50 protein-coding genes and 2 pseudogenes (1 of these 52 running past the window's edge) are annotated in these 57671 nt (G+C 40.6%); 19 read left to right on the forward strand and 33 right to left on the reverse strand.

Annotation, left to right across the window (positions count from 1 at the left end):
- The 10 genes from CHL76_RS11660 to CHL76_RS11720 all read right to left on the reverse strand — a co-directional run.
- Window positions 1-134, reverse strand: a 134-nt coding sequence (locus CHL76_RS11660; protein WP_198951238.1) for an acetamidase/formamidase family protein, incomplete at its 3' end; no start/stop codon positions are given.
- 1146 nt (window positions 135-1280) lie between these two features.
- Window positions 1281-2693, reverse strand: coding sequence for an amidase (locus CHL76_RS11665; RefSeq protein ID WP_094908629.1), 1413 nt, complete (start codon window positions 2691-2693; stop codon window positions 1281-1283).
- Window positions 2686-2868: a hypothetical protein gene (locus tag CHL76_RS11670; RefSeq protein ID WP_094908630.1), complete on the reverse strand. Its 183-nt coding sequence runs from the start codon at window positions 2866-2868 to the stop codon at window positions 2686-2688. The genes CHL76_RS11665 and CHL76_RS11670 overlap by 8 nt, the downstream gene beginning before the upstream one ends.
- Before the next feature lie 197 nt (window positions 2869-3065).
- Entirely contained in the window at window positions 3066-4100 is a 1035-nt protein-coding gene (locus CHL76_RS11675; RefSeq protein ID WP_094908631.1) for an alpha/beta fold hydrolase, read from the reverse strand.
- Between the two features lie 693 nt (window positions 4101-4793).
- Window positions 4794-5078 (reverse strand): helix-turn-helix domain-containing protein, encoded by a 285-nt coding sequence (locus CHL76_RS11685; protein ID WP_158219168.1) that lies wholly within the window; start codon window positions 5076-5078, stop codon window positions 4794-4796.
- 1183 nt (window positions 5079-6261) lie between these two features.
- The gene (locus CHL76_RS11695; protein WP_094908634.1) at window positions 6262-7512 is read right to left on the reverse strand and encodes a YIP1 family protein; all 1251 of its coding nucleotides are present in this window, start codon (window positions 7510-7512) and stop codon (window positions 6262-6264) included.
- A gap of 753 nt (window positions 7513-8265) precedes the next feature.
- Entirely contained in the window at window positions 8266-9573 is a 1308-nt protein-coding gene (locus CHL76_RS11705) for a (Fe-S)-binding protein (protein WP_233133390.1), read from the reverse strand.
- Window positions 9566-10972 carry an FAD-binding oxidoreductase gene (locus CHL76_RS11710; protein WP_094908636.1) on the reverse strand — a complete coding sequence of 469 codons (1407 nt, stop codon included), beginning with the start codon at window positions 10970-10972 and terminating at the stop codon, window positions 9566-9568. The genes CHL76_RS11705 and CHL76_RS11710 overlap by 8 nt, the downstream gene beginning before the upstream one ends.
- Before the next feature lie 581 nt (window positions 10973-11553).
- Window positions 11554-12486: a glutarate dioxygenase GlaH gene (gene glaH, locus CHL76_RS11715; protein WP_094908637.1), complete on the reverse strand. Its 933-nt coding sequence runs from the start codon at window positions 12484-12486 to the stop codon at window positions 11554-11556.
- Between the two features lie 326 nt (window positions 12487-12812).
- A complete protein-coding gene (locus tag CHL76_RS11720) occupies window positions 12813-13118 on the reverse strand; it encodes a DUF3870 domain-containing protein (RefSeq protein WP_094908638.1) in 306 nt (101 codons plus the stop codon).
- Window positions 13119-13530: 412 nt separating this feature from the next.
- Between CHL76_RS11720 and CHL76_RS11725 the strand changes: the two genes are divergently transcribed.
- The 5 genes from CHL76_RS11725 (at window position 13531) to CHL76_RS11745 (ending at window position 19494) form a co-directional block, all read left to right on the forward strand.
- Window positions 13531-14535, forward strand: coding sequence for a TAXI family TRAP transporter solute-binding subunit (locus CHL76_RS11725; protein ID WP_094908639.1), 1005 nt, complete (start codon window positions 13531-13533; stop codon window positions 14533-14535).
- Between the two features lie 8 nt (window positions 14536-14543).
- Window positions 14544-16511, forward strand: a complete 1968-nt coding sequence (locus CHL76_RS11730; RefSeq protein WP_094908640.1) for a TRAP transporter permease — start codon at window positions 14544-14546, stop codon at window positions 16509-16511.
- Complete coding sequence (locus tag CHL76_RS11735; protein WP_094908641.1) at window positions 16512-17225, forward strand: FadR/GntR family transcriptional regulator; 714 nt, start codon at window positions 16512-16514, stop codon at window positions 17223-17225. It abuts the gene before it with no gap.
- 150 nt (window positions 17226-17375) lie between these two features.
- Window positions 17376-18596 carry an L-2-hydroxyglutarate oxidase gene (gene lhgO, locus CHL76_RS11740; protein WP_094908642.1) on the forward strand — a complete coding sequence of 407 codons (1221 nt, stop codon included), beginning with the start codon at window positions 17376-17378 and terminating at the stop codon, window positions 18594-18596.
- A 106-nt stretch (window positions 18597-18702) separates the two neighbouring features.
- Entirely contained in the window at window positions 18703-19494 is a 792-nt protein-coding gene (locus tag CHL76_RS11745; RefSeq protein ID WP_094908643.1) for an SDR family oxidoreductase, read from the forward strand.
- Window positions 19495-19581: 87 nt separating this feature from the next.
- On the opposite strand, the gene CHL76_RS11750 is transcribed toward CHL76_RS11745, so the two are convergent.
- The 6 genes and pseudogenes from CHL76_RS11750 to CHL76_RS11775 all read right to left on the reverse strand — a co-directional run bounded on the left by CHL76_RS11750 (window position 19582) and on the right by CHL76_RS11775 (window position 25665).
- Window positions 19582-19767, reverse strand: coding sequence for a hypothetical protein (locus CHL76_RS11750; protein WP_094908644.1), 186 nt, complete (start codon window positions 19765-19767; stop codon window positions 19582-19584).
- Window positions 19768-20522: 755 nt separating this feature from the next.
- Window positions 20523-21440 carry a cation diffusion facilitator family transporter gene (locus CHL76_RS11755; protein ID WP_094908645.1) on the reverse strand — a complete coding sequence of 306 codons (918 nt, stop codon included), beginning with the start codon at window positions 21438-21440 and terminating at the stop codon, window positions 20523-20525.
- A gap of 12 nt (window positions 21441-21452) precedes the next feature.
- On the reverse strand, window positions 21453-22022 hold the full coding sequence (locus tag CHL76_RS11760; RefSeq protein ID WP_094908646.1) for a TetR/AcrR family transcriptional regulator: 570 nt from the start codon (window positions 22020-22022) through the stop codon (window positions 21453-21455).
- 342 nt (window positions 22023-22364) lie between these two features.
- On the reverse strand, window positions 22365-22673 hold the full coding sequence (locus tag CHL76_RS11765; RefSeq protein ID WP_094908647.1) for a hypothetical protein: 309 nt from the start codon (window positions 22671-22673) through the stop codon (window positions 22365-22367).
- Window positions 22674-22981: 308 nt separating this feature from the next.
- Window positions 22982-23593, reverse strand: a pseudogene (locus CHL76_RS11770) (CadD family cadmium resistance transporter).
- Window positions 23594-24084: 491 nt separating this feature from the next.
- Window positions 24085-25665 (reverse strand): FMN-binding glutamate synthase family protein, encoded by a 1581-nt coding sequence (locus tag CHL76_RS11775; RefSeq protein WP_094908648.1) that lies wholly within the window; start codon window positions 25663-25665, stop codon window positions 24085-24087.
- 311 nt (window positions 25666-25976) lie between these two features.
- On the opposite strand from CHL76_RS11775, the gene CHL76_RS17095 reads away from it, so the two are divergent.
- From CHL76_RS17095 to CHL76_RS11790, 4 genes are all read left to right on the forward strand, one after another.
- Window positions 25977-26276 (forward strand): hypothetical protein, encoded by a 300-nt coding sequence (locus CHL76_RS17095; protein ID WP_158219169.1) that lies wholly within the window; start codon window positions 25977-25979, stop codon window positions 26274-26276.
- A gap of 1059 nt (window positions 26277-27335) precedes the next feature.
- Entirely contained in the window at window positions 27336-28730 is a 1395-nt protein-coding gene (locus CHL76_RS11780) for a PTS transporter subunit EIIC (protein ID WP_094908649.1), read from the forward strand.
- Between the two features lie 17 nt (window positions 28731-28747).
- Window positions 28748-29770, forward strand: a complete 1023-nt coding sequence (locus CHL76_RS11785; RefSeq protein ID WP_094908650.1) for an ADP-ribosylglycohydrolase family protein — start codon at window positions 28748-28750, stop codon at window positions 29768-29770.
- Between the two features lie 17 nt (window positions 29771-29787).
- Window positions 29788-30510 carry a GntR family transcriptional regulator gene (locus CHL76_RS11790; protein WP_094908651.1) on the forward strand — a complete coding sequence of 241 codons (723 nt, stop codon included), beginning with the start codon at window positions 29788-29790 and terminating at the stop codon, window positions 30508-30510.
- A 434-nt stretch (window positions 30511-30944) separates the two neighbouring features.
- On the opposite strand, the gene CHL76_RS11795 is transcribed toward CHL76_RS11790, so the two are convergent.
- The 7 genes and pseudogenes from CHL76_RS11795 to ald form a co-directional block, all read right to left on the reverse strand.
- On the reverse strand, window positions 30945-31229 hold the full coding sequence (locus tag CHL76_RS11795) for a helix-turn-helix domain-containing protein (RefSeq protein ID WP_158219170.1): 285 nt from the start codon (window positions 31227-31229) through the stop codon (window positions 30945-30947).
- A gap of 363 nt (window positions 31230-31592) precedes the next feature.
- Complete coding sequence (locus CHL76_RS11800; protein ID WP_094908653.1) at window positions 31593-31874, reverse strand: hypothetical protein; 282 nt, start codon at window positions 31872-31874, stop codon at window positions 31593-31595.
- A gap of 52 nt (window positions 31875-31926) precedes the next feature.
- A pseudogene (gene pta / locus CHL76_RS17470) lies at window positions 31927-32906 on the reverse strand (phosphate acetyltransferase).
- A gap of 21 nt (window positions 32907-32927) precedes the next feature.
- Window positions 32928-33965 carry a YeiH family protein gene (locus tag CHL76_RS11815; RefSeq protein WP_094908656.1) on the reverse strand — a complete coding sequence of 346 codons (1038 nt, stop codon included), beginning with the start codon at window positions 33963-33965 and terminating at the stop codon, window positions 32928-32930.
- A 250-nt stretch (window positions 33966-34215) separates the two neighbouring features.
- Window positions 34216-35712, reverse strand: a complete 1497-nt coding sequence (locus CHL76_RS11820; RefSeq protein WP_094908657.1) for an APC family permease — start codon at window positions 35710-35712, stop codon at window positions 34216-34218.
- Window positions 35713-35779: 67 nt separating this feature from the next.
- Window positions 35780-37138, reverse strand: a complete 1359-nt coding sequence (locus tag CHL76_RS11825; RefSeq protein ID WP_094908658.1) for an aminotransferase — start codon at window positions 37136-37138, stop codon at window positions 35780-35782.
- Between the two features lie 41 nt (window positions 37139-37179).
- A complete protein-coding gene (gene ald, locus CHL76_RS11830; RefSeq protein ID WP_094908659.1) occupies window positions 37180-38283 on the reverse strand; it encodes an alanine dehydrogenase in 1104 nt (367 codons plus the stop codon).
- Between the two features lie 293 nt (window positions 38284-38576).
- Here ald and xsc point away from each other — a divergent pair, with 293 nt between their 5' ends.
- The 3 genes from xsc to CHL76_RS11845 all read left to right on the forward strand — a co-directional run bounded on the left by xsc (window position 38577) and on the right by CHL76_RS11845 (window position 41692).
- Entirely contained in the window at window positions 38577-40364 is a 1788-nt protein-coding gene (gene xsc / locus CHL76_RS11835; RefSeq protein ID WP_371862274.1) for a sulfoacetaldehyde acetyltransferase, read from the forward strand.
- A 67-nt stretch (window positions 40365-40431) separates the two neighbouring features.
- A complete protein-coding gene (locus CHL76_RS11840) occupies window positions 40432-41364 on the forward strand; it encodes a selenium metabolism-associated LysR family transcriptional regulator (protein ID WP_094908660.1) in 933 nt (310 codons plus the stop codon).
- Complete coding sequence (locus tag CHL76_RS11845) at window positions 41339-41692, forward strand: hypothetical protein (protein ID WP_094908661.1); 354 nt, start codon at window positions 41339-41341, stop codon at window positions 41690-41692. Before CHL76_RS11840 ends, CHL76_RS11845 begins: the two co-directional genes overlap by 26 nt.
- A gap of 913 nt (window positions 41693-42605) precedes the next feature.
- Here the strand turns inward: CHL76_RS11845 and nagB are convergent.
- The 4 genes from nagB to CHL76_RS11865 are packed head-to-tail and all read right to left on the reverse strand — an operon-like array spanning window position 42606 to window position 45590.
- Window positions 42606-43331 (reverse strand): glucosamine-6-phosphate deaminase, encoded by a 726-nt coding sequence (nagB, locus tag CHL76_RS11850; RefSeq protein ID WP_094908662.1) that lies wholly within the window; start codon window positions 43329-43331, stop codon window positions 42606-42608.
- Between the two features lie 29 nt (window positions 43332-43360).
- Entirely contained in the window at window positions 43361-44038 is a 678-nt protein-coding gene (locus CHL76_RS11855) for an N-acetylmannosamine-6-phosphate 2-epimerase (RefSeq protein ID WP_094908663.1), read from the reverse strand.
- The gene (locus CHL76_RS11860; RefSeq protein ID WP_158219171.1) at window positions 44035-44916 is read right to left on the reverse strand and encodes an ROK family protein; all 882 of its coding nucleotides are present in this window, start codon (window positions 44914-44916) and stop codon (window positions 44035-44037) included. Before CHL76_RS11860 ends, CHL76_RS11855 begins: the two co-directional genes overlap by 4 nt.
- An 11-nt stretch (window positions 44917-44927) precedes the next feature.
- Window positions 44928-45590 carry a FadR/GntR family transcriptional regulator gene (locus CHL76_RS11865; protein ID WP_094908665.1) on the reverse strand — a complete coding sequence of 221 codons (663 nt, stop codon included), beginning with the start codon at window positions 45588-45590 and terminating at the stop codon, window positions 44928-44930.
- 154 nt (window positions 45591-45744) lie between these two features.
- On the opposite strand from CHL76_RS11865, the gene CHL76_RS11870 reads away from it, so the two are divergent.
- From CHL76_RS11870 to CHL76_RS11890, 5 genes are all read left to right on the forward strand, one after another.
- A complete protein-coding gene (locus CHL76_RS11870; RefSeq protein WP_094908666.1) occupies window positions 45745-46614 on the forward strand; it encodes an N-acetylneuraminate lyase in 870 nt (289 codons plus the stop codon).
- A gap of 17 nt (window positions 46615-46631) precedes the next feature.
- Window positions 46632-48143 carry a sodium:solute symporter family protein gene (locus tag CHL76_RS11875; RefSeq protein WP_094908667.1) on the forward strand — a complete coding sequence of 504 codons (1512 nt, stop codon included), beginning with the start codon at window positions 46632-46634 and terminating at the stop codon, window positions 48141-48143.
- A gap of 80 nt (window positions 48144-48223) precedes the next feature.
- Window positions 48224-49672, forward strand: coding sequence for a sialidase family protein (locus tag CHL76_RS11880; RefSeq protein WP_094908668.1), 1449 nt, complete (start codon window positions 48224-48226; stop codon window positions 49670-49672).
- Window positions 49673-49855: 183 nt separating this feature from the next.
- On the forward strand, window positions 49856-50839 hold the full coding sequence (locus tag CHL76_RS11885) for a formamidase (protein WP_094908669.1): 984 nt from the start codon (window positions 49856-49858) through the stop codon (window positions 50837-50839).
- Window positions 50840-51059: 220 nt separating this feature from the next.
- Window positions 51060-51512: a ferritin-like domain-containing protein gene (locus CHL76_RS11890; protein ID WP_094908670.1), complete on the forward strand. Its 453-nt coding sequence runs from the start codon at window positions 51060-51062 to the stop codon at window positions 51510-51512.
- Between the two features lie 447 nt (window positions 51513-51959).
- On the opposite strand, the gene folE is transcribed toward CHL76_RS11890, so the two are convergent.
- The 5 genes from folE to CHL76_RS11915 form a co-directional block, all read right to left on the reverse strand.
- Complete coding sequence (gene folE, locus CHL76_RS11900; protein ID WP_094908672.1) at window positions 51960-52532, reverse strand: GTP cyclohydrolase I FolE; 573 nt, start codon at window positions 52530-52532, stop codon at window positions 51960-51962.
- A gap of 333 nt (window positions 52533-52865) precedes the next feature.
- Complete coding sequence (locus CHL76_RS11905; RefSeq protein WP_094908673.1) at window positions 52866-53210, reverse strand: YflT domain-containing protein; 345 nt, start codon at window positions 53208-53210, stop codon at window positions 52866-52868.
- Window positions 53211-53371: 161 nt separating this feature from the next.
- Window positions 53372-53851, reverse strand: a complete 480-nt coding sequence (locus CHL76_RS11910) for a nucleoside deaminase (RefSeq protein ID WP_094908674.1) — start codon at window positions 53849-53851, stop codon at window positions 53372-53374.
- A gap of 186 nt (window positions 53852-54037) precedes the next feature.
- Window positions 54038-54175, reverse strand: a complete 138-nt coding sequence (locus CHL76_RS17205) for a hypothetical protein (protein WP_179124000.1) — start codon at window positions 54173-54175, stop codon at window positions 54038-54040.
- A gap of 235 nt (window positions 54176-54410) precedes the next feature.
- Complete coding sequence (locus CHL76_RS11915) at window positions 54411-55799, reverse strand: DHA2 family efflux MFS transporter permease subunit (RefSeq protein WP_158219172.1); 1389 nt, start codon at window positions 55797-55799, stop codon at window positions 54411-54413.
- A 108-nt stretch (window positions 55800-55907) separates the two neighbouring features.
- Between CHL76_RS11915 and CHL76_RS11920 the strand changes: the two genes are divergently transcribed.
- Window positions 55908-56678 carry an SDR family oxidoreductase gene (locus CHL76_RS11920; protein WP_094908676.1) on the forward strand — a complete coding sequence of 257 codons (771 nt, stop codon included), beginning with the start codon at window positions 55908-55910 and terminating at the stop codon, window positions 56676-56678.
- On the opposite strand, the gene CHL76_RS11925 is transcribed toward CHL76_RS11920, so the two are convergent.
- Window positions 56675-57187 (reverse strand): PadR family transcriptional regulator, encoded by a 513-nt coding sequence (locus CHL76_RS11925; RefSeq protein ID WP_094908677.1) that lies wholly within the window; start codon window positions 57185-57187, stop codon window positions 56675-56677. The two genes, CHL76_RS11920 and CHL76_RS11925, sit on opposite strands and share 4 nt — an antisense overlap.
- Window positions 57188-57336: 149 nt before the next feature.
- On the opposite strand from CHL76_RS11925, the gene CHL76_RS11930 reads away from it, so the two are divergent.
- Window positions 57337-57671, forward strand: the 5' portion of a protein-coding gene (locus CHL76_RS11930) for an SDR family NAD(P)-dependent oxidoreductase (protein WP_094908678.1). It continues 397 nt past the right edge of the window; the window shows 335 of its 732 coding nt (coding positions 1-335); it begins with the start codon at window positions 57337-57339; its stop codon lies beyond the right edge, outside the window.

Consider the following 57671-nt stretch of genomic DNA (forward strand, 5'->3'; position numbering starts at 1 on the left):
CATTCCATCCGGAATGTCTCTCCCGGGTCTACGGAAAATACGGCAGGAATATCCGGGTGCCAGCGGTTGTGCCCCGGCGTCGTCTGTTGGTCCATCGTTTTGTTCAGATCTACCTCAAACAGCTTTTTCGGCATAGAAAGCCCCTCCTATTTATAAAAATTGCTTAGGGCGTACTTAAGTATAGGTAAGCCCCCCCACTGAGTTGCCTGGGATCAAACAAAATCTAAAGTTACGCAAAACACTGAAGGACGATTCATCGATTTGGACACTTAATCGAAAAAATTAGGTCTCTGCACATAAAATCATTCTTTTAGCACCGTTTCACTCTCATGATTCAATAAGTATGCGTCTCCCTTGTCGTCTTTCCTTCGATTTAGCCATAGTGCCCCCCCTCTCCGTCAGTTTAAGAAATCCTTTTTACCTAATTCCCTTTTTAAAGAAAATCATAAACAAATTTTCGGAAAATTTTATAAATTTATGTTTTTCAAGAAAAATATTTAATTACGCTGATTGTAAAATTAAGCTAGACAACGAAAAAAGTGATTCGTAATACATTTAATGTGAATTTCCGACCAAAGGAATTAAAGGATTGAGCACGAATGAAATCGTTCTCATAGAAGCCGACGTGCAGAATGAAACATTTGTTTCCTAGATCGCCAAGCAGTTGGGACGAGTCCGTTAAATACTTCATGATGTGGTAATACATTCGCGAGAGGGGCCTATTCGGCTTACTTACAGGAATTTGACCACTTGGAGGAAGATACCGATGTCGGCCGTCACCACAAGAGTACCATAATTATCCTAGTCGAATGCTTATCGAAAGGGCTTGATATCCTTCAGCCGATCGATCAATCAGAGATATTGAAATTACGCTGCATCGGTAGTACATCTCCTTCCCTAAGCATTTATTCAAATTCATTTCCTTTGATTGCAGCAAGGAGTTTTTCAATTGGCGACCAATCGGCAAAAGGCATGATCATGTTATTTGTTTTGCAGATCTGGGAACACTAGCTCAACACGGGTTAAATGAATATTCGAACAATCTATCCAAGTACATAAATTTCTACGACGTTGGTTAGCCTTATGTTTTCGCTATCACTTTCAGAAAAATCACTTCTCAAGAAAATCGTTGGATTATTGTTTCTTGTTAAAAGTATTCATGAGGTACATGAGGACTGACGTTTTGTCTAACTTTATTTGCCAACTTAAATATTTAAAAACAAGGGAAACCCACAGACAATCGGCTGTGGATCTCATTTATGTCTTTCATTTTTAAAATATCATCTTAGTAACTCTGATCTTTTTCCGTCCATTGGATTAGTGTTTTCAAAGGCATAACCAATATTTAAAATAGAAGCCTCCTGAAAAGCAGGGCCCACCAGCTGCATGCCTACTGGCAACCCATCTTTCAAACCACACGGCACCGATAAAGCGGGAAGGCCTGTCAAATTACTAGGGCCAGTAAAACGAATAACATTGTCAATCAAGTCTACTTTTTCTCCGTTTAGATCGGCGTGGTCGTCGCCGATGCTCGTGGGAACAACCGGGAGCGTTGGCGTAATTAAAACATCGACATCTTCAAAAACTTTCTGAAAATCTTGCTTTAATTGTCTTCGAACTTGCTGTGCTTGTAAATAATCAACCGCAGAAGGAAGTTCTCCTAATTCAAACAACAATCGAATATCGTTCCCAAGATCTTCGGCTCTTGTTAATAGATGCTGATGATGAATCGTGGATGCTTCTGATAATGAGGTTACCAATTCGGCCCACTCGGCATACTGTAAAGAGGGCATGCTGACTTGTTTCACTTTTGCCCCCTGATCGACCAGCCGTTGGATCCCTGCACGAACTAATTTCTCCACGCCAGAATCTACTTGATGAAAGAAATATTCTTCATTTACTCCGATCACTAGATCTTTAACGTTTCCTGTAAGATGCTCGATATAATTATTTACTGGTACGTTTACCGTTGTTGGATCATTTCTATCAAAACCGGCTATGGTTTGTAATAGCCCTGCTGCGTCTTTCACGGTTTTTGTCATTGGGCCTACATGATCGAGCGACCACGCAAGTGGATAGACCCCGTGTTTACTCACTCTCCCGTGTGTCGGCTTCAGCCCTACAATCCCGCATGCGGAAGACGGGATACGAATCGATCCAGCAGTATCTGTTCCTAATGAAGCAATACTCGATCCGGCTGCCACCGCTGCACCAGAACCGCCACTGGATCCGCCAGGAATTTTATCAAGATCCCAAGGATTGTGTACGGCTCCGTAATGGGGGTTATTGTTTGTAATTCCCCACGCATATTCGTGCATGTTTAGTTTCCCAGTGGATACAACGCCTGCTTCTTTTAACTTTTTAACAACGGTGGCATCATAATTGGAAACGAAATTCTGATGAATTTTAGAGGCCATTGTCGTTACTTTATCTTTATAATATATAATATCTTTGAGAGCCATGGGGATACCATGATACATTCCTCGGTAATTTCCATTGATAATTTCTTTTTCCGCTTGTTTAGCTTCCATTTCTGCCTCTTCCCGATAAATCTCCACATAAGCATTGGTAGCCTGCTGAGTGTGCTCCGCATGATCTAATACGGCTTTGGTGAGTTCCACTGGGGATAGAGATTTTTGCTCAATTAATGGCGCCAATTCATCCACTGATTTTAGAACCACCTCTTTACTCAATATGGTCACCTCCAGGCGTATTCGTTAAACTAATATTTGCCTCGTCTAAGTTCGCGCTTTCCAAATTGCCCCGCAATGCATGCATTTCCTTCCAGCGGTTGTTTAATGTTTCTAAATGTTCCTCTTTGACTGGCACTCCTTTGTCTTCTAATAATTGGCGAACGGATAGTGGCAATAGAAGTCCTCCTTAAAAGTAGTAGTCATCTTTTCTTAAGTCCTCACTTGAAATAATAGCGATAAAATTCATCAAAAAGTAAATGTTCGGGAGATTATCTTTTTAATGTTCAAAATTTTATATGGTGATTTAAAATATTTTAAACCTTCTAGAAAGTTTAAAAACTGTCGTATAAGCCTTAAAAGCTTATTTGCTTACTAATCGACAGAAGTTTCCAATAATTCTTTGATGCCCTGATTAATAAAAGCGGTATCTTCTTCATGAAAGCCAATACCTGCAAAATGGCCGTAGATACTTGGGATCGGCCGACATTCCGCGTTTGGAATACAGTTCGTTTCCCGTTCAACATCTTCCCGTCGAAAATAAAGATCAGTTTCGCAAGGCATGACTAATGCTTTCGCCGTGATCCGGTTTAACGCTTCATCCCGGGAGTGGCACCCTTCGGTCCGAGCGATATCGGCTCGTTGCCAGGTTTGGGCCATCGACAATAAATTGTTGGCGTCTTTTTGTAAGAAAAAAGCTTCCCAGAAACCAGCCAAAAAATCTTCGAGGGAGGAAAACCCATGGTCGAGATATCGTTGCTCATAGTAAAATTGTTGGGATAGCCCCCACCCAGCATACACCCTTCCTACGGCGCGAAGACCTTTGTGAGGCTGACTGTCGTAGAACCCCTGTTGCCAGTGACCGTCCGTGGTAATAGCACTTTTGACGCCTTCCAGGAAAACGTAATTATGGGGAGTGGTACTTGCCGTCCCACACCACGGAACAATCTTTCGCATTTTTTCCGGATAAGCCGCCGCCCATTGAAAGGTTTGTTGGGCCCCCATGGAATAACCACATACCATTTCCAATTGATCGATATGGAAATAGTCCATCACCAATTGATGTTGAGCTCGGACATTATCCAACGTAGTAATCACGGGAAAGTTCCCTTGGTCGTATGGTTCCGGGTGATTACTTGGAGACGAGGAGAGGCCGTTCCCCAATTGGTTCACTTGAAGGATGCAGTATTTGCTTGGATCTAAAGCCATTCCTTCGCCAATCATATATTCGTCATCTTGATGGGTGCCTGAGAAAAACGTGGGATACAAAATCACATTGCTTTTGTCGTTATTCATTTCGCCATGTTGTTTATAAGCTAGTTTCGCCCCTCTAAGGGTCGCTCCCTCCTGTAAACGAAAATCGCCAAGCTCCAATTCCTCGTAATCATGAATGGCTGAGTACTCAGTCATAGTTTTCACTCCTCTCCTTGTCTTAAATCATAACCTATACGCCATTTCCCGATTTGAAAAATTGTAAACGATTTCAAAAATAAACTCTCACTTCGATTTTTCTAACTGTCATATATGGATAAAGATTAGGAGATAATAATGCAAAATTATTATCTTAGTTTTATACAATCGGCAGAGTATATAATCATACTCGGTCACATAGAGCTAGTATGAATCGTTTATACATTTATGATTTTACTTTCAATATGAAACAATTTTACGATCCATAAAATTTTCGCATTAACCTTAGGGGTTTTTAATGTTAAAGCCTTCCATAAGAAGATGATTGTCGCGCCTCTCCCATTGAGCTGAAGAACTTCCTCTTTCATGTCTACTAGGTCTTGTCTCTTGGTTCTTTCACAAGAAGCACCCTCTCCTTCGCTCGCTTTAAGAACGAATACGACGTGAGAGGTACTTTTCTTTGTCAATTATTTAGGTTACTCCAGTACTGAACGGTCAAAGGCTAGCTAGATGCTTGTCCCTGCCTCCTATCTTCGGGCCAGGGCGACATGCTGCTCCATCTATTCTTATTCGATCCCCGTATTGGTCGTTACCATAAAACATCTATGTTTTCTTTTAATTGTTCCAAGACATGCTTCGATTAGGGGTTAAGCATCCCTCAGGGCCACCATCCTGTTTAACTGTTTCGGATATTCACTTGGACCATCTAGTCTCTTCATTGCTTCTCTTTTGCGGGAAATGGATGGAAAGAATTTGAGCAATGGTTCTTAAAAGATCTTCGTGAGGGGTCGTCATACCGGATTCGATAAGTCTGATCGTACGCGCGGATGCTCCGACCGCTTCAGCCAGTTCTCGCTGCGATAGACCTTGCATCCTCCGTTTGATTTTAATGTGCTCTGCTGTCCATACTTCCCGCTTTAATTGATCTATATGAGCTCTTTTCCTCACCGTATAATAATATTGCCAGCTCATTTTCATCATAAAATCTCCTTCCTAATAACACCCCTGTAGGTAGCCACGGCCTTTCCCTTCTGATGATGCATAATACTACCAATATATTTCTCAACGATCACGGGGGCAGCTAAGCCTCTTGTCTTCTCTTTCGTTAATTCAAACGTTTTCTATCGCATTTTATCATTATTCGTTAGCTCTGTCGGAGGATTATTGCAGCATTAATCAAGAAAAAAGGGCAAGACAAATACAAAGGCGTCGCACCTTCCGAAACATTCAAACGATAAAAAGAATCATTGCTTCTTGATTCTTTTTTGCTCTTAAGAATTTTGGTTTATATCCCCTAGGAAGAGGAAAACGCAAGATTTAAAACCATGTTTATTGGCCTAAGGAATACGTATATTTAGGGTTTCGAAACCAGGGGGAGTTTTATGAACGGATTGAGCGAGTTAAACAAAACACCCAAGGGCATTGCTGTCGGCCTGGTTCAGCTCGTTCTACCAACGATAACGTCAATAGAAGATCTTCAGCAACAAACGCAAAAAGTCTGTACCATACCTGATGAAAAAAATTTATCGCTCTCATTGATCTTGTTATTTTTCTCGAATATATACTTTACGGACGCGCCATGGATAAGGTCGAAGAATTAATATGTACCGTTGACATCTTAGAAGTTTAGCGGTTGCAGGAAAGTTGTTGTCAAACCAACCAATGAGCCTATTTTTCAATTATGGAAGGCCAATTTTCGGACACTCGACGGGACGCCGGTGATAGCGCCAGCAAATGTTTCTCAAATCTTTAACGTTCGACAGACGATGGAAGCCGCTCGGGAGGCCGAAGCAGCAACGATTGATCAGTAAGTGGAACGTTGGCAATAGGCGGAAGCACTGGGCATGATTGAACTCCATAATCAACTGGCCAATCTAATTGATGATGAAACAGGGCACCAAGAACAAAGCAAACGGGTGTTGGGAAAACAATCTAACATGTACCCTTGACCATTAGTAGAGAAGCAAAGAACTCCAAGTAAATGCCTGCTTGCAGTTCTTTTCCTTTTACTAAAGAAAGAAACAGGCATTCATATCAATCATTTTACTAAACCCAGTAAGCATTGACTTACCGAGCAGGGCGTTACTTTCATGCTCTTTTGCTACGTGTTACGGCGATGAGAGGTTCCGCTTCTTTTGGTAACGCACGGTGATACTCAATGTTAGTTTTTTTCGGTCCCTTTCTTCGCTTTAGAGTCCTGGTGCTTTTTTTCTACCGCTTCTTTCTTCGCTTGTTCTTCTTGTTTTTGTTCCTCATTGAATCTCTTGATTCTTTCATGTCGCCAACGTTGGCGATATCCATAGGTGGATTCCAAAATCATCTCTTTCTCTTCGAACACCGATCCCAGCGCTCCAACAATAGTCGCCACACTTGTGGCGGTCCAAGCTACGTAGAAATAGTTCAGGTACCCTACCGTTCCGGATAACTGGGCTTCCAACATTCCAATGGGAATAAGGATCATCACAGCGGCCGAAAATAGAAGAAATAATAAAATATAGAACATCGTGACCGTCCAACATAAGGTAACAAACGTGGTCGTATTGTATAATTTTCGGATATACTCTGGTTTGTCCTTGGCTTTTTGTTCCCACAACCGATGAGCGAGAATGATCCAACTCACCATTGCTAAGATCGAAACCACCGAAAGCATGAGCATTCGCCAGGCATTGTACTCATGACTCAATTGCCAAAGGGTGGGGAAAACCAGCGCATAAGCTCCTGTCGTGAACGCCACCACTACAACCTTGATAAAAGCAGGAAACATATCCCACGGGCGGTTCGCCCGCACCATTCCCGAAAAAATACGCCATCTTCCACTACTTCGATTCTTGACCATGTATCGTACACGGACCTTCGAGGCTGGATCGTTTAGAGTTTCACGTGTAATAGGAGATAAAATCTCCAACAGACGTTTGCTCATCAACCTTGTTGACGATTGATTTTTGCTGTTCAGGGAGGGGCCCTTTTTCAATTGATTTCGCTTTTCAACGTACGCCCGGGCTTGGTCTGAGCTTCCATAATACATCTCATTCACCAACTGTAAAACCGCCTCTCGAACACGCTTATACATTGGCATAAAACCAAGACCAGGGAGGCTAATAAATGCACTATTTTTATCTTCAGCCATTTCTGCCAAGATCGTCTTCTTTTCCTGGAATAACGGTAAATCCGTCAAAGCAATAACAAAATCCCATTTATTATGAACATTTGTAGCTTCCAAAGCCTCCAACACTTCCAAAGAGTCATTTGTTTCGCCTGTAAGGAGGTCTTCGGTACATTCAATTTGCCAGCTATATTCTTCATCGACATCACGGGCCAGCAACGGAGGAAGGTCTCTTTGTAACGCTTCCCCTAGTTTCGCTGCATATCCCGGCGCAGTTATTAACCCTAGCTTTTTTGTCGGCTGAAGCATGTTTCTCGCGCTCCTTTCTTCCTTGTGTCAGCGATATCGCACAGATAACTAGTGCTACGAATATTTGTTGACCCCTGCCTATATCATTATACTGCCAACCTTGGCCAATACAACGAAGAGCAACTTTAAGAAACACTTTTTTTCTTTTGATGAAATGGCTATTTATGAGACCTATCGTCGTGCAAAGCAATAACTTTTACTGCTTTCGATAGGATAGAGCCGACAGTGTCCATAAGTAATGACGTCATGTCTATACAAGCTATAGAATCCAGACCAATTAGCTTGCCGTCGCTTAGTATGTTTTGTTTTAGCAATCCTACTACTCATGGTGAAATAATCAAACGCAAACATGCCAAGTCGCAGCCAGCCTCTTTGATGGAAAGGATATGTTATTAGCAGCAACATGTGCGTAATTGGAAGCATGAGCATCGCCCCAAGGCTTGAACCATTTGTGCAATCTACAACAAGGGCGATAAACGAAGCCTTATTCGCGGCTAAAGCTCCCCCCTTAAAAAGCAAGCATTTAATGATAAGGTATTGCTCTTTATTTCCATTTACGTTCCTCGAATCAAATAGCACGTCTTTATCATTCATGCATGCTTTCAAGAGTCTCCGTTAATGAGTAGCCAACGTTCGAAGAATCGCTGTCCTTCTAATGAACATAATCGCGATTATTAGCATACTTATAAAAAATAAGCACCCCAATCATCAAGATTTGAGATACTTAGAAAAGTTTACTTTACATATGAATGTTTATACATTTTTTATCTGTTTGATTTTTGGTTCTGCTTCAATTAAGAGTTCGATGAGATGTACCGCCCGCTGGCCGCTAGATGCCCGTTCCGCGCCGTATTTCATCTGCAGTAAGCACCCGGGATTGGTGGTAACAATCACTTGAGCGTTCGTGGCCTGGGCGTCTCCCATTTTCCGATCGAGAATTTTCATCGATTCATCATACTGCACAATGTTATAAATGCCGGCCGATCCGCAGCAGAAATCCGGGTCATTCATTTCGTTCACTGACACCCCCGGCAATTGGTTCATTAACTGCCTCGGTTCATTCGTAATCCGCTGCACGTTGGTCATATGGCAGGAAGGTTGATAGGTAATGGTGTAATTCAACGGCTTGGTGAACTGTAGCCCGTCCAATTCGGCGAGCACCTTCGTAATGTCTTCCACCTTAGCCACAAAAGCCAACGCCCGCTTGTGCCAGTCACTTCCTTCATCAAACAGATGGTCATACCGAATCATTTGGGCCCCGCAGCCGCCAGCATTATTCACAATCCGGTCGACGTTCAGGTCTTCAAGCATTTGAATGTTCTGTTTGGCCAGGGCGACGGCTTCGTCATGCCGTCCGGCATGGGCATGCAGGGCCCCGCAGCAGGTCTGCTCTTCCGGGATAACCACCGAAGCCCCTGCCAAGGTTAACAATTCCACGGACTGTTCGTTAATGGTAAAAAACACGCTGTCCATGACACATCCTGTAAAAAAGGCTACCCGCAGTTTTTCTTTCTGCTGGGCTGGCTGCACCTTTTCACGCGACGCCCGTTGTTTCGGCGAGGGCATCGGCGGTAAAACACTGGCGAACTCTCCCAAATGCAATGGCGTTTTCGATAATATACCGAGCTTTTGCGCAAAGGTCTGCAGCCCGCTTTTTTGGTACATCCATGTTAAATTGCCCACTGAATGCATTATCTTTGAGGAAGGGACAGCATGCTCAAACAAGCCTTTTTCGAGCGCCGCCTGATGCTTGGGTTTTTCTTTATTTTTTTCAATGGCGTGTTTGGCGCCTTCGAGCATTTGATCGTACTGGACATTCGTCGGGCACACAGTCACGCAGGCCATGCACCCCAGGCATTTTTCTACCGGGTCTTCCAATTCGTGAAGAGATATGTGCCCTTCCGCTGCCAGCTTCATGAGTTGGATGCGTCCTCGTGGAGAGTGCGTTTCCGTCTCCATGGTCTCATACGTGGGACATGCCGGCAGGCAGTAACCACATTGCACACAGTCAAACGCTTTTTCATAATTCATCACGTCTTTTAACGTTTCAGGCTCATTCACGGCTTAACACCAGCCTTTGTCCCGGCTCCGCAAAAATCTTTCCCGGGTTCATGATGTTATTCGGGTCCCAGCTTTGCTTAATGCGTTTCATTAAATCCACTCCTGCGATTCCAATTTCGTTTTCCATAAAGGGCGATTTCATGGTTCCTATGCCGTGCTCGCCGGATAAGGTTCCCCCGAGATCAATGGCCGCCTGAAAAATGTCCTCTACGGCTTTTTCCACACGCTTCATTTCTGCCTGGTCCCGCTCATCGCACAGGATGTTGGGGTGGAGATTCCCATCTCCGGCATGACCGAACACCACCAGGTTAATCTCGTACTTTTCACGTATCTCGCCAAGCTTTTTCATCATCAAAGGAATCTGACTGCGGGGGACCGTCGCATCTTCCGAAACCTTGGTCGGCTTAATCGTTGCGATTGCCGGGGACACCATTTTTCGTGCTTTCCATATTCTTGCTGCGGCTTCCGCGGTTTCCGGCACTTGAACAGCTGTCGCCTCCAGCTGTTTCATGATGGTCAGTATTTCTTGTAATTCTTTGTCGAGGGTTTCTTCATGCCCATCCAGTTCCATAATCAGCACAGCTTCTGCATCTTGAGGCAGGCCCGAGGGCTCGTATGCTTCTACGGCCTGCACACAGGCGTGGTCAATGAATTCCATTTTTGATGGCAGAATGCCGGACGTTAACGTAGTGGAAATGGCCCTTCCGGCTGTTTCCATGGAAGCAAAAGCCACCATGATGGTTTGAACGGCTTTCGGCTTCGGAATGAGCTTCAAGGTCGCGGATGTAATCACCCCCAACACCCCCTCGGAGCCCACAATTAATTTTGTGATATCCAGGCCGGTAACGTTTTTGATCGTGCGCCCGCCTGTCCGCGTAATTTCTCCTTCCGGGGTGACGACTTCCAGCCCAATAACATAATCCTTGGTTACTCCGTATTTCAACCCGCGCGGCCCCCCGGAATTTTCCGCCAAGTTACCTCCTATAGTCGAAACATGCGCACTGCTGGGGTCGGGCGGATACATGAGACCGTAAGCTTCCACCTCCTGATGGATGGCTGACGTAAGGGTGCCGGGGGACACTTCCGCAATCAAATCGTCTGCGTACACTTCGATGCTTGCGGGCCATTGACTTGTATCCAGCACCATGCCCCCATAGACCGGCAGGGGCCCGCCGCTTAAGCAAGTCCCCTGCCCCCGTGGGGTGACAGGCACCCGGTAGTGATTAGCAATTTTCATGACTTCACTTACTTGGCGGGCCGAAGCCACCTGTACCACAGCCTCGGGCACATATTCCCCAAACGAGCCATCATAGCTGTAACTGTGGCGATCCACCACGGCCGTACGTACATACTTCTCCCCTAACGTGCTTTTTAAAGCGGTTATCCATTTAGCTTCCATACATACGCTCCTTTCCACGGCTAATGAGAGCTTGAGGATTGGTTTGAACCATTGAAATTATTTGCGCTTCCGTCATTCCCGCTTCCAGTAATTGTTCGATGAAACCACCCAATGCATCTACCACAGGGATATGATGCGCCTGGCCGTAATCGGTGACTAGCGCAACATGTTTTGTTTATATTTTTTGAGATGTAGAGAGAAATTTTTAATTTGCGCATTGCACTATAATAACCATTTTTTGTTTGCAAGTAGCAAATCACCCTTATCCAACTATTACAGGAAAAGGGTGATTTTAATTGAGAATACTTTTGGGAACTATCATTAGTTGAAAACTTTCGATAACAGAAAAGATATTAATTTGAATAATATATTTTTAACACACATGGATTAGGGAGTATCTTTCCTGTTATTAATAGAAGATTACTTTTTTTGCTTTTGACACTTGTTACACTTTGATGAGCAAAAAGTTTTTATAACTTTGGAGTCTATATCACTTTTGTTTTCTGTTTCTATATTTGGAACAAATATACACATGTCGCTTCCTCCTATTTTTTATACGAATTAGTCATCCCCTACAAAGCTTAGCTCGGGAATCTTCCTCTTTGACGAAGCAATTCTCTATCTAGATCTTTATTGACTTCAAAAGCGGCTCTTCCGTGTAACCAAAACAAATTATTTACCATTACTAGATGACCTACTGGCAAATTCAACTCCGTAACACTTTGATCTTCTTCCATTGATTTGGACATATCACGTAAATATTTAGCCTCTTCGATAGAGGAAGGATTAGCAAATTGGTCTATAAAGCAAATACACGGATCGCCATTTTCATGAAAAAACGTTTTTCTACTAACTTCTTGGCTAACATTTTTACTGGCAGGCGCCTTGTAAGCAATTTCTTTTTCGGCAAAAGGATGTTTATAATATTTATCTAATTCTTGCCAGTCATCCAAATGAAGCAAGCGGGATTCACCCCCAACGGCATTTTCTTCATGCATTTTCATCATTAAGAGCCAATCTGTAGATTCATCAACGAAAGTACCGTCTGTGTGTAATGTAAAACGGCGATAAGCTTGTCTTAAATACGAATCACTAGTATCCGTGTGATTAACAGTAAAACGAGCATAGTATTTACCAGACATAGCATCAAAATTACATTCTCCGATTAAGTGTGTAAGAGCTGTAGAAAAGAGAACATATTTATCAGTATCAGTAATCTCTTGATCTAAGCCAATTGTAAATCCCCCAGTGGCACGATCCATTAATATATTGCGAACGGTTGTAGTAAAAGACTCACTTAACACATCTTGCAACGCACCAGCTACAATAAAGCGCATATAAGGCACGTATTCTAGTTCTTGCACTTCCACGTTTTTCACTTGATCAAAGAAATTTGCTAAAGCATCTTTTTTAATATCAATATGATAGAGACGGGCGTTCTGTGGATGCTTAGCAATTTTCACTTCCTGAGTTTCTTGGGAAAAATCTAAAATATGGTTTCCTGAAATAGCCATAGCTTAATGTTCCTCCTTAATTATTAAGAATAAATGGAAAAATAAAAGCCAGCCTTTTAACACAAAGGTACCTTTGTGTTTAAAGACTGGCTCTAATAGACGGATGGCAAACTATACAAGTAGTAAGTCCACGTCATATTAAACAGTTTTATCGTTAAAATGATCATGATAACTTTTTGCACTCACGGGACAGAAAGAGAAAATCTTTCTTGCGGTAAGCGTTAACATTATATTGAATTACATTTATTTATTTGTCAATCTTTTATTCATTCTTTATTTAAAAAATTTTACGATCTCTACTTTTTCGCAATTTTAAAGGTAGATGATTATAAATTTTTATATTGTTTATATAAATCTTTCAAAGCTGAAATAATAGCATTCTTAGCTTTTCCAGAGTAGTTGTGCTCAATGAGGTTGATAGGCTTTTCGATGCCATTTCGCAAACTATATCCCTTCAAAAGCCGATTAATAAATTCTCTGCCGTGAGCAGTCGCCAGTGTACAAGAAGACTCTAAAATCACTCCGTATTCACGATCAATTTCTACAGTGACTGTTAGTGTTTGAAACATACTTTGCGCAGCCATTCCTTCTGGTAACCTAGCATGCCCTGCAATAAATACCACATTATCCATATGTAATTCTCCTCTTTTTAAATAATTATGATTTAATATTAATTCTTTAATTTCTTCATCTTAAAAGAGATTTTCTCCAAATTCCACTGGTTATATATCGTTAATACTTAAAATGTAAATTTTTCATTTATCTTGAAAAGACTATAAATTCTTAATTGCTCCGACTTAAAAATTTAAGTTACATTATATTCCAATAAATTTTGTTTGATTACTATTCCTCCTTTAATAAAAAGTGTTACTCATAAACGTAATTGATAACACCTCCCTTAGACTATATTCATTGTAGAGTGATCTCATTTAGCCTTCAATTAAAATCAGATATAAAGTTCTGAAAATTTTGTATTGTAATTGAAAGCGTTAACAACTAAAATTTGTTATACAGTATAACATGTTTTTCGGAAAGGGGTTTATTATGAAACGTATTCTTTTTTTATTATTATTTTTGGTACCGGTTTCATTTCTCTTATTAAATGCTTTTTCAGACCAAAAGTATGAATATTATTCGATCGCTACAGGAACCACAGCGGGAACTTATTACCCTGTGGGTGTAGGCTTAGCAAACTTGTACACAGAGGAATTAGGGGAAAATGTTCGAGTGACAGGACAATCATCAGGAGGCTCCGTAGAAAATGTTGACTTACTTAGAGAGGGAGAAGCTGAATTTGCCACTATCCAAGGCGTTATTGGGGACTTTGCTTACCAAGGTAAAGATATATACGCTGATAATACTTACGAAGATTTGCGTGCTGTAACAACATTATGGCCTAACGCAGAACAATTCCCTTTAAAAAATAGCCAAATTACCACAGGAAATCTAGCTGATATAGAAGGAACAAATTTTTCTCTGGGCTCTCGTGGAAGTGGTACAGAACAAACCACACGTATTATTATGAACAGTCTCGGCATGTCTAAAAAAGATATCAATCAAGATTATCTTGGATTTGGAGACACGATTTCCGCAATGAGAGATGGAACTCTACAAGGAGGAGCTGTTTCTGCCGGTTTACCTACCACTGCTATTACAGATATGTATGCAAGTGGTGTGAACGCGACCTTGCTCGACGTATCCGATGAACAATTACAAAAAATCCAATCAAGTTCAGAAGTTTTTTATAGGTATACAATTCCTGCTGAAACTTATCCAAATCAAAGAGAAGAAATACGCACCATAGCTCAAGGCAATTTCATGGGCACAGATGCAAACGTAAATAAAGAAACAGTTTATCAAATCACAAAAAACACGTATGAAAATTTAGAACGAGTACATGGAATACACTCTGTTACAAAAAATATAACGTTAGAAAATTCTTTAGAAGGATTAACAGTTCCCTTACATTCAGGGGCCTACAAATATTACAAAGAGCAAGGTGTAAAAGTGCCAGAAAATTTAATGCCGCCAAAAGAAAAGAAAGGATGAGTATGTAAATGGCCAACAGCAATACAAATCTAGATTCAAACCAACGTACCGAGAACATACAAACGCCAGAGAGATATTCTAGCACTTGGAGAAAAATCCTTGTCGTTAGCGTAGCTGTTATATTAGCAGTATTCGCTATCGTATCGAATAGCTTCTTGAATATGCAAGAAATTTACAGAAATAGCGTATTTCTCATGCTGTCTTCATTTCTAACATTTCTCTTGTACCCTTCTTCAAAGAAAAACGAGAATAGTCCTTTTTCTATCGTAGATATCGTTTTAGCCCTCGGTAGTGCGATTGCTATTGGATATATTTTATATGGTTATTCCAATATCCATATCGATCGCTTGTCTCAGGCAGTTACGATTAACTATATTTTTGCCACAATAGCGATCGTCTTCCTCTTAGAAGCCACTCGTCGTGCACTAGGTTGGTTTATTCCAATTTTAATCATATTGGCTATGGTGTATAGTATTGTCGGTCCTTACTTTTCCGGTGTTTTTGGCCATGCTGGTTTTAGTATCGAAAGGCTATTATATCGCGTATATATGACTACGGAAGGCATATTTGGCATGACGTTATCGATAGCTGCCACATATATTGTTATTTTTATTATTTTAGGAGCATTTCTTAGTGTGAGTGGAGCTTCAAAATTATTTAATGACCTCGCACTAGCTTTTGCTGGAAGATATAGCGGCGGTCCAGCTCAAGTCTCTGTATTAACAAGTGCCTTAACAGGTTCATTGAGCGGCAGCGCCGTAGCTAATGTTGCCACGACCGGCACATTTACGATTCCTTTAATGAAATCAGTGGGCTTTAGATCACGGTTCGCTGGAGCTGTAGAGGCTACAGCATCTACAGGTGGAATGATGATGCCCCCAATCATGGGCGCAGCGGCGTTTATAATGGCGGGATTTCTTGGAGTTCCCTATTCAGTCATTGTGCTAGCCGCAATTATTCCGACCTTTTTGTACTTCGGAGCCTTAATTCTTGCTATTAACATTGAATCTAGGAAACAGGGATTAAAAGGTATTAGTAAAGAATCAATACCCCAAGTTTTTAAAGTACTCAAAGAGCGAGGATTATTATTACTTCCCCTGATAATAGTAGTTTACTTTTTACTATCGGGACGGACGCCTTTATTTGCTGGGTTTGTTGGTATCATAAGTATCATTATTGTAAGTTGGCTTACATTAGATCCTTCGACACGCATCACACCTAGAAAATTGATTCAAGGTCTTTATGAAGGAGCAAAAGGCACTGTGCAAGTGACCATGGCATGTGCATCTATTGGTATTATGATTGCCGTTATATCGATGACAGGCTTAGGAGAAGCTATTAGTACAAATATTTTGGCTATCTCAAGCGGAAATTTATTAATAGCTTTATTTTTAGTAATGCTCACCTGTATCGTTTTGAGCCTAGGTCTCCCTTCCACAGCTTTATATATTATTGTGTCTGTCACAGTAGCTCCTGTACTTATTGACATGGGGATTAATGATGTTGCTGCTCACTTCTTTGTTTTCTGGTTTGGGGTGCTTTCTAGCATTACTCCTCCTGTAGCACTTGCTTCTTACACCGCTTCAGGCATAGCTAAATCAGATGCCATGCAAACCTCTTGGAGTGCTTTACGTTTAGCACTACCTGGGTTCATCATACCGTTTTTAATTGCTTTTAACCCAGCCATAGTTATGCAAGGAAGCAATAACAACTTTCTTGATATCATACTAACACTGCTGTTAGCTTCCTCGATCGTATTTGCCCTAACCATAGTATTAGCAAAATACTTCTTAAAACCTTTATTATGGTGGGAACAACTACTTTTTGTCTTTCCTATAATATTATTATTATTTACAAATGTATTTACTATCATGCTTGGAGTTTTACTCTTGGGAGGTGCTGTAGCCATACAAATTTATCGTTATCATTACCAAGGTCGATCTTACGACACGGCTTTTAAGAAAGGAGACTATTAGATGCCTGAATCTCTCTATCGCAAAAAAGTATCAACTCAAGTTTTAGAATTAATGCAAGAGAAAATCAGAACAGGAGAATATGCTCCTGGCGATAAACTCCCTCCCGAAATAACCTTAGCCAAGCAATTTGGAGTTAGTCGCACAGCTATACGCGAAGCTTTAAATATTCTCTCTATTAGTGGCGTAGTGACTTCCTTACAAGGGGGCGGCCGACAAATCAACGAAGTTAATTTGGTAAACATGTTAGAAGTCATCCCTTATTCTTTGATTGACGTTAGTGAAATTATTGATTTGCTCGAAATGCGTATGGTGTTTGAAGTAGAAGCTGCTGCCCTAGCCGCTCAACGACATGAAGAAGAGGACGAAATTGAACTTTTGAAAGCGCTCAATCAATTTAAAGGTACTTTGACAAACAAAGAAAGCATAGGGTTTGAAGCAGATTACCAGTTTCACCTCGTTTTAATCAGAGCAGCTAAAAATGCTTTTTTCGAGCAAACATTTATTAATATTAGTACCGTTCTGCAAAACTCTTTACAGTTTTCTTTATCAAAAAACCTCGGAAAGCCTAGAAAAAGAAAAGAGGTATATCATGAACACGAAATGATCTACGAAGCTTTTTGTGCAAGGGATAGTGACACGATCAAAGCAACAATGCAGGCTCATTTAATGAATGTTAAAACTAAATTGGAAGAAATTAAATCGATGGGAGATTAATTAAGACAAAGCCTATCACCAATAGAAATAACGAAAAGAATTTTCCCCATCACTTTGTTGTATTTTTAATCGTCTATAACTGTAGTTTGCAAGCAATAATTAATAAACGTTTTAACTATTAATTTAATCAATAAAGAGGGAGAGAAATCAATGGAAGATTATATTATTATCGGCGGTGGGATCGTAGGCTTGTCCGTTGCCTACGAGCTAACAAAGCAGCATCCTCATGCAAACGTCACTGTACTTGAAAAAGAAGAAAAAGTAGCTTTTCATCAAACGGGTCATAATAGCGGTGTTATTCATTCTGGTATTTATTACACACCTGGAAGTCTAAAAGCTCGTCTAGCGAAACAGGGAAATAAATCCATGCGTCAATTTGCAGAAAAGCATCAAATACCGATAGACATCTGTGGAAAAGTCATCGTCGCCACAGAAGAAAAGGAATTGCCCCACCTTGAAAATCTTTATCAACGGGGGCTTCAAAATGAATTGGACATTGAAAAATTAAGCAAATCAGAACTTTTAGAAAAAGAACCTCATGTTCGAGGAATAGCAGGCATTTACGTACCTTCAACTGGCATTATTGATTACTCAAAAGTTTCCAATAAGCTTGCTGAACTCATCGAACAACAAAATGGCCAAATTAAATATGGTACTGCCGTAACAGCTATTTCGGAAAACACTGATAGCGTAGAAATTAACACCAACAAAGAAGTTTATAACGGCCGTTACTTAATTAATTGTGCTGGTTTGCAAAGTGATCGGATAGCTGAACTCGCTGGTTACCACTTGGACCTAAAAATCGTACCTTTTCGGGGGGAATATTATAAATTTGTCGAAGAGAAAAGAGATCTCGTACGTAATTTGATTTACCCTGTCCCCAATCCCGAATTCCCCTTTTTAGGTGCTCACTTCACTCGTATGATGGATGGTAATGTTGATGCTGGGCCTAACGCCGTTCTTGGTTTCAAGCGAGAAGGATATAAAAAGCGGGATATCAACATTAAGGACTTATCTGAAGTCCTTCTTTACAAAGGATTCTGGAAGCTTGCTAAACCTTACTTAAAAGAAGGCATAGGAGAAATGATCCGTTCCGTAAATAAAAAGAAATTTGTGCAAAATCTTCAGAAATTAATTCCAGAAGTCCAGGAAGAAGACCTTATAATAGGACCGCGCGGAGTACGGGCCCAGGCTTTAACGAAAGATGGGAAAATGGTTGATGATTTTTACATTGTTTCTGGTAAGAAAAGTTTACATGTGTGCAATGCACCATCACCAGCGGCAACTGCTTCTCTAGAAATCGGTAAGAATATTGTAGAACGTATACATGTTGAAGAAGAACGCAAAGAAAAAGCAAGCGTAAATGTTTAAGTTCCACTGAAATCAGTTACTATATATTCGATGGAATCCTTGATCTAAGCATATAATAGGCTTTCTTGCTAGGTGCATGAATTGGTTTAAGGAGGGACAAGCAGATATGGATTTGGGATTAAAAGGAAAAGGCGTATTAGTTTTAGCTTCAAGTACTGGTTTGGGAAAAGCTGGAGCGATGGAATTTGCCAAAGAAGGGGCCAAAGTGATGCTTTTTAGCTCTTCGTCGGATAAACTTATAGATACAGTAGAAGAGATTAAGCGTACAACAAATAATAATAGCGTTTTCTATTCCGTAGGAGACATGACAAAGCGAGAAGATATTGAAAGCGTAGTAGAAAAAAGCGTTTCTGAACTGGGTCGAATTGATGTTTTAGTAAACAATACCGGAGGGCCACCTGCTGGCCCCTTTACTGCCTTTTCTGACGCAGATTGGCAGCAAGCTTATGAATTAGTTTTATTAAGTTTTATTCGATCCATTCGAGCTGTGATTCCCCATATGAAAGCCCAGGGAGGTGGACGTATAATTAACTCTACGTCGTCATCCGTGAAAAGCGTTATCGATAATTTAATATTATCTAATACATTACGCGCAGGCGTACTCGGTTTAACAAAAACACTTTCTCAAGAATTAGGTCCGGATAATATTCTTATTAATGTCCTTGGACCAGGCCGAATTGAAACCAACAGAACAAAACAGCTTGATGAAAACAAAGGAAAAAAGTTGGGAATGTTATCAGAAGAGATAAAAAATCAAAGCATAATGAGCATCCCCTTAGGGCGTTACGGAACCTCAGAGGAATACGCAAAATTAATGGTATACCTCTGTTCTGAAGCGAATACATACATTACAGGCCAAACTATTCTTGCTGATGGAGGATTTGTTAAAGCATTATAAATAGAATGCTTGCATCATTTCCTTAGTTAGTAGACTATTTATTGCCATCACGTTTTGTCTTTTCGATGATTCTAGCGCCTCTCTTAATTAAGAAATAAAAATAGCTTTAATCGTAAATTTTGGTTTTCCAATTGCATCTGCCAACTCCTGTTGGGAAAAAGCCTGACGTTGGCGTTCAGTTTTGATGGTTGCCGCAAGGACTGATTTCAGCTTAAATCGATCAATATATGCTTTTCCCATAACTTCTTGGTAACGATCGAATGCTTTGCTCATCTCAATGTCTTCCTTTGTCTTTATCGTTGTTATCTGGAATCATTCGCACCATAAGCGTCGTAACACTGTTCAGCTGGGCCAATGTCCGGTCGTCGGATCGTCCCCGTTATACGTCTTATTGAATTGTGCAACAGCAGCACCTTCTGCCCTTCATGAATCACAAGCAGCAAATGGTGCTTGCCAGTTTTAAGGCCATCGATTTCCCAGCGTTATAGTGTCTCTCCCTGTGTGATTCTCTTCAGAGGGCAAGGGTCATGTTCGAGGGTCGATCAATACCAGATATACTGATCTGCCGTTTTGTCCCAAAATCTCTAGAGATCTAGTTTTTTCCATTCCTGTGTTGCCGCATCGAACAGCCAATTTTCGGACGCTGGAATATTTCCAAACGCTTCTACATCATATACCATCGTTAGTCCATCCATTCTCATAAGAATATCCCTACCCTTCTGATAGTATAGATGCTATCAGAAGGGTAGGGATCATAGTCGATGCCAGCAAAAGCGGGACCTGCTTCCAATAATCTACTTTGTGTTAACACATTGTGAAAAATGGGCTAAGTCAATGACTTGATTCGTCGTCATCTGTTTCAGCTTCTACTTTATGCAGCCACCGGGACCGGCGGCAGCACACTGTGTTTGTCTATCTACCTATCTATTATTTTTACTGACAAAACGATTAACCGCATTGAAGATCAGGGTGATCCTTCATCAGAACGGTTTTCCTGTAAGAATAACTCCCCAAAGTTTATCTACCTTTTAGTCATCAAGGGCCCAATGCCGATCGGCCATGAACGAGACCGTCAGCCATTTTTTGGGTGTTGCGCCGGTCAATATTGCGGCCAGTTTTTCTCGCATTTCATCTTGTTTTTTTAGGGAATTGAGGGGGCTACTTTCCAGCGCCACAATATCAATTTCCACCCAAAGAGTACGCCCGACCTTGGTTATCCGCAGAAAGCTTTCTTCGACATTATAGTCGGCAGCCAGCTCCTCTAACGTTTCTTCCATGCGACGGCGTATTCCTTCATGCGAGCTCATCGCCAAAACCTCCCGAAGGGCTAGGCGCATTTCTTTCAGCGGAAACCGCAAAAAGTATACGGATACGAGCAGTACCATGACTGGATCGACATAAGGAATAAACGACGGGAACCACTGAAAAATTTCAAGCATAAAGGCGACGAGAAATCCCACAAACACTCCCATACTGACGAGCGTATCCATGAGCCACTGATTGGATTCCGCCTTTAATAAGGCCGACTGCGAACGGGAAGCCTGCACGTGTAAATAACGAGCGACAGCTCCACACGCGAGCAATCCGATAAACGAGTAAACAAACGCCGGTCCTACTTGCATGTCCCGTCCTCCTTGGAACAGGGACACCAGGGCGGCCGCTGCCGAACCCGCGATCAACAGCAGAATAACCATGTACTTGAATAACACCACGAGAGGTTCCACGATGTCCAACCCAAAGGGGTATCGTTTCCAGTCGGTCGTTGCCATCCATGTAGCCGCCGCTAGCGAGACACAGGAGAGCGCCACCCCGACCAGCGAATATAACCCGTCGAATACAATCATTTGCGATTGGACCCATAAGCCTAAGATCATACCGGTGCCTGAAAACAGAACAGTGGCCATGATCGAGATCCAAAGTATTTTCTTTTCTTGTTTCATATTCATTCGATCACCCCCTTATCTTGCGAGAGCTCGTACAAGCATGAGCTTCAGTTCGGCCTTGGCCTGCCGTTGATCGTTCGTCCCCGATCGGGACAAATAATGGCTTTCTGCGGCGTGCTCGACCAGGCCGATCGTGTTGTTAACCATTAGCTTCAACTCCAGTTCATTCGTCAGTTGATGGTGCTGTTGTAATTGCACGAATTGCGCTTGCAGCCAATCATAGTAGGGGCGATAAATCGCTTCCCAACGCTCAAAGGAGTAATAGAGCGACATCCCGCTATAGCACATGCTAATCGAATCCTGAAATTCTTCCGTGATCTGAAACGTTATGGCGATCACGATATCAATGATTTCGGTGAGGGTGCCTGCATCTCCATGCGCTTTCATGCGAGCCAACTGTTCGTTTAGGATATGAGAAGCAATGGCCGGCACGAGCTCTTTTTTCGATTCGAAATAATTATAAAACGTCCCCTGAGCTACACCGGCTTCCTTCACTAGGTGGGAGACTGACGTTTGATCGAATCCTTCCCGATGAATGACGGTGATGGCCGCTTTCAATAATTGATCGTAGGTGGTCTGTTTCATGGTTGCCTCCTGTAAATTTGTGCTTCTATCACTAATAGTGACTGACAGTCAGTCACTAGTGATAATACTAAAACTATTCGATAAAATCAACCTGCTAGAAACAAAGCGAACCTAGTTGAAGCAGGATGGTTATATTTCTCTGATAGCGAAGCAAATTCTAGATAATTCCTTCTCTACTTGGTTTTCGTCGTCGAAGAACTTTAAACGGCTTGCCTCATTTGGATATCAAGGGCAAGCCGTTTGAGAATTTGATGTATTTTCGCTATCTACTTGACGATGAAAGTTCAATTCATGATTATATTTCTATTTATACTTAATCAATCGTTCAGCTTTTGATCGACTTTAACGAATAACGTCATTATAAATTTGACCTTCACCTTCTTCCCCAATGCTAACAATCTTTAAACGCTCTTCGTCCAAAATGTATATTGATTTGTATTCAGGATTGCCATTGTTTGCATAAACAATCACTCGACTATTTCCTTCCTCATTTTCTACGTTTACAGATTCGAAATCTGAGCCTATTTCTTTTTCAACTACGTCTAGCTCAGCCCAGTCATTTTCAGCAAAAAAGCTTGTATCCTTCTCCTCGTTCTCCCCACAAGCAGCTAGTAATCCCGCAGTTAGAACCATCGCGATTGTCATCTTCATCGTTTTTTCATTTAGGGCTCCTCCCTCCCATTCGTTGTTCTTACAGTCGGGCTAACAATGGCAATATGACTATCATAACGACACACACCGGAATCGACAAGACATACAGGCGCGTCCTGGCAGCAAGCCCACCGTTTAATCAACGGTGACACTGTCCTTTCACCATTAATTAGGTATGAAAAAACAGCCCTCCGGCTTGCTACCATAGAATACGTCGAACGATAAGGAGATTGCTTGGAGGAGAATGATTTCCCCCAAACCATATAGCATGCGTCTTGGCAAACGAGGGCTCGCCTCCTCAACGCTTCTTATCCAGTGATCCACGACCACACGACCGCAACGGTGCCTTGCAGGATCAGTACGTAGAATCCCAGACCGATGTAAATGACCGCCACGACCCAGCGGCCCACGTATTCGATTGCGGTCGATACACCGGGTAGACGACTCAATTGCTGGGCACTAAATACTAAAATCAATATCCATACAGCGAAGGTGACCAGTGTGGTCATCAGGGCCGATGCCGAGATGGAAACAAAATAAGGCACAAACAAACCAATATTATCGGCCCCGCAGCTAGCAATGACAACGAGGGCAACCGTCGTGGAGAGGTTTGTTCGCTGGTGCTGATGCAGTTGCTGGTCCCCATCATCCTCATCGCCCATGAGGGCGATTTTGATCCCCAGGTACAACGGAATCAGGCCCAGCAAGCCTAACATCCAGTCCTCCGGGACCACGCGTAATACAAAAGCGAAAAACAGACTAACACCGATAAGCACCAACGAGCCCCTGTAGTGCCCGAGATAAATCTGGCCATACTGCTTCTTTGTGGTCGCCTAACCGAAAAAGAGCAGGAGTAACACCACTAGATCAATTGCCGTGGCTGCATAAAGCACCGAAGCTGTTCCGATAGTCGTTAGCATGGTACCTCTTCCTTTCTTCTCCCACGGGTTATTGGGGGCCTGATAAAAAACGCGCCAAACATAGCTGCTCGGCGCGTAGTTTGGGCGGATTGGCCCCAGTTGATTTCTCGATTAAGACATCCGGAACAGCCGAAGACTGTAAAAACAAGGGCTTTCCTGTATTTAGGAGAGCCCTTGTTTTTATTAATTAACTTATATACTAAAAACATTGGTGTTAATGGTGCTTAAGTATAAATTCGTTTCCTTCGTGAACTCTTTCTTCACTAATTTTAACTTTATTAAGCCAAATATCTTCGATTTCTTCGGAGGCTTATTTTTCCTCTCAGGAACGAATTTCCACACGAACAAAAATGCCAAAGTACTAATGACCCTGTAAATAAAGAAAGAAGATGCTCCAAATGCTTCATTATAGAGGTGAAAACGCGGAAAATACCGCTAGATTAGCACCCCAATGCAATGTTGTAGCAATCAATATCACTTCTCTTCTAATTTTAATACTTTTTTTCCATATCTTCTACGGAATACGTACGGCCATCTACATCTTTATAGATAACATGAGCTCTATGGAATTCGGTGGGGGAATGGAGACCGGCCGCCACTGCCAAATTATGCATGCCCTCCCGCATCGAAATAATAAAATTAGTGACACGGTACGATTTTTCTTCTACGTCCAGGGCTTCCTGTCGCTTCGGATCTGTAGTAGCCACACCGACCGGGCACTCATTTGTATGGCAAACCTGGGCCATGATACAACCCACGCTGATCATGAACCCTCTCGCCACATGAATCAAATCAGCGCCTAAAGCAAGCGCTGTGACCGCCTTATTTGGCGTTAAAAGTTTCCCTGAAGCAACGATAGTAATTTTATCTCTAAGCCCTGTTTCATTCAGTGCTTCTTCAAGCATCGGTAGCGCTGAGAATAACGGAAGAGACACACTGTCAGCCATTTCTTTGTATGAGGCTCCAGTACCTCCTTCGCTTCCGTCAAGCGTAATAAAGTCCGGAAGAATAGCCGAAGCTTTCAATTCCTCCGCCAGCCTGGCAGCATGCTGTTTTGAGCCGAGGGTAATTTTTATACCAACCGGCTTATTACTCAACCGCCGCAGTTCTTCTAAAAACGACATCAGTTTTTCCGTCGTTTCGATACCTTTGAAACGGTTCGGGCTGTCTATCGTTTTCCAGGGCTCTACGTTACGAATGGAAGCAATTTTCTCCGTAACCTTCGCTCCATCAACGTGACCGCCTCGCTGCTTTGCCCCCTGGGCCAACTTAATCTCTATAGCTTTCACTTGCTCGTGTGCCGCCTGCTTCCTGAACAGCTCCGGGTTGAAGTTTCCGGCCTGGTCTCGTGCACCAAACAAGCCGGGGCCAATCTGCCATATAATATCTGCCCCGCCCGACAGATGATACTCCGACAGCCCACCTTCGCCCGTATTCATCCAGGAACCGGAAGCCCGGGCATTTCCAATAGACAATGCTTTGATCGCCCGGTCTCCGAGCGAGCCGTAGCTCATTCCCGACTGGCCGATGAGTCCTTTAACATGGAAGGGTTGCTTCACCCCGCTATGCTTTCCGAGCGTGATGGTATCCTTCTCATCAAGAAGATATGGATCGAATGATTCCTCCACATGATGCTCCTGCCGGGTAAACAGCCGTTCATTATCGATCTCATATACTTTGCTGAGCACGGCATCCGCCTTACGGTCTCGGCGTATCTCCTCTTCTAACGTTGGGTACATGTCGTTTACAATGTAATATCCGTTCGTATTAAAATTTTCTTTTGAACCATAGCCTAGCATACGTGTTTTGTACTTACCAGCCTTGACAGTGGAAACAAATTGCTCCCTTGAAAAGGGTTTCCCTTCAAGATCATTGTTAAATAAATACTGGCGAAATTCCGGTCCCGTTTTCTCGATTAAATAGCGCATTCTGCCCAGAACCGGAAAGTTTTTCAAAATAGCGTGCTGTTTCTGCTGGCGGTCCCTGACATACATCCAAAGCACGAGCCCTGCCGGCACGAATACAATAAACACTATTAAGAGTCCCAAAAGGACAATAATAGTCGTTTCCATATCCAACCCGTCTCCTTTCTCTACCGATGTCTCCATCTCGAACCCGTTTTGCACCATTGGAGAACTAGCGGTCTTTTTCATTTTCTATCATTCTTTTCAGCGTTTCTACAGTCTTCCACATCTTTTCGTACATTTATACAGCATCTTCTTCATGTATACTTCCCCGGCGGCTGGAACATTAAGCATGCTTTACACGATTAAAACAAGAATAGGGACAGTTTTAAAAATAAATAGATATCTGTTAAGCAAATATGGAAATAAGTAAAGCTTTTAAATGAGCTGATTCCATGTTCTATCGGTGCTTAACCCGTTTGAGTGTTTTTGATATCGTTGAGGTGGTAACACCGTCACAGTGGCTAATCGTTATCACTCAGTCCTTATCAGCGGTACAAAGCGAGTCCTCATTGCTTGGAAGAGCAATAACGACTTTAGTATTCTTTCTAGTAAGAAGAAATTTTTGCACTAAGGAGAAGAAAAATATGCCTTACTCTAACCAAAGAGAAAAATCTTTGAGTACTCGGTCTTCAGAGCTTAACGCTGCCATTATTTTTATGTATATTTCAGGATTGCTTTTTTTAGATGGGATCTGTTCGGTGACGGTTTACCGTTAACCAATTTTAGTGCAGAACTAATATTTAAATTAATGGCTCTATTTTTCATGTTTTTTAGTTTTAAAAAATTTATTAATTTTTTAAAAAACAATAGTGCTCAGTAAGTATACTAAAAGAGTTGCTTTTTAATTTTTCAATTTTAATGCTTTAAATCGTCAAATTAAGTTAGACAACATATCAGGCTCCAGGTACCTTATGAATACTTCCAACGGGGTGAAATAGTCTAACGATTTTCTTGGGAGATGATTTCTTTTGGGGGGCACAGTGGAAACATACCACTGCTCCACGTCCTGAAAATCCATGTGTTTGGGCAATTTATCCTTTCGAAGCAAATTATTCGAATGTTCGTTTGGTCCGCGCTGAAAAGGGTGTTCCCAGATCGGCAAAAGAAAGGGCAAGATCGTGTCTATTCCTAATCAACCACCAGTTGGAAAAACTTTGCCGCAGTCAAAGGAGATAGATTTAAAGAGGTATTTCAAGAAGCGTCCGCATGGTTGAAGAGTAATAATCACTTTTGAGAAGGGCTCGACCAGGGTACTCACGGCACTTTGGTGGTGACGCCCAACAATAGCCTCACCTTCTAAGTGCCCGAATTCCTGCCGAAAGGCTGGATAATTCCGGTTTCTAACCGCAAGTGTCCGAAGAAACGACTGCTTTCCTCAACGTTCCTAATGTCCATTCGGTTTTAGCTTTCCTTTCCTCGGCAGCGTCTTTCGATTCAGCGCCCGTTGCTCGAATAGACGGTACAGCATGCTTCTGGAACAGGGAAACGGACGCTTCCATGAGGAGAACTTCATTCGTGCGAAGATGGGTACAGGTCGTTCTTGCCCATTTCTATGAGTTCTTTAGTCGGAAATTCATCTTGAGTGTGTCTCGAATGATCTTTTTCGTTGTCTAGCTTATTTGCACAATTGGCGATTACAAAAAGCTTAAAGCATTTCTTAGTTGACAACGATATGAAAGCGCTATATTATATTTATAAACGTTATAACGTTATGATGTTTAATATTGGTGTGCATGCTTATTAGTTATCAATATTTTTCGAGGAGGGCAGAATAAATGGAAAAGTTGGCGAAAGACCTTATCAAATTCATGGGTGGAGAACAAAATATTAAAACGGTGACGCACTGTGCAACAAGACTAAGAACCGAATTAAAGGATAAAAGCTTAGTAGACACTCAAAAAATAAGAGATACCAAAGGCGTTATGGGTGTTGTTGATAGCGAGTCTACGTTTCAAATCGTCATCGGCACGAATGTTAATGAAGTTTACGAAGAAATTATTAAAAGAACGGAACTACAAGAAAAAGAAAAAATAAATATACGTCATGAGGAAGACGTCAAAGAAGAAAAGAAAGAACAAAATACATTCAAACGGTATTTTAATCATTTTTTAGAAATTGTCATAAGCATTTTCACTCCATTATTACCTTTGTTCGCTGGTGCCGGTTTATTACGAGGATTCACGATTTTAGCCACCCAGATTGGTGTTTTGAATGAAGATAGTAATACTAACTTAATCCTGACCCTAGCTGCTACTTCCGTTTTTCAGTTCCTTCCTCTGCTTGTAGCGATTACAGCCGCGAGACGATTTAAAACGAGCCCTTATATTGCGTTAGCGATCATGGGAGCATTATTGATGCCTGATTTTTTAGCTCTAGTAGAAAACGAGACGGACTCCATTAGTTATATGGGTGTTCCGGTACCCATTTTTGATTACAGCGGCCAAGTTATACCAGCCATCTTAACAGTATGGGTTCAATCGAAATTAGAACACTTCATGAAAGGAAAATTGGTACAAAGTTTGCACATGGTGGTTATTCCTACGGTCTTATTATTTTTGTTGGTCCCGTTAGTGGCGATCGTCATTGGACCTATCGGCAATTACTTGAGTATTTTATCGGCGCAAGGTGTTGATCTTGTCATTTCGTCGAACAGTGTCATCGCCGGAGCGATCATTGGAGGGATCTGGAACATCTTCATCATGTTTGGCATTCACTGGGCTCCAAATACCACCGTCGTTATCCCGAACATTGCCTCTACAGGAGAATCCAGTATAATCGCCTATGCCGCCAATGCTAATTTCGGTATGGCTGGTGCAGTGTTAGCCGTCTTTTTACGAAGCAAAAGCAAAACGCTCCAATCATTTTCCATTACCTCCATCACCTCGGTGTTTTTATCCGGTATCGTGGAACCAGCCATTTATGGTCTGGGCGTTAAACTAAAAACCCCATTGGTTGCTGGATGTGTGGGCGCAGCTATTGGCGGCGCATTTATGGGATTCTTTAACGTAGTCGGATATGCTTTTGTTTTTGGGGGGCTGACAACCATTCCCGCTTTCGCCGGGCCTACCTTATGGGCGTATATCGTAGGATTAACTATTTCATTTGTTTCCGCGATGGTTTTGACGTTGATCCTTGGATTTAAAGAATCCAACAATATGGAAGAAGAATAACAAAGGAGAAGATTATTATGGAAAAGAACATTCTAGGGAGTCTCGCTTTAGCAGCCATGGGGGACGCGATGGGGGCCGCCACCGAAAACCTTACGTTTCATCAAATTCGAGAAACATTTCATGGACAGGTCACGGAATTTCAGAAGCCAGGTGACACCGCCTTTGCTTTAGGGAATGAACCAGGTCAAGTGACGGACGATTTTTCCCAAATTTATCTGATTCTCCAAGAGGTTTTAGAAACGAAAGAGCAAACCATCACCACCGAAATCGTCAAACAGGCCATGATCAAGTGGTCCAACATGCCCGTCTACTTTAATCGTTTTGCCGGGCCTACCACCAGAAGTGCTATTGCCATGTACAAAGGCGAAAAACAAGAAATGCAGCCTCTCGAGGGTGCAGTCATCGTTGACTATGCATCCAAAGCCACCAACGGGGCTGCTATGAAAATTTCTCCTGCGGGGTTATTTCATCCCGGTCATCAAGATGCGGCCATCCAAGATGCCATCACGATCACAAGAGTGACACATGACAATCATTTAGCCATATCTGGAGCTAGTGCCGTTGCTTCTGCCGTTAGTGCTTCTTTAAAAGAAGAAGTCACCTTTGATGAGATTTTGGAAGCGGGGTTATATGGTGCTATCGAGGGCGAGCGTTTAGGACAAGATACCAGCCGAACGGTAGCTGGGGCCAGCGTCGTGGAACGAATGAAATTGGCTTTTGATATCGTCGAGGAACCTGGCTCCAAAGAAGAAAATCTGTTAAAACTCTATCAGCTCATCGGAAGCGGCTTACATGTCTCCGAAGCGGTGCCATGTGCGTTTGGGATTATCAAAGCAAATCATGGAAATGCTCAACAGGCGGTTATCGATGCGGTGAACATCGGGTATGACACCGATACGATAGCTACCATTGTCGGCGCCATCGTCGGGGCCATAAGTGAGAAAAACAGGGAATTTTATGATATGATAGACTTTATCGAGAAGGCAAATGATTTTGACATCACGAGCCTAGCTCAGCGTCTCGCTTCTCGAATATCATAAGACTGGAAGAGGTTACTATGATTGACTCTACGAAAACGAACGAGCCCCTGTATAAGCAAATTTACAATGAATTGCTTCAAAAAATCATTCGTAACGAATATCATGAGGGCGATATTTTGCCTTCCGAACCAGCATTGCAAGACACGTACGGAGTAAGTCGTATCACGATTCGTCGGGCGATGGATATTTTACAAACCAATGGCTATGTTAAAAAACACTCGGGCATCGGAACTATTGTGATGAACACCAAACACGGACTGCAGCTAAAGAGAATTTCGAGCTTTAGTGAAGACAACTTGAATCGAGACGCTCTTTCCGAATTAGTCTCTTTCGATATTGTGGAGGCGCCTCTCCAAGTGGTGACGAAATTACACTTGCGTGAAGATGTTCAAGTGTACAAAATTGAACGTTTACGCATCATAAACGGCGAAAAAGTAGGTTTCCATCGCTCCTTTATTCCGATTAATAAAGTGGAGATTACTCAAAGCGATATGGTGTCACCCCAAGCGTCTCTTTATCAAGTACTCCGAGCGCATGACATTCACTTAACCACAGCCAATGAAACCATTGAAGCCATGAGCGCCACCTCCATGCTGCAGGACCAATTGCAGTTAGAAGACCATGCGCCATTACTTTATATCGAACGGTGTTCTTTTGATCATCACGAGGGTATCGAATTTGCGGAAATCTATTATCGTGCGGATCGGTACAAGTACCATGTTGAACTAGAAGGAGAATGACATGAATGGGGCCTCTTCTTTGAGAGGCCCTGTTCATGTTTATTTTATATATTACATCGAAAATTTCATTAACATAATCGCGATTATTAGCAACTCCTCACAAAACAAACAAGCATCTCAACTCTTTTCGAAGCTGAGATGCTTTTTTTACTACTTAAGATGAAACAATAATCCAATTATTTAATTATACAAATAGTCAATTTCTTCTTTTTGTATCAATAAATCATATAAATAGACCCTCACTCTTTCTAGGGGAACTGCTGCTTTTCTTAGCTTTTTACACTCAGTTATTTTGACTTATTATTCATTTCATTTTCAATTATTACTTTTTTTATAAATTCTTCTATGTTTTCTTTTAATTGTTCCAAGGCATGCTTCGATTAGGGATTAAGCATCCCTCAGGGCCACCATCCTGTTTAACTGCTTTGGGTATTTCACTTATACCATCTAGTCTCTTCATTGGTTCTGTTTTGCGGGAAATGGATGGGAAGAATTTGAGCAATGATTTTTAAAAGCTCTTCGTGAGGGGTCGTCATACCGGCTTCAATACGTCTGATCGTACGCGTGGATGCCCCGACCGCTTCAGCCAGTTCTCGTTGCGATAAACCTTGCATCCTCCGTTTGATTTTAATGTGCTCTGCTGTCCATACTTCCCGCTTTAATTGATCTATATGAGCTCTTTTCATCACCGTATAATAATATTGCCAGCTCATTTTCATCATAAAATCTCCTTCCTAATAACACCCCTGGAGGTAGCCAAGGTTTTTCCCTTCTGATGAGGCATAGTACTACCAATATATTTCTCAACGATCACGGGGGCAGCTAAGCCTCTTGTCTTCTCTTTCGTTAGTTCGAACGTTTTCTATCGCATTTTATCATTATTCGTTAGCCCTGTCGGAGGATTATTGCAGCATTAATCAAGAAAAAAGGGCAAGACAAATACAAAGGCGTCGCACCTTCCGAAACATTCAAACGATAAAAAGAATCATTGCTTCTTGATTCTTTTTTGCTCTTAAGAGTGTTGGTTTAAATCCCCTAATGGCCAATGAATTACTTTTCTTTTTGTCTTTTTAGAGAGACATTTATGATAGTACTTGTAATGGCCTGATACCTTGAAGGTGAACGGTATTAAGCATTTGAGCCACAAATTCAATCACACAAGGACCACGGTAAACACGCCCATTTATGTCTACAGCTTCTAAAATAAAACAAAAATGGTTATTTGGCTCTTCAAAAAAGAAATGCTTACCGTTTTCAATGACTACTTCCCAAGTTCTAGTCGTACAATTTTTTTGAAATTTTAATATAGCTTCTTGAAAAGAGATGAGTTTTTGATCTAAACAAATATGTCGTAAATAAACCATCGGCAAATCATCCCTTTACTTAAAAGCTTCATACATTGTAGATTTAATTGTCTCAGGAAAAACTAAACCTCTTATTGTTTATCGCTTGCCATCCAGTAATGATCCCTAGGTAATAAATATCTTCCATTGAGCACCCTCTAGACAAATCATTCACTGGACGATTAAGTCCTTGAATAATTGGCCCAATAGCTTGATAACCAGCCAACCTTTCTGTAATCTTGTAAGCTATATTTGCTGAATTTAGATCTGGGAATACCAGCACATTCGCTTCCCCATGAATGACCGAATTTTGATTTTTGCGCGCGGCTATTGCTGGTGTCACAGCTGCATCAAATTGGATTTCTCCTTCAGCAGGATATTCGTCATGCTTATTAATAAATATTTTTGTGGCTTCACTAACTTTTTCGGTATCACTAGAAATTGCAGAGCCATTGGTAGAATAGCTCAAAAAGCCACCTTTGGATTCAAATTATAAAGTTCGGCAGCTTCTGCAGATAGAAACGCTATTTCTGCCAATTCATAACTATTTGGAGAGGGATTGACAGCACAATCTGCAAATAAAAATGTTTTTTCTTGATTATTCATTAGAAAATAGCTACTTATTCGTTGAATACCTTTTTTTGTTTTAATGATTTCTAAAGCCGGCCTTAATACCTCGGAAGTTTTGAAAGTTGCTCCGCCTATTAAACCTTCTCCAATATTGTAATGTAACAAACCCATAGAAAAATAGTTAGTGCTTCGAACTAGTTGGTTAGCGCGGTCTTGAGAATATTTAGTTAGTAATTTTTGAAACAGATAATTGCAAATTTTTTCGTTTGAGTAAAAAGTACTTGGATCCACAATTTCAATATCTGTATTTTTTACATTTTTTACTTTTCTCCACAATTCGTATTCATTTCCTACCAAAATCGGGTGAATAATTTTCTCTCGGGATAACTTTAGCGCAGCTTCAACAACTCGACTATCTTCTCCCTCCATAAAAAGTATAGAAGGTCTTTTTTTTCGCACTTTTTCTATTAGTTCTTCCCACATGTTTTCACCTCTTATTAATATTTATAGCAACAAAAACGAAATGATTGAAACAAAAACAGTTGTAATGCACATAGCAATTAAAGGTTTAAACGCTTTATTACGTAAATCTTTAAAAATTACATTTAATCCCAGACCGACCATAGCAGCAGTAAGCAACCAGGTCGTGGCATTTTCAACTCCGACCATTATTTCTTTAGGGAAAGCAATGACTTCATTTAAAACAAATGTATTTATTAAACTCATGCCAATAAAACCTAAAAGAAAATATGGAAACGGAATTTTTACTTGGGGGGCGTTTTTCTCTCTTGAAATTTTTTTCATACAAAAGATTAAGATGAAACAAACAGGAATTAGTAAAAACACTCGTCCAAGCTTTGCTAAAAGGGCAATAGCTAAGGCATCTTGTCCTGCTGGTTCTGCAGCTATAGCTACATGCGCTAATTCATGAAGACTCATACCCGACCAAATACCATATTCCATCGATTCAAGAGGAATAATGGGGCGTAACAGAATATAAATAATAGAAAATACAGTTCCCATTAATGCAATAATCCCTACGCTTATCGCAGTGTCTTCATTTTTTGCTTTAAGTATTGGAGCTACTGCAGCTATCGCTGCTGCTCCGCAAATTCCTGTTCCTACACCCAATAGCATAGAGATGGAATAATCTGCTTTTAATATCTTGGCTAACCACAGAGTAAATAAAATGGCAAAAGTAATAATGACTGCATCCCTAATTAATAAACTCGCGCCATCAGTTAAAACAACGGCAATATTTAGTTGCAAACCGTATAAAATAATAGCTAAACGTAGAAGTTTTTGCGTCGAAAAAGTTATACCATCTCTTAATTTTTCGGGATATCCAAATACCTGGCGGTAAGAAACAGCAAGTATTATGGCACAGGCTAATTGGCCAATATAGCTAAAACCAGGAATAAGGGCTAATAAAAACCCTAAGAAAGCGATTACAAAAGTGAATAAAATACCTAACAACCATTTATTTCGATATTTCATGCCTGTGTTTGAGGAATATCTATGTGTAGTAGTTTCTGAATTCATTCAAGCCACCTCCTATCCTAATGTTATCTATGTTGTTTTAAAATTAGAAATAAAGATATGTAATACACGATATAATTTAATGTAATAAAAAATTGTTTTTTCTTTCATTGAAATCTCGTCCATAAGTGTCATGGTTCAAATTAAATAAAGTGATCTCAGCCTTAACTCAAGATCACTTTAGAATCTTTAAGATTTAAAGAAAAAATTTTAATTTTTCTTATTATTCAAATAATAAACAAAATAAATTTTCTTATTTCGAATCCTTACCAATAATTCTCATGTCTAGTTCTTCTTTTGTTAATTGGCTAATTTTTTTACGATTTACTTGAAAAAATGTAAAGCCAATCAATATCCAAACAATCATAGCAATCCATGATGGGAAAGCCAAAGCCCCGGGAGAACCTGGAACAATTAATAATAAAATAAACCCCACACTAATGAATACTCCTAATACGGAAATAATTTTTTTCTTTGGAGAAATTTGAAACTTATTTTTTGCAAGTGATTCTTTTTTATTCCAAGCAAATATTTTATATGAAGCTAAACAACAGTAAAGAAAAGCAACTGTAACTCCTATTGAAGACATATCTACAATCCAATTTAAAGCTTCCCTTCCAAAAAAAGGAGAAATTAAACAAAGTAAGCATATAAACATTATACTAATATTTGGAGTTTTATATTTATGATGCAGTTTACCAAAAGCACTTGGAAAGATTTGTGACCTCCCCATGGCGAATAGTAGACGACTGGTAGCTACATAAAATCCATTAAGGCCAGTAAAAATTCCTGCGCTTAAAGCAATAGCTAGTATAGATACCCCTGTAATACCTAAAGTGTTTCGAACGACCTCGCCTGTGCCCCATTGATGTTGCGCATTTACTAAGTCTTGCCAAGGACTAGCAATGGTAGTAGCAAATACCATTAGCGAATATACTAAAGATGCGCAAATGAGTGAAAAAGCGATCAATGCAAACGCTTTTTTGGGTTTGAAATTAAATTCTTCAGCAGCTTGAGGAACATTATCAAAACCAATATATGCCCAAGGCGCTATTGCCAAAATAGAAAAAATCGCTTCAAATGAAGTAATATTAGTATTAAACAGCGGCTGAGAAAAAGATAACGAGGAACTTGAAGAGAAAAATATACCAATAGAAATTGCAAGAGCACCTAGTATTAATACGACTACGAACCAGTATTGCATCGAGCCTGAAAAACTGGCACCTCGTATATTAAATATAGCGAAAACAATAATCGCTATACATGATATTAAAACTTCCCCGGCATAAACTTCCCAACCAGCTACACTATACATGTATCCCCAGCTCACTAATTCGGGTAGTAAAAATCTAAACATTAGCCCTAATGCTGACGCATTTAATGCAATTATGCAGGCGTAAGCTAAAGCAAGAAACCAACCGCATACATAGGCATGATATTTTCCAAAACCGTAGTAAGCATAAGTAAATCCGCCCCCGGTGAAAGGAAATGTTTGTATTAAATAACCATAACAAAAACCTATAACCATCATTAATAACGCTCCGAGCGTCATCCCTAAAATAACCCCTAATGGTCCAGCGGTGCCTAGCCATTGAACCGGTTGAACAAAAGCGCCCCACCCAACTGCTGAACCTAGTGCAATGGCCCAAACCCATTTAGGTTTTAATGTTTTTTGCAATTGATTATTTTCTGAATTTTTTCCTTCTAAATTTTCTTGAGGTAATGGAGAGACATTATCTTTTAATTTCATTAAAATTGCCTCCTAATTTCTTTTATCCACTGACGAGTTAAAAGTTAGAGCGGAAATATATTCCGCTCTAATGTTTTATCGTTTCTAAAACTTGCTCTAAAGTATTTAATAGAAAATCTAAATCTTCTTCCGTTGAAGTTAACGGAGGAGCTATAATTAACACGTTCCCGAGTTCAGGAACAGTATCCCCATTCTTTCCTATAATAAGCCCTTTATTTTTGCACTCTCTCAAAATTTCGTTCATTGCTTCATCTTGTAGAGGAGCTTTGGTTTCTTTATTACTTACCATTTCCAAGCCATATAAAAATCCTACTCCTCTTACCTCTCCTACATTAGGATGTGAAGAAAGGGCTTCCAATTTACTTAACTTGCTAGTTCCTAACTCTTTTACTCGATTAGTAATACCTTCTCTTTCTAAAATTTCAATGTTTTTTAATGCTACAGCACAAGCTGTTGGATGGCCTCCGTACGTAGAAACGTGGCGAAAATGACTATTTCCAGTGACTTCTTTAAATGGTTCGTAAATTTCATTTTTAATAGCTGTAGCTCCTAGGGGCATATAGCCACTCGTCAATCCCTTTGCCATCGAAACCATATCTGGCTTTACATTTTCGCTATGCATGAAACCAAACATTTCTCCAGTTCTTCCAAAACCTGAAACTACTTCATCCATAATTAATAAGACGTTATATTTGTCACAGATTTCTCGAATTCTTTTTAAATATGACGCCGATTGTGGTTTGATCACTCCACCGCCCGAAATAAAAGGCTCCATGATAAACCCTGCTACTGTCTCTTCACCTTCCCAAATGATCGTTTGTTCTAAAAAGTCAGCTGCTAGTTCATCATCTCTCTCAGCATCAGCGAATGTACTTCTATAAGCATAAGGAGGCGGAATGTGTAAAAAACCCGGTACTAAAGGATCGTATTTAGTCCTACGTTGCGCTTGTGCCGTAGCGCTCATGGCTCCCATTGTTGTACCGTGGTAAGCTCGGTATCTTGATATAAATTTATATTTTTCGGGATTCCCAGTTTGTCTATGATACTGGCGGGCGATTTTAAAAGCTGTTTCGTTGGCATCAGAGCCACCATTGGAGAAAAATGTTCTATAATTACCACCTAAAAGCTCACTAATTTTGGAAGCTAACTCAATAGCCGGCTCATGGCCAAAGGTTAATGGAAAATAAGCTAATTTTGAAAGTTGTTCAGTGGCTGCATCTACAATCTCTTGTTGCCCATGACCTAAATTCAAACACCATAGGCCTGACACCCCGTCCAAATATTTATTTCCACTTTTATCAGTGAACCATGAACCTTCCCCATAATCAGCTACCATTGGCGAAGCGTCAGGATTATGTCGGTGCATGGCGTGCCAAAGATGCTCTTTATCTTTTGTAATTAATTCTTGTTCTTCATTTGTTTTCATTATTTACTCACTCCTTATTTATGATACTTGCTGGTTTTTGTTTAACTAAAACTAACAAATTCTTTTTTATGAGCTTCCGCTATTGCAGGGTGAATAATATTACCATCATGAATATTAATTGCTGATTGTAGTTCAGGGTGTTTTATTAATGCTTTCTCTATTCCTAAAGTAGCAAGTGAATTAGCGTATATTGCAGTGGCATTTGTTAATGCTAAAGTTGCGGTTCTTGAAACTGACCCAGGGATATTAGCTACTGCATAGTGAACCACCTCGTGTTTAAGATAAACCGGATTCTCATGAGTAGTGATTTTATCGATTGTTTCAATACACCCTCCTTGATCCACAGCCACATCCACGATTACAGAGTTTGCTTTCATCGCTTTAACCATACTTTCTTTCACAATTTGTGGTGCTTTTGCCCCGGCGATTAATACAGCCCCTATTAAAAGATCTGCAGAAGCAACAGCATTGCTTACATTTTGAGGATTAGACATAAGTGTTTCGACTCTACCATTGAACTGATCATCAATTTCGCGTAAGCGTTTAGCACTAACATCTAAGATTTTCACATGAGCGCCAAGACCAATAGCTATTTTTGCAGCATTTACTCCAACAACGCCTCCACCAATAATAGTAACTGTAGCCGGCGCCACTCCTGGTATACCCCCTAACAATACTCCTTTACCGTCAAATGTGCCTTCTAAAAATCTAGCTCCAATCTGAACTGACATTCTACCTGCTATCTCGCTCATAGGAGTTAGTAATGGCAAAGAACCATCCTTTAATGCTAATGTTTCATAAGCAATAGCCGTAACTTTGTTTTTCTGAAGTTCATCAGTTAAGCTTGGTTCCGCTGCTAAGTGCAAATACGTAAAAAGAATAAGATTTTCTCTAAAATATTGATATTCTTCAGGAAGAGGTTCTTTAACTTTCATTACCATTTCGCAGTCCCAAACTTTTTTTGTGTCTTTAATAATCTCCGCACCAGCACTTTCAAATTCAATGTCATTAAACCCACTTTGTTCCCCAGCTTTTGTTTCTACGCAAACTTCATTTCCATTACTAACTAATTCTTCAACCATTGATGGGATAATCGCAACTCGTTTCTCATTGTTTTTTATTTCCCTTGGTATTCCTATACGCATTAACCAAACACTCCTTTTTTAATGATTTGACTTATTTAAACCACAGATACCTTACTAACACAAACAGTGTTTCTTTAACGGAATAAGTTATTAAGCAGTTTTTGTAAGCGCTATCATTGGTATGCTAGGATTTTCTAAAATGTTTATCACTCTATATAAATTTTTTAAATGTTCATTATTAAAATATTTGATTTAAAAGGTTTGCCAATTTTATTTCAATTATAGAATGAATGTGTTTATAATTTGGTATCGCTTACAATTTACATTTATTAACCTAAAAGGAGGATTTATTAATGGACATGGAAACTAAAAGTCAACTAAGCGAGCTGCGTAAACAAGAACACTTCAATCAAAAAACAAAGATGACTCCTAGTGAGGCTATCGTCGAAACACTCCTTGCAGAGGATGTCGAGCAAATTTATGGTATATTAGGCTCTGCTTTTATGGATATGCTAGATTTGCTCCCGACTGCCGGAATTGAATTTATTCCAGTGCGTCATGAGCAAAGTGCAGCTCATATGGCGGATGGATACACTCGTGTTACTGGAAAAGCAGGCGTTGTTATTGGACAAAATGGTCCAGGAATCTCAAACATGGTGACTTCTGTAGCTGCAGCCCACCTGGCACATACACCTATGGTAGTAATTTCTCCATCAGCAGGAACCCCTACTATTGGTTGGGACGGCTTTCAAGAGGCAGATCAAGTATCTATGTTTGAAGCTATCACTAAAGAGACTGTGCAAGTTCCTCACGTAAGTCGTGTAGCTGAGTGTTTACGCACAGCTTTTCGCATTGCTTATGCTGAAAGAGGACCTGTACTTTTTGACATCCCTAGAGATTTATTTTTTGGTGAGATTGAAGAACAAATTCTTTCTCCTCATCAATATCGCGTAACAAAGAAAGGTTTTGGAGATTCTGAAGCTTTAGATAAAGCTGTAAACCTTCTTCAACAAGCTCAAAAACCAGTAATAATTTCTGGCCGTGGCGTTGTTGACGCCGATGCTGTCGACGATGTTCAAGAAATGGCTGAGTATTTGTCCGCTCCAGTAGCGACTTCATACATGCATAATGATGCGTTTCCTTGGGATCATGATTTAGCCGTAGGCCCAATCGGTTATATGGGAGCAAAATCAGCTATGTATACATTAGAAGAAGCTGATGTCGTTTTAGCTATCGGCACGAGGCTTTCTGTATTTGGAACTTTACCGGCCTATGATATTGACTATTTTCCTAAAAAAGCCGATATTATCCAAGTTGACATTAACCATCGAAACATCGCTAGAACTCATCCTATTGAATGCGGAATTTTAGGCGATGCTAAAGATGTCACACAAGAATTAAATAAAAGAATACAACAACACTATCCGGAAAGAAAATTGAATCAAGAAAGATGGGAAAAAACAAAAGAACGTAAAAACGAATGGATTCATGAAATTGAAAACGAAGCAATGGAACCTGGACAACCAATGAACCCGCGTAGAGCACTTTTAGAAATTTCTAATTTGATTACAGAAGATACAATTGTTACATCTGATATTGGTAATACTTCCTCTACCTCAAATTCTTATTTAAGATTCAATAAGCCACGTAAACATTTAGCAGCACTTACGTTTGGAAATTGCGGATTTGCTTATCCCGCAGCATTAGGAGCCAAGAAAGGGAACCCTGATGTACCAGTCATATCTATAGTAGGAGACGGTGCTTGGGGAATGAGTTTACACGAGGTAAGTACAGCAGTAGAACAAAATCTTCCAGTAGTAGCTTGTGTTATAAATAATGAGGCTTGGAGTGCAGAAAAGAAAAATCAAGTCGATTATTATAATAATCGTTTCGTAGGGGCAGATATACAAGGGCCTGATTTTGCAGAAGTAGCTAAAAGTATGGGAGCAAATGGGGAAACAATTGACAACCCTGAGGATCTGCAAAGAGCGTTTTCTGAAGCTTTGCAGGCTAAAAAGCCAACTATCTTAAACATTAAAGTAGATGGTACCCAGTTAGCCCCTCCTTTCCGTAAAGATGCTTTGAAAATGCCAACTCGCTATCTTGACAAATATATCCATCTTGACCATGAAAATTGGTAGTATAACGTGATCGAAGACCTCTTAGTTTAAAAAGGGGTCTTCGTTTAGTAAAGGCGGTAGACACAATATGAATTTTGAATATATTAAAACTTTTTATACTCTAGCAAATTGTAAAAATTTTTCAGAAACTGCCAAAGCGCTTTATTTATCTCAACCATCTATTACTTCTCAAATTAAATCTTTAGAACAATATTTAGGGATTAAATTATTTACAAGGACACATCACTCGGTAGACTTAACATTAGCTGGAGAAATCTTATACCCTTACGCAGAAAACATTATTAATATGACTACCAAAGCCGAAAATGAACTTAGCGAGTTATCTGATACTTTACTAGGTAAATTATTAATAGCTAGTAGCCTGACTATTGGTGAAAGTGTACTTCCTTCTTACTTAAATACGTTTAAAACTCACTATCCAAACGTAAAGCTAGAAACTGTTATCACTAATAGTAAGCATGTAATCGAAATGATCCAAAGAAATGAAATAGAAATAGGGTTAATAGAAGCAGAATTTGATGATCCTTCATTTATTACCCATTCTTTTATGGAAGATGAACTTGTCTTATTTGGAAATAAAAAAGATTGTGAGCTTTTAAATAAACCTATTGATTTAAAGGAAATAAGGCGTCTCCCATTAATTTTACGTGAGCAAGGTTCAGGAACGAGAAGCGTAGCTGAGAAGTATTTAAAACACCATCAAGTCGATCCAAAGAAATTAAATATTATTTTAGAATTAGATAGTACAGAATCGATCAAATCTGCAGTAGAAGCTCATCTTGGTTTTTCCATTTTGTCTAAAAGTGCTATTCGTAAGGAACTAAGTTTTGGATTATTTGAGAACATTTTAATAAAAAACAGCAAATTTACCAGAACATTTAAAATCGTGTACAAAAAAAACAAAGAGCTCTCTTTAATTTCTCAAAAATTTTTAGAATTAATATTATCTTTTTCTGACGAAAAGAGGTTGCAAGATGAAAATACAAATAACACAACTTAAAAATTATCAATCCATAGTTAAAGAATGGCTTAAAGTCATGGCAAAAATAAAAAATGAAGAAGTTTACGAACAAAAATTGCTCCAAAATATTGCTTTTGAAATAGATAATTTGAAGCTTGATAATATAATAAAAGATTTTCCTTATGACCTGCTTTATTTCCCCTTAATACACCTTCGCACCTCACTTAATGAACTTAAATTTGCGTCTAATCATTCTATTCAAATGAAAGAAATAGAAAGAATTTATTTAGAAATGGAAGTTTTATTAGCAAATATAAATATTTATATTGACTATTATCTTTACAAAGTCAATGAGCTTCAAAAATAAATATAAACTGAGTTATTTATGTAACTAAACAATACTTTTATTTAGGTTGCAGTTATTTTCTTCATTCCAAAAGATTAGCAACCTTTACATTAGCGATGCCCTTGTGGCACATATTCATAACAAATGCTTTCAACGTGGCATTTGTGCTTTTGTATAGCGTCGTCACTTGTTGATAAAAATCGCTGTTCCTGCCCCGGAAAATGGTAAGTACCGGCTCCTCAAGTTCGGTTTTCAGAATACATTCTTAGGGTATCTGCTATTACGGGAATTTCCGGAACCGATGCTGCACGCCTCGTAATTCTCGTCATCCAGAGAGAATGTTCACTCGGTTTGAAACAACTGTTCAAAGAAGTGTTTCAGATAAGATCGGAAGAACTCATTCACATCCTGATATTGGATTGGAGCGTGAACAATATCTGTCGAAGAATTATTCACAAGAACTCCTTTTTTCTACAAAAGTGGTGGGCTAACTTACTTTATCGAGAAAAGGAGTTTCTTATTTTGTTCGCTCGTTTATACAAAATATTTTAAGCTCTCTTCATGCCTTAATTTTTCCTTGTATATCCGTATTTTTTAAGAAACATATTTGAATCAGTAATTTTCTTTTACCCTTACATATAACAAAAGTGCCAACCTGAATACATACAGTAATTTACGTTAATGATTGGTGTATTCATTTTACAGATCTCTCACGTTAAGGATATTTTAGTACAGGTGCTGTTGTTAAACTAATCGGTTGACACTGTTAATAATAATTTTGGCTTCTTTCCTAAATATAAGAATAAAAGACAGATTTCTATATTCGACATTTTATGCTACTAAATAAAACGTTCTATGAATAATATTTATCTTTTCCTTTTCAGTTTAATAAACAACGATATACAGCTCTCTGTATTACTTGTATTATATATTTTTATAATTTATACATTGTACTTTCTGTAGTAAAAATATGAACATTTGGATGGCTATGTAAAATAGAGGCAGGAAAATTTTGTGTTGGAGAAGAATGAAGTAATTCATGTAGTGCAGGAGTTTTGTCTGCGCCTTGAACTAAAAGAAAAATCTTTTCACTCTCCATAATAGTGCCCAGTCCCATGGTGATAGCATGAGTAGGCACCTTCTCATTGGAAGCAAAATGTTTCGAGTTGGCCTGGCGAGTACTAGGCGCTAGTTCAACTACCCGTGTTCTGGAAGAAAATTCAGTGCCAGGCTCATTAAAGCCAATATGTCCGTTTATGCCTAGACCAAGAACTTGCAAATGAATTGGTCCATGTTCTTTTATCAAATGTTCATAATGTTCAGCTTCATAAGTGGAATTATTAGTGTTCCCACGAGGAATATGAGTTTGGTCATAAGATAATTTCAATGGAGAAAAAACATATTGATCCATATAATAGTGATAACTATTCGGGTGCGCCGGAGATAAGTCAATATATTCGTCAAGATTAAATGTTTCAACTCCATTTAAATTTAACGGAGCGTGTTTTACATAGTTCACTAAACAGTTATAAGTTTCCTTAGGCGTTTCTCCGGTGGCAAAGCCTATTCTTGTTGTCGAACGCTCGAGAATATGTTGATACATTTGTTGTGCTACATATTGAGCTAGCTCGGACGTATTTTTTAAAACATGGATATGCATACTAAACGTTTCTCTCCCTTTAACTGTAACTATTTTCTATGATTCACAAAATTCGCAGTGATTTGCTGTGGTCTTGTGATAGCTCCTCCTACTACTACCGCATGAGCACCTAATTCTAATGCTCGGTGGTACCTTTCAGGTGTTGAGACATTTCCTTCCGCAATTACTGGTATCTTTAATGAAGATTGCAATGTTTTCAGAAAAGCAAAGTCGTCTTCGTATAATTTGTGAGAAGCACTTTCCTGAGTGTAACCATATAGGGTGGTGGATACACATTCGCACCCGAGGGCTTCCGCATCCATAGCTTCTTGTTTTGAAGAAATATCTGCCATGATTTGTACATTTTCGTTTCGAGCTCGAATGTATTTGACTAAATCACGTAACGTTTCCCCATGAGGACGGAAGCGATGGGTAGCATCCAACGCAATCATTTCACAGCCGCTATCTAATAGTTCATCGACCTCTCGCTTCGTAGCGGTAATAAAAACGCTGCTATCAGCGTAATCACGTTTAACAATGCCAATAATAGGTAATGTAACTTCCTGTCGAATAGCGAGAATGTCTGCTTTTGTATTGGCTCGGATGCCTTTCGCACCGCCTTCTTGAGCAGCTATTGCCATTTTCGCCATGATCGATGAGCTGTGCAAAGGTTCATGGGCCAGTGCTTGGCATGAAACAACGAGACCGCCTTGAATATCTTGAATCATATGATCTCCTCCTGAAAAAATGGATAAATGCTACCTAGTAAGGCTGCATCATTTTGTAATCTAGCGGTTTGCAAAGGTGTCCGAAAACGTTTATCTGGCAAATATAAGTCAAGATGCGGATCAATATAACGAAGAAGCCGGCTCTCTTGTTGAGAAATTCCTCCTCCCAATAAAATCATGGAAGGATTTAATATCAACATGATCTCAGCAATCCCTTGAGCTACATTTGTTCCCCAGCGGTGTAAAAGCTCTTGGCCCTCTTTATTTCCTTTCTCTGCTTCCGTAAATAACGCTTCAATGGTTGATGGCAGCTCGGGGTATTGCTGCAATTGACGTTTCAAGCTATTTGTCGAAGCTCGAGTTTCATAGTTCGAATGATCCGTAGGATTTGTGAGCATGTAGCCGATCGAATTGCCATTGCCATAATGTCCATCCATCAATTGATCTGTGTAATAGGCTCCTCCAATTCCCGTACCTAAGGTAAGCAGATAAATGTTTGCCGGATCCGCTAACCCCCTTGCCCATATTTCTCCCAATAGAGCCGCTTTCACATCGTTTTCAACATGTACAGGAACGGCAAATGTTTGATGTAAAAAAGAAGCAATTTCTGTGCCCTGATAATGAGCGATGGTTGGGCCGGCATAGACTATTTTGCCTTGAGCACGGTCCACAATACCGGCTGTGCTCACTCCAATACCACTTAACACATAAGAAACTTGTAATTTCTCAATAATCCTTTGGATGGTTAAAAGAATGCCGTTCCCAGTGTTCTCAGGCGTCAACTGCTTGTGCTTGGTCTGTATTGCCCCCCAATGATCAAGCACAGCATATTTAATGTACGACCCCCCAATATCAATAGCAGCGTAGTACATCTTCATTTCCCCCCTCCTCATGAACTATCGATATCCTGAATGTGTTGAGTCAAAAGCCTTTTGGCTTCTAATCCGTCCGAATGTTCCATTGCCTGAAGAATAGCGTAGTGATCCATGGTTACTTTATGATATTGCTCAGCTGTAATATCGATTTGGATAACATCAAAAAAATACGTCGTAATCATATGCGTCATTTGAATAAATAAATCATTGTGAGTGGCTCGTAATAAATTTAAATGAAATTGCATATCTTGTTGCCGGTAGTCTTCTGGCGTACAAGCATGTTCTCCATCTCGTACAACTTGATATAAACCTTCAATATCTTGATCCGAACGATGGTTCATGATTTCCTCAATCGCACTACATTCGATTAAAACACGCAGGCTTTGAATTTCTTCTTGATTTCCACTATTAAGCTGCCATAAGAAGAAAAAATTACTTAATAAAGATTCAATATTTGTGTGATTGATCGTAGCTCCACTACCATGCCGGACACTGATTACTTCTGTATTTTCTAAAAAGCTTAATGCTTCTCGAACCACAGAACGGCTAACACCTAATATTTCTACAAACTTGCGCTCTGTGGGCAATTTATCACCTGCCGATAAATTTTGCTCAATCATGTACTGCTTGATTTGATGAATAACTTGCTTTTTTAACGAAATTTTTGCTTCGGTCATGAATAAGTCTCCTTTTGTATTTGTTGGAATCGTCATCAAAAAAGGTTGACTCATTAAATATAGCATATTAAGATGTATTGAAATTGGTCTGACCAAATAATACAAAAATATGAGCCAATGCGCAACTCATATTTCACATTGGAGGAGGAAAAAAATGAACGGAATATTTTCAGCGTTAGTTGTTCCATTTGACGAGCATGGAGAAATCATCGAAAAGGGGCTGCGTGAAGTTGTTCGTCACAATATCGATGTGCAACAAATAGATGGCTTATACGTCAACGGAAGTACCGGAGAAAATTTTTTGATGAACACGGAACAAAAAAAACAAGTCTTTCGCATCGTGCAGGAGGAAAGCCAAGGGGCCATTACTCTTATTGCTCAAATTGGTTCCTTAGACATTTACGAAGCTATTGATCTTGGCATCTATGCCCGGGATCTAGGCTATGACAGCTTGTCTGCAGTTACACCTTACTACTATCCGTTTTCCTTTGAAGAAATAAAAAACTATTATCTAACGCTTGTGAAAGAAACCAACCACAAGATGATTATTTATTCTATCCCTGCATTGACAGGCGTTCATATGAATATGAATCAATTTGATGAACTTCTACAAGAAGAACAAATTATCGGCGTGAAGTATACCGCAGGTGATTTCTTTCTTTTAGAACGTTTGCGTCAACGGTACCCCAATAAGATGATTTTCTCTGGTTTTGATGAAATGCTTATTCACGGCACGGTTTCTGGTGTCGATGGGGCTATTGGCAGTACGTATAATGTTAATGGACGCAAAGCCCGTCGTATTTTTGAATTGGCGCAAGAAGGAAATGTGGCTGAAGCCTATCAGTTGCAGCACGAAACCAATGACCTGATCGAATCATTGTTGGATATAGGTATTTATCAAGCGATCAAAGGGATCTTACGTGAACAAGGGGTACAAGCTGGGTTGTGCAAGGCACCGTTAACTCCGCGTCATAACGTTGATACAACGACCATGCAACAACTAATTAAAAAACATCAATTATAATTAAGGGGGCAGCTTTTATGACGGATGTTAATATGGGCGCCATCAACTGGATTGTTATCATTATCTATCTGGGTGGAATGCTCCTTGTGGGAGCTTATTTCACCAAACGTGCTGGGAAGAATACGGATTCCTTTTTTAAAGCTGAAGGAAAAATTCCTGCTTGGGCCGCAGGGTTTAGCATCTATGCGACAACGCTTAGTGCAATCACCTTTATGTCGACCCCTGAACAGGCTTTTTTGACTGATTGGTCGTATTCGGCAGGGAACATAGCTATTTTTGCTATTGTTCCACTGCTCGTCTATTTCTATATTCCATTTTTCAGAAAATTAAATGTTGTTACCGCTTACGAATATTTGGAAGAACGGTTTGGACCATCGATTCGATTAATTGGTAGCTTACTTTTCGTATTGTTTCATATTGGCCGTATTGCCATTGTCATCTACTTACCTACATTAGCGATTGGCTCCGTCTCAAATATTAATCCCATACTTATTGCGAGTATTGTTGGAATTTTGTGTATTATTTACACGTTTTTGGGTGGTATCGAAGGAGTTATTTGGAGTGATGTGCTTCAAGGCATTATCTTAATTGGGGGAGCAGCTCTAATTATCACGTTGGGCATCTTTTCCATCGATGGTGGGATTGGCACGGTCGTTGCTGATGCGGCAAGTGATGACAAATTTATTACCAGTCAAAACTTTCAATTAGGTACCGCAGCAGCAGCGATTCCCATTATTTTTCTTGGGTCAATCTTCAACAACTTGCATCAATACACGGCTAGTCAAGACGTCGTGCAACGGTATCAAACGACCTCTTCTGTGAAAGAGACCAGAAAATCGCTCATTACGAATGGCTTTCTTGCATTGCTGACGATTCCTTTATTTTATGGTATGGGTACGGTGCTATATAGTTATTTTAATCATGCGGGCACTCTGCCGGACAATGTGAACACTTCAGCGATTGTGCCATTTTTCATTGTAACCAGCCTTCCAGCCGGAATAGCCGGTTTACTCATCGCAGCCATTTTTGCAGCAGCACAGTCAACGATCTCTTCTAGTTTAAATAGTATTTCTGCGTGTATCACAGTCGATGTCAAACAGCGCTTTTTCGATGCCTCACCAAAAGAAAATGGCGTGTGGTTTGCGCGGGTCGTAATTATTATTGCTGGAGTACTTGGCATGTTAGCCGCTCTTTATCTTGTTTCGACCAACCGGGCGGAAACATGGAATCTTTTCTTGAGTTTGACAGGACTATTTGGCGTGCCAACCGCTGGTATTTTTGCTCTCGGAATCTTCACCAAGCGCGCAAATACTCCAGGCGTTATTCTAGGTCTTTTTGGAAGCGCTATTCTTTCGTATCTGATTCAACAAACCGCTTTCAGCCCATTTATGGTAAGTACTTTTTCATTCTTCGGATCGATGTTAATGGGGTATCTGTTTAGTCTATGTTTTCCTTCCCATGGAAAGAATATTGAAGGCTTGACGGTTTATTCCCTCAAGACGAAGTATCAACGTGTGAGCAAGGCGTAGTTGAAAAAACAAAAGTTAATCATTTAACGAAAAACATTGAGTAAACATCTACGAGGATAAACAAAAGGGGGGTTCATTTCATGAAGTACTTGATTATCTGTTTAGCCGTTACGGCCGGGTTTTTTAGCTTAAACCTAGGAGCCCAAGCGTCCAGTACTAAAGACACGGATATAATTACGGAATTAACAAATCCTAACAGTGTCTATTATCCAGGGTATGCCGATGCTACGAATTTTCGCATTCCGGCTTTATATCAAACCAGCCAAGGGACCACGATCGCTGGTGTTGATCGACGCGTCAACAGCGGAGCAGACTCACCGAATAATATTGATTCTATTCTACGACGAAGTTTCACAAACGGCCAGACATGGGAATCAGATAGCATTTTCATTAACAATTATCCCGGAAATGCTTCAAATATTGATTTATCTTTTGTCGAAGAAGAATCATCTCAAAAGCTTTTTGCCCTTGTCGATGGTTTTCCGCATGACACGGGTCTCATGGGGGGCATCGGAAATAATATTGACAGAGGCACAGGTTTTTCTACGATAGCCAATCAACCGTATTTCACTCTTTACGACAATGAGGATCAATCATATACGGTTCGGGATGATGGCATAGTTTATGATAAAAATAATCAACCAACGCCATATACAGTTAAAGATCACCGGATACTATATAAAAATGACAAGAAAGTAGATCATGTTTTCAGTTCAACGTCTCCTCTTCAAGCAAAGCAAATTTCCTATTTAGAACTTTATACGAGTCAAGATGAAGGGAAAACTTGGTCTTCTGTTCAAGACCTTAATGCTCAAGTAAAAGAAGAATGGATGTTGTTTTTAGGTACGGGACCTGGAAATGGCATTCAAATTCAGCAGGGCCCCCATGAAGGACGTTTAGTTTATCCCGTGTACTTCTTTAATCAAAATAATCGTCAGGCAAGTGCCGTTATTTATAGCGATGATGGAGGAGATACCTGGCACCGGGGTGAGTCTCCGAATGAGGGACGAATCACACCAGATGGAAAGCAACTGGATGAACGCACATTTTCAAATCGTGAATACGAATTGACCGAATCGCAAGTCGTTGAGATGCCCAATGGCCAACTAAAAATGTTCAGCCGAAATCGTTCTGGTTACGCCCAAATTGCTACCAGTTACGACGGAGGAGTTTCTTGGGATAATCATATTCAAACAGACACGGACCTACCAGCGCCTTATAGTCAAATGTCTGTAATCAACTACTCCCAACCGGTTCAAGGGAAACCTGCGATCATTTATTCAGGCGCTAGTGATCATACTCAACGTGTTAACGGCAAAGTCAAAGTTGGGTTAATTGAAGATCGTGGTTTCGATAATAATGGAAAAAAAGATTATGATATTAATTGGGTTGATGAACAACTTGTGAAAGAAGGACATTATGGGTATTCAAGCTTAACAGAATTGACTGATGGAACTGTAGGTTTGCTTTATGAAGCAGATGCAAACGAAAACATTGATTTTGTACGCTTTTCTATAGAAACAGAATGAATAAATGCTAAAGATAAAAATAAATACAAAGTTGTTGTTGCTCAATGCATTTTTGCTTTGAACAGTATTGGTTTGAATCAACCATAGGAAGGAAAAATACAGGGTGTAAGGTCATGTCCAAAAATCAGAGAAGTTTTGGCCAAGGGCATATATTTTTATTATTCTAATATAAGGAGGAATTTCATGAATGGTTTAGGTGGCTTAAATAAAACCCCAAATGGCGTTGTTGTGGGCTTAGTTCAACTTGATCTCCCCATGATCCATTCGAAAGAAGATCTTCAACAACAAACACAAAAAGTTTGTGACATGATGGAAAAAGCAAAACAATTTATTGCCCCCATTGATCTTGTTGTTTTTCCAGAATATATGCTTCACGGACTCTCTATGGATACGAGCAAAGAATTAATGTGTAGCGTTGACGGCCCTGAAGTTCAGCAACTACAGGAAAGTTGTCGTCGAACTAATCAATGGGCCTGTTTTTCCATTATGGAAGTGAATCCAGATGGAAATCCATACAACACCGGTCTTATTATTGATAATCATGGTGTCATTCAATTACACTATCGCAAGCTGCACCCCTGGGTACCTGCAGAGCCTTGGGAACCAGGAGACACCGGTCTGCCTGTTTGCCAGGGCCCCAATGGCAGTGTGTTAGGTCTCGCCATTTGCCATGATGGAATGTTTCCAGAGGTAAGTCGAGAATTGGCCTATAAAGGCGCTAATGTTATTTTACGAACAGCCGGTTACACTCCTCCAATTCAACAATCCTGGGAAATTACGAATCGAGCTAACGCCTTTACTAACTTGGCTTTTACTGCTTCGGTGGCTATGTGCGGGACGGACGGGGTCAATGATTCAATGGGAGACGCAATGATCGTCGATTTCGAAGGCACCGTCACCACGCAGGGGGGAAATCGGGCAGATGAGATTATCACCGGAGAGATTCGTCCTGATTTAGCCCAAGAAGCTCGTGTCCACTGGGGCGTGGAAAACAATATCTATCAATTAGGCCATCGTGGGTACGTGGCCGTGGAGCAAGGATTGACCGATGCCCCTTATACGTACATGAACGATTTAAAAAACGGTACGTATCGATTGCCATGGGAAAACGACGTGCAGCATACGGATGGCAGTCGTTATGGTTTTCCTTCTCCACGAAGCTATTAGCCATTGCTTTATCGTCAGGCCCAACGAGAAGCAACGTCGCTGAGGACCAAGCAGTTCTTAGCATAGGCCTCAGCGATCTTTAAATTTTCACCCACGCGAAAAATATTTGGTCATTGAAAAATTGTTCGGGCAAAGCTTTTATGGATTAATTATGTGTAGCCTTGCCCACTCTCCGGGTATAAAAGGAAAGAATGATTAATACATTGAGGAGGAAAAGCGAATGGTACAAGTACGACAGTTTGATCCAAAGGTACAAAAACTGATTGATGGGCTCAATGTTGATTTGGCGAACGAATACGCCTCCGCCATCATGTACACGAATTACGCGGCGGTAGTTTCGGGGATTCACACCCCAATGCTGCGGAGTTTTTTCGAAGCCGAGATTGGGGATGAACAAGGGCACGCTCAATATCTAGCCGCCAAGATTCGAACGCTCGGCGGAACACCGGTAACAGAACCCGCAGCCGTTCAACAAACTTTTAACGTTCAAGAGATGTTGGAAGCCGCTCGAGACGCCGAAGCAGCGACCATTGATCGGTATATGGAACGTCGACAACAGGCGGAAGAATTAGGAATGATCGAACTCCAAAATCAATTGGACGATCTGATTGATGATGAAACCGGCCATAAAGAACAAATCGAACGAATGCTTGAAGATTTCCGGAGCTCTTAATTCTTTTCGTAAGAAAAACGAAAGATAGTAATCGAGTCCCCGTTTCGAACTTCTCATAGTAAATGCAGGAAAATAACATTGTTGGTCTTCTATAGCTTTCTATAGCAAACGACAATATCATCAACGTATTCTCATATGTACCCTTGTAAAATTAAAGGTGAAAAAGAACGTCAAGTCTGTGCCGACTTGGCGTTTTTTCATCATCATATCCATTACTTCTAACAATCCCCCTGCCAGATTTAGTTTCACGGTTAAAAGGCCAAAAAGTAGACAGGATCTAACTTTCACGACGGGCGATGCTACGTTCCATAGTGATGATATCACCCGCTTTTCTTGAACGTGCCTTCCAAGCTTAACGTTGATATTCTTCCTATTCTTCGTTTCATTGTAATCTTTATATATGCGCAACCTACATCGCTGCGCTCTCCATCCAGGTAGCACCACCCCCTATTTATGATGTCTAATTAACTCAAGAACTTCTTGTCGTGCTGCTAGCTCCTGAGCAAAATGGCCTCGAACGGCAGAAGTGACGGTTACAGCGCCCGGTTTTTTAACGCCTCTCATAGCCATACACAGGTGTTCCGCTTCTAAAATCACCATGACCCCGTGTGGTTGGAGTACCGACATGATATTGTTAGCGATGGTGTAGGTCATTCGTTCTTGGAGCTGGGGCTTCTGAGCGACCGCTTCAACAGTTCTTGCGAGTTTGCTAAGCCCCGTAACCTCTCCCTCTTTCGGAATGTAAGCCACGTGCGCTTGGCCAAAGAATGGAACAAGATGGTGTTCACATACGGAAAAAAAAGAGATGTCTTTCACGAGCACTAGTTCTTCGTGATCGTCAGTAAAGCTTGTTTCCAAATAGGTATGAGAGGGTTTATTTAAACCCGAAAAGATTTCCTTATAAAAACGAGCGACCCGGTCCGGAGTTTCCAACAGGCCTTCCCGCCGGGGGTCCTCCCCTATCCCTTCAAGTAGTAATTGGACGCCTTGTTTAATTTTTTCGTGATCAAAGCTGTTCATACAACCACTTTCCTTTCGTACCCCTTTATACAATCCTTCAGGTATCATTGTAAAATAACATACGTTTAGTGGTAACACAAAACCATAATAATGCTTGGAACGAAGTTTTTCATACTAATGCTTAACGAACCTTCGGGAGGTTTATGTAAAAGAGAACATATCGGTTAAGCACAATTTTCTACTTTTCCTCCAGGATATTTTCCGCAACAGTCACTATTAGAGTCTGGCGGTTGAAGATACTTAACTAACGTTCTATTAGGCAAGTAGCTTTATGCAAATATACATACAAATAGGCTAGCTTCTTTTCAAGAAGCCAGCCTGGATTGCATTGTTCTATTTTAAGAGCTCGTCTGGGTTTCGATCACCCTGAACCATTAACAATACTTTGCCCTCATCGAGCTCGTCTTCCAGATCTTCTGCTTCCTGACTGTTGAAACCAAGTTCTTGCAGTTTATAGCGCAACTCGTCTCCTTTTTTGGAGAAACGATTTGCCGAATCAACATTAAGCTCATCATCGGTAGGTTCGTTAGCATGCACACTACCCGCAATTCGATCCGTCCGGTCGTCGTCATGGCTCATGACGTACATATCGTTGCGATCAATGCCTTTATTCGCCAGTGTTTGCACATCGTGCTGAATTTGTTCGTCGTTCGTGTATTCGCGTACATAGGGTTTCATCGTCAAATAGCCTCCTCAAAGATAATATCTTCGCTGGTCCGGGAACGCATACGCGTCAAACCTCCCTAAGGGTAATCCTTAATCAACGTCTTGATTTTAATACTCATTCGGTTTCGTCATTAATCGTTATTTCTTAAGACTTGGTTATTCATAGGATGATATTACGTAGCGTATTTGGTGCCATGTTTTTGATTCCATTGCTTGTAGACGTCTACACCTGCTTGAAGAAAGTGCTTCTGCACGGGCAGCCGCCGTTCATCCATAGGTTTGCAGTATTCTTCGTAAAAATTATCTAACTCAAAATATTTGCGATCGTCCCGGTAGAAAGGTTCGTATTCTTCTCTTGAGACCACGTATACAACGTTTTCGGGACTACAGTAATAAATGGCCCCTAAACACATGGGACAAGGGCTAGCCAAAATGTAAATCGTGCAATCTGTTAAATGCTCGGTCTGTTCTTTTTGACAGGCCTCCCGAATCGCCAATATTTCGGCATGGGCGGTCGGATCATCCGTTTGAGCCGCTTGATTAGTACTTTCAGCCACAAGCTTGTCACCCTTCATAATGACACAAGCAAAAGGACGGCCTCCGCGTTCGACATTTTGTTCGGCTAATTGGATTGTTCGATGAATAGGATCCATGGTGCTCCTCTCCTTTGTTTATCAATTGAAAACCTTTCAAAGCTCAAGTTCTTATACCCTGTAGACTTCTCATTTACGCCTCTGATAGAAAACAATCGCAAATACTTCTCCGAGAAGTTAACTTTTTGATTGCAGAGGAAGCCGCTTAGAAGCACATTTTAAGATTGGTATACCCTTGGTTACTTTCTAAACCGAGTGCTGTCGTAATTGCTTAAAACATTCAAAGCAATACAGACGCCCACCTTCATGTACACCTTCAAAGAAACCATCCCTGCAGTAGATCTCTTTACCACAAACGCTGCACTGCCCCAGGTACTCTTCCATCATTATCCCTCCTCATAAGGATCCTTCGGCTGGTAATCTAGGGGCCCTTTAAAACTCGGACGTGATTATACGTTTCTCTCTTCGCAGCAAAATATTATAGAAACACCGTTTTTCGCTTTATAAAGAGTACTGTATCGTCGTCGTGCAAGCCATCTTTTACCCCCTCCCGTTAGCAATATGCTTGTAATGACTCTTTTAAGAGGCATTGTTTTCTATCAGGGAAGCTAACAATACCTTAAACATCATGGCTCTGACGATTCTTGCTAGTCCCCCTCTTGTTATTCCCTTTATTACTAACTACAAAAAAGGCCAATGATATTACACCTAATACAGCCATGGTCAAAAACGCATTTCTCGTGCCTTCGTATAAATGATCCTGCCCCTGACTGGAAACCGTTACAATAGTCGTCAACGCTGTTACCCCAATCGCCATGGCAAATTGACGAAGAGCATTAATCACCGCTGTCCCATGAGGCATGATAGAAGCTGGTAAATGGTTCATCGCAAATGCCACCTGAGGCATCATAGTGATGCTGATACCTAACATGAAAAACATGAATGCAACAGTGACGGTGAGAAAGGAGGTCGTTGGCTGAAACAAACTAAACATCACGACCGAAATCAAAAGAGGAACGAAACCCACGCCAATCACCTTTCTGCCGTAACGATCATATAAAAGGCCACTAATCCAAGAAAATAAAGCCAGCAGGAACGTCCCTGGCATCAGAATCATGCCCGAGGTAAAAGCAGATAGTCCCTGAACACTTTGGGCAAATAATGGGATTAACGTTTCTGCGGAGAGTAATAACAACGAGATCAAAAATATCGACAGAGTAGCGAATAAAAACGGACCATAAGCAAAGACCTTTATATTAAGTAAAGGAATGGAAAGACGGAGTTGGCGATACCCGAACCATACAAACGCCCCGGCGCCTAAACCGATCGTACCTATGACCCGCAAGTCCTCGAAGGAATACATATTAATCATACTTACACCTAACAAGAAGGCGACAAAACCGATACTTGATAGGATAAACGAAAACACGTCGAATTGAGCTGCTTTTGTTTCTGTTATATTTTGGATAAACAAATAAGTAATAACTATTAACCCTACAAGCGGGAGCAAAATCATCCAAAACAATATGCGCCAGTCCCAGAGATCAATGATCAAACCGGACATTGCCGGCCCTATCGCCGGCGCTACGTTCATGACCAATCCTAAAATACCCATGGCCTGGCCGCGTTTCTCCGATGAATAAACCAATAGAAGAACCGTTTGGGCCAGCGGGAGCATAATGCCAGCGCCAATTGCTTGAATAATCCGTGCCACGACTAATAGTAGAAAGGACGGCGCCAAAATACCGGCCACCGTTCCCACCAAAAAACAAGCAAGAGACACTAATACCAAGAATCGGAGCGTAAAGCGATCCACGAAATAGCCATTAATAGGAATCATGATGGCCGCCGTCAGTAAAAAAGCAGTGGTTAACCATTGAACTTCGGTAGCATTAACCTGAAATTCCTGCATGATGGTAGGGAAAGCTGTGATCAGCAAAAATTGGTTAAGCAAGAAAAGAAAATTGATACTAACAACCGTCCATACGGTCCATTTCTGTTGTTTCATAATACACCTCAAACTATTGCTCATATTCAGTCTAATATATTATATACTTTGCGCAAAGTATATAATATATGTTAATTTTAATGGAAACAAGACGAAAGGAGAAGTCCTATGTACCCCGACCTTGAAGGAAAAGTTGTATTTATTACCGGCGGAGCTAATGGCATTGGCAAAGCCATTGGTGAAGCCTATGGACAAGCAAAAGCTAACATCGTGTTGGCCGACATCAATGAGCAGGCCTTACAGAAAACACAAGAAGCATTTGCCCAAACATACGGCCCATCGATGATTCAGACTCTCCCAATGAATTCGACCGTCGAGAACGATGTGCAGCACGCTATCACTAACGCTTATAAGCATTTTGGCGGTATCGATATTCTGATTAATAATGCCGGCGTTATGGATAACATGGAGGCCGCAGACCGTGTTCCCGACGATACATGGGAGCACGTCTTCAATGTTAACGTGACAGGCACGATGCGTGTGACCAGAAAAATGCTGGAGCTGTTCCAACAGCAGCAACAAGGCGTAATCGTAAATATGGCTTCGATTACAGGACTTACTGGAGGCCGAGGCGGCTTAGCCTACACGGCTTCCAAGCATGCTGTGGTCGGCATGACTAAAAATATAGCAGCCCATTATGCTGATCAACATATACGAGCTAATGCCATTGCTCCCAGTCAAGTGCCCACAGCTATCACCCAAAGCGGAAAAACTCCAGATACCTACGGAATGAAAGCAGCTACCAAAGGATTGAATCTAATGCCACGAGCAGGCACCTCGGAGGAGATCGCTCATATTGCTTTATTTTTAGGATCGGAACATGCTTCATTTCTTAATGGAGCAGTTATTCCAGCGGATGGAGGCTGGTCTGCCTATTAGAGCTTACCCTCCTCAAGTACTTGCTGTACTCTTCCTAACCAATTTTTTTGAAATTGGTGGTGAGAAATATAATGATCCGCTATTAGTTCAGGTATAGAACCTTTTAACTTGTTGTGTTGTCGCTCAACCATTTCCAGTTCTTCGATCCACGTTTGAATCGCTTGTTTCACCGGCTCTATAGGAACAAGATGAATATACAATAAGGCTGGATATAACGCCTTTGCCTCATCTCGTCGTTGCTGAAACACCTCGAGAATACTCTTTTGCAGATGTTCGAATCCAGCCGCAGTTATTTGATAAATGGTTCGGCTCGGCCGCTTGTTGTTTTTCTCGTTTTTCACGGCTTGAATGTATTCGTGTTTTCGTAGCTGCCGGGTAGCATGATAAAGATTGCCATCTGTGAGGGAGAAAATTTGGTCCCATCCATGTTGTTGCAACCGTTGTTTCATTTCATAGGGATGAGAGGGGTTATTCTCTAAAAGCCCCAAAATAAGAATTTTTATTGCCATTGATGTTGCTCTCCTTTTCGTTTGTTCATATCTTGTTATACTGAATTCTATTGGGAAAGGATCAACCGAAAAACTAATGACGAGCCAAAGAATGTTTAACGGTGCTTTTAAACTATCATAAAACGATGATACATGAAGGAGAAGGTACAATGGAACGTTTTGCTAATAAAGTAGTTATGATTACAGGCGGAGCTTCGGGCATGGGAAAAGAAATGGCTTTCATGTTTCAGGCCGAAGGAGCTACAGTCATCGCGGCAGACGTGAGTGAGCAGAGGCTGAACGACTTATCCAAAGAAGGAATTGACGCTAGATATGTAGATGTTTCCAACGAAGAACACTGGCGGCAATTAGCTGATGACGTTTATCAAAAGTATCAGCGCATTGATGTCCTAGTTAATAACGCTGGTATTTCTAGTGAGAAAACCATCGAAGAAATAGAAGCAGCTGATTGGGAAACAATGATGAACATCAATGGCTTCGGCGC

The organism is Marinococcus halophilus (assembly GCF_002265875.1).
Classification (GTDB): domain Bacteria; phylum Bacillota; class Bacilli; order Bacillales; family Marinococcaceae; genus Marinococcus; species Marinococcus halophilus.

What these genes read in the sequence shown, in the direction of transcription:
- CHL76_RS11845 (WP_094908661.1), top strand. Translation starts at nt 41,339, where the DNA reads ATGAAAATACAAATAACACAACTTAAAAATTATCAATCCATAGTTAAA.
- folE (WP_094908672.1), bottom strand. Translation starts at nt 52,532, where the DNA reads ATGAACAGCTTTGATCACGAAAAAATTAAACAAGGCGTCCAATTACTA.
- CHL76_RS11865 (WP_094908665.1), bottom strand. Translation starts at nt 45,590, where the DNA reads ATGACCGAAGCAAAAATTTCGTTAAAAAAGCAAGTTATTCATCAAATC.
- CHL76_RS11685 (WP_158219168.1), bottom strand. Translation starts at nt 5,078, where the DNA reads ATGAAAATGAGCTGGCAATATTATTATACGGTGAGGAAAAGAGCTCAT.
- CHL76_RS11695 (WP_094908634.1), bottom strand. Translation starts at nt 7,512, where the DNA reads ATGCTTCAGCCGACAAAAAAGCTAGGGTTAATAACTGCGCCGGGATAT.
- CHL76_RS11890 (WP_094908670.1), top strand. Translation starts at nt 51,060, where the DNA reads ATGGTACAAGTACGACAGTTTGATCCAAAGGTACAAAAACTGATTGAT.
- CHL76_RS11915 (WP_158219172.1), bottom strand. Translation starts at nt 55,799, where the DNA reads ATGAAACAACAGAAATGGACCGTATGGACGGTTGTTAGTATCAATTTT.
- CHL76_RS11765 (WP_094908647.1), bottom strand. Translation starts at nt 22,673, where the DNA reads ATGAAGATGACAATCGCGATGGTTCTAACTGCGGGATTACTAGCTGCT.
- CHL76_RS11815 (WP_094908656.1), bottom strand. Translation starts at nt 33,965, where the DNA reads ATGAATTCAGAAACTACTACACATAGATATTCCTCAAACACAGGCATG.
- CHL76_RS11710 (WP_094908636.1), bottom strand. Translation starts at nt 10,972, where the DNA reads ATGGAAGCTAAATGGATAACCGCTTTAAAAAGCACGTTAGGGGAGAAG.
- CHL76_RS11920 (WP_094908676.1), top strand. Translation starts at nt 55,908, where the DNA reads ATGTACCCCGACCTTGAAGGAAAAGTTGTATTTATTACCGGCGGAGCT.
- nagB (WP_094908662.1), bottom strand. Translation starts at nt 43,331, where the DNA reads ATGCATATCCATGTTTTAAAAAATACGTCCGAGCTAGCTCAATATGTA.
- CHL76_RS11910 (WP_094908674.1), bottom strand. Translation starts at nt 53,851, where the DNA reads ATGGATCCTATTCATCGAACAATCCAATTAGCCGAACAAAATGTCGAA.
- CHL76_RS11790 (WP_094908651.1), top strand. Translation starts at nt 29,788, where the DNA reads ATGATTGACTCTACGAAAACGAACGAGCCCCTGTATAAGCAAATTTAC.
- CHL76_RS11730 (WP_094908640.1), top strand. Translation starts at nt 14,544, where the DNA reads ATGGCCAACAGCAATACAAATCTAGATTCAAACCAACGTACCGAGAAC.
- CHL76_RS11875 (WP_094908667.1), top strand. Translation starts at nt 46,632, where the DNA reads ATGACGGATGTTAATATGGGCGCCATCAACTGGATTGTTATCATTATC.
- xsc (WP_371862274.1), top strand. Translation starts at nt 38,577, where the DNA reads ATGGACATGGAAACTAAAAGTCAACTAAGCGAGCTGCGTAAACAAGAA.
- CHL76_RS11720 (WP_094908638.1), bottom strand. Translation starts at nt 13,118, where the DNA reads ATGGATAATGTGGTATTTATTGCAGGGCATGCTAGGTTACCAGAAGGA.
- CHL76_RS11675 (WP_094908631.1), bottom strand. Translation starts at nt 4,100, where the DNA reads ATGACTGAGTACTCAGCCATTCATGATTACGAGGAATTGGAGCTTGGC.
- CHL76_RS11795 (WP_158219170.1), bottom strand. Translation starts at nt 31,229, where the DNA reads ATGAAAATGAGCTGGCAATATTATTATACGGTGATGAAAAGAGCTCAT.
- CHL76_RS11905 (WP_094908673.1), bottom strand. Translation starts at nt 53,210, where the DNA reads ATGAAACCCTATGTACGCGAATACACGAACGACGAACAAATTCAGCAC.
- CHL76_RS11775 (WP_094908648.1), bottom strand. Translation starts at nt 25,665, where the DNA reads ATGGAAACGACTATTATTGTCCTTTTGGGACTCTTAATAGTGTTTATT.
- CHL76_RS11820 (WP_094908657.1), bottom strand. Translation starts at nt 35,712, where the DNA reads ATGAAATTAAAAGATAATGTCTCTCCATTACCTCAAGAAAATTTAGAA.
- lhgO (WP_094908642.1), top strand. Translation starts at nt 17,376, where the DNA reads ATGGAAGATTATATTATTATCGGCGGTGGGATCGTAGGCTTGTCCGTT.
- CHL76_RS17205 (WP_179124000.1), bottom strand. Translation starts at nt 54,175, where the DNA reads ATGGAAGAGTACCTGGGGCAGTGCAGCGTTTGTGGTAAAGAGATCTAC.
- CHL76_RS11735 (WP_094908641.1), top strand. Translation starts at nt 16,512, where the DNA reads ATGCCTGAATCTCTCTATCGCAAAAAAGTATCAACTCAAGTTTTAGAA.
- CHL76_RS11925 (WP_094908677.1), bottom strand. Translation starts at nt 57,187, where the DNA reads ATGGCAATAAAAATTCTTATTTTGGGGCTTTTAGAGAATAACCCCTCT.
- CHL76_RS11800 (WP_094908653.1), bottom strand. Translation starts at nt 31,874, where the DNA reads ATGGTTTATTTACGACATATTTGTTTAGATCAAAAACTCATCTCTTTT.
- CHL76_RS11725 (WP_094908639.1), top strand. Translation starts at nt 13,531, where the DNA reads ATGAAACGTATTCTTTTTTTATTATTATTTTTGGTACCGGTTTCATTT.
- CHL76_RS11860 (WP_158219171.1), bottom strand. Translation starts at nt 44,916, where the DNA reads ATGAAGATGTACTACGCTGCTATTGATATTGGGGGGTCGTACATTAAA.
- CHL76_RS11885 (WP_094908669.1), top strand. Translation starts at nt 49,856, where the DNA reads ATGAATGGTTTAGGTGGCTTAAATAAAACCCCAAATGGCGTTGTTGTG.
- CHL76_RS11745 (WP_094908643.1), top strand. Translation starts at nt 18,703, where the DNA reads ATGGATTTGGGATTAAAAGGAAAAGGCGTATTAGTTTTAGCTTCAAGT.
- CHL76_RS11755 (WP_094908645.1), bottom strand. Translation starts at nt 21,440, where the DNA reads ATGAATATGAAACAAGAAAAGAAAATACTTTGGATCTCGATCATGGCC.
- CHL76_RS11870 (WP_094908666.1), top strand. Translation starts at nt 45,745, where the DNA reads ATGAACGGAATATTTTCAGCGTTAGTTGTTCCATTTGACGAGCATGGA.
- CHL76_RS11855 (WP_094908663.1), bottom strand. Translation starts at nt 44,038, where the DNA reads ATGATTCAAGATATTCAAGGCGGTCTCGTTGTTTCATGCCAAGCACTG.
- ald (WP_094908659.1), bottom strand. Translation starts at nt 38,283, where the DNA reads ATGCGTATAGGAATACCAAGGGAAATAAAAAACAATGAGAAACGAGTT.
- CHL76_RS11785 (WP_094908650.1), top strand. Translation starts at nt 28,748, where the DNA reads ATGGAAAAGAACATTCTAGGGAGTCTCGCTTTAGCAGCCATGGGGGAC.
- CHL76_RS11780 (WP_094908649.1), top strand. Translation starts at nt 27,336, where the DNA reads ATGGAAAAGTTGGCGAAAGACCTTATCAAATTCATGGGTGGAGAACAA.
- CHL76_RS11760 (WP_094908646.1), bottom strand. Translation starts at nt 22,022, where the DNA reads ATGAAACAGACCACCTACGATCAATTATTGAAAGCGGCCATCACCGTC.
- CHL76_RS11750 (WP_094908644.1), bottom strand. Translation starts at nt 19,767, where the DNA reads ATGAGCAAAGCATTCGATCGTTACCAAGAAGTTATGGGAAAAGCATAT.
- CHL76_RS11880 (WP_094908668.1), top strand. Translation starts at nt 48,224, where the DNA reads ATGAAGTACTTGATTATCTGTTTAGCCGTTACGGCCGGGTTTTTTAGC.
- glaH (WP_094908637.1), bottom strand. Translation starts at nt 12,486, where the DNA reads ATGGCTATTTCAGGAAACCATATTTTAGATTTTTCCCAAGAAACTCAG.
- CHL76_RS11840 (WP_094908660.1), top strand. Translation starts at nt 40,432, where the DNA reads ATGAATTTTGAATATATTAAAACTTTTTATACTCTAGCAAATTGTAAA.
- CHL76_RS11825 (WP_094908658.1), bottom strand. Translation starts at nt 37,138, where the DNA reads ATGAAAACAAATGAAGAACAAGAATTAATTACAAAAGATAAAGAGCAT.